59 protein-coding genes (1 of these 59 cut by a window edge) are annotated in these 54,190 nt (G+C 59.9%); 40 read left to right on the top strand and 19 right to left on the bottom strand.

Annotated features, from left to right (window positions below):
* The first annotated feature begins 527 nt into the window (after positions 1-527).
* Positions 528-1,307 (top strand): lytic transglycosylase domain-containing protein, encoded by a 780-nt coding sequence (locus tag J7412_RS19100; protein ID WP_209080802.1) that lies wholly within the window; start codon positions 528-530, stop codon positions 1,305-1,307.
* Positions 1,308-1,377: 70 nt separating this feature from the next.
* Here J7412_RS19100 and J7412_RS19105 read toward each other — a convergent pair whose 3' ends face one another.
* On the bottom strand, positions 1,378-2,751 hold the full coding sequence (locus tag J7412_RS19105) for an L-serine ammonia-lyase (protein WP_209080528.1): 1,374 nt from the start codon (positions 2,749-2,751) through the stop codon (positions 1,378-1,380).
* The gene (locus J7412_RS19110) at positions 2,751-3,458 is read right to left on the bottom strand and encodes a glutathione S-transferase family protein (RefSeq protein ID WP_209080530.1); all 708 of its coding nucleotides are present in this window, start codon (positions 3,456-3,458) and stop codon (positions 2,751-2,753) included. The genes J7412_RS19105 and J7412_RS19110 overlap by 1 nt, the downstream gene beginning before the upstream one ends.
* 226 nt (positions 3,459-3,684) lie before the next feature.
* Here J7412_RS19110 and rpiA point away from each other — a divergent pair, with 226 nt between their 5' ends.
* From rpiA to J7412_RS19135, 5 genes are all read left to right on the top strand, one after another.
* Positions 3,685-4,473: a ribose-5-phosphate isomerase RpiA gene (rpiA, locus tag J7412_RS19115; RefSeq protein ID WP_209065804.1), complete on the top strand. Its 789-nt coding sequence runs from the start codon at positions 3,685-3,687 to the stop codon at positions 4,471-4,473.
* A gap of 14 nt (positions 4,474-4,487) precedes the next feature.
* Positions 4,488-5,843 (top strand): glutathione-disulfide reductase, encoded by a 1,356-nt coding sequence (gor, locus tag J7412_RS19120; RefSeq protein ID WP_209080532.1) that lies wholly within the window; start codon positions 4,488-4,490, stop codon positions 5,841-5,843.
* A gap of 84 nt (positions 5,844-5,927) precedes the next feature.
* On the top strand, positions 5,928-7,064 hold the full coding sequence (gene hflK, locus J7412_RS19125; RefSeq protein WP_209065806.1) for an FtsH protease activity modulator HflK: 1,137 nt from the start codon (positions 5,928-5,930) through the stop codon (positions 7,062-7,064).
* Between the two features lies 1 nt (position 7,065).
* Positions 7,066-7,935 carry a protease modulator HflC gene (locus J7412_RS19130; RefSeq protein ID WP_209080534.1) on the top strand — a complete coding sequence of 290 codons (870 nt, stop codon included), beginning with the start codon at positions 7,066-7,068 and terminating at the stop codon, positions 7,933-7,935.
* Entirely contained in the window at positions 7,935-8,132 is a 198-nt protein-coding gene (locus tag J7412_RS19135) for a DUF2065 family protein (RefSeq protein WP_209080536.1), read from the top strand. Before J7412_RS19130 ends, J7412_RS19135 begins: the two co-directional genes overlap by 1 nt.
* A gap of 68 nt (positions 8,133-8,200) precedes the next feature.
* Here the strand turns inward: J7412_RS19135 and J7412_RS19140 are convergent, their stop codons facing one another.
* Positions 8,201-9,373, bottom strand: coding sequence for an acetyl-CoA C-acyltransferase (locus tag J7412_RS19140; protein WP_209080539.1), 1,173 nt, complete (start codon positions 9,371-9,373; stop codon positions 8,201-8,203).
* 189 nt (positions 9,374-9,562) lie between these two features.
* Here J7412_RS19140 and J7412_RS19145 point away from each other — a divergent pair, with 189 nt between their 5' ends.
* The 4 genes from J7412_RS19145 (at position 9,563) to J7412_RS19160 (ending at position 12,442) form a co-directional block, all read left to right on the top strand.
* A complete protein-coding gene (locus J7412_RS19145) occupies positions 9,563-9,892 on the top strand; it encodes an STAS domain-containing protein (RefSeq protein ID WP_209065810.1) in 330 nt (109 codons plus the stop codon).
* A gap of 31 nt (positions 9,893-9,923) precedes the next feature.
* Complete coding sequence (locus J7412_RS19150) at positions 9,924-10,358, top strand: ATP-binding protein (protein WP_209080541.1); 435 nt, start codon at positions 9,924-9,926, stop codon at positions 10,356-10,358.
* Positions 10,359-10,475: 117 nt separating this feature from the next.
* On the top strand, positions 10,476-12,053 hold the full coding sequence (locus tag J7412_RS19155; RefSeq protein WP_209080544.1) for a gamma-glutamyltransferase family protein: 1,578 nt from the start codon (positions 10,476-10,478) through the stop codon (positions 12,051-12,053).
* Between the two features lie 2 nt (positions 12,054-12,055).
* Entirely contained in the window at positions 12,056-12,442 is a 387-nt protein-coding gene (locus J7412_RS19160) for a rhodanese-like domain-containing protein (protein WP_209080546.1), read from the top strand.
* Between the two features lie 54 nt (positions 12,443-12,496).
* On the opposite strand, the gene hspQ is transcribed toward J7412_RS19160, so the two are convergent.
* Positions 12,497-12,823 (bottom strand): heat shock protein HspQ, encoded by a 327-nt coding sequence (gene hspQ, locus J7412_RS19165; protein WP_209065814.1) that lies wholly within the window; start codon positions 12,821-12,823, stop codon positions 12,497-12,499.
* A gap of 83 nt (positions 12,824-12,906) precedes the next feature.
* Between hspQ and J7412_RS19170 the strand changes: the two genes are divergently transcribed.
* From J7412_RS19170 to J7412_RS19190, 5 genes are all read left to right on the top strand, one after another.
* Positions 12,907-13,788, top strand: a complete 882-nt coding sequence (locus J7412_RS19170; RefSeq protein WP_209080548.1) for an AEC family transporter — start codon at positions 12,907-12,909, stop codon at positions 13,786-13,788.
* Between the two features lie 77 nt (positions 13,789-13,865).
* Positions 13,866-14,453 (top strand): lytic transglycosylase, encoded by a 588-nt coding sequence (locus J7412_RS19175; protein WP_209065816.1) that lies wholly within the window; start codon positions 13,866-13,868, stop codon positions 14,451-14,453.
* Positions 14,454-14,663: 210 nt separating this feature from the next.
* Positions 14,664-14,783, top strand: coding sequence for a hemin uptake protein HemP (gene hemP, locus J7412_RS19180; protein WP_247738944.1), 120 nt, complete (start codon positions 14,664-14,666; stop codon positions 14,781-14,783).
* Positions 14,784-14,791: 8 nt separating this feature from the next.
* Positions 14,792-15,292 (top strand): hypothetical protein, encoded by a 501-nt coding sequence (locus tag J7412_RS19185; RefSeq protein ID WP_209080550.1) that lies wholly within the window; start codon positions 14,792-14,794, stop codon positions 15,290-15,292.
* A gap of 218 nt (positions 15,293-15,510) precedes the next feature.
* Complete coding sequence (locus tag J7412_RS19190; RefSeq protein WP_209080804.1) at positions 15,511-16,935, top strand: Do family serine endopeptidase; 1,425 nt, start codon at positions 15,511-15,513, stop codon at positions 16,933-16,935.
* 51 nt (positions 16,936-16,986) lie between these two features.
* Here J7412_RS19190 and J7412_RS19195 read toward each other — a convergent pair whose 3' ends face one another.
* Positions 16,987-17,559 carry a peptidoglycan-binding domain-containing protein gene (locus J7412_RS19195; protein ID WP_247738935.1) on the bottom strand — a complete coding sequence of 191 codons (573 nt, stop codon included), beginning with the start codon at positions 17,557-17,559 and terminating at the stop codon, positions 16,987-16,989.
* Between the two features lie 225 nt (positions 17,560-17,784).
* On the opposite strand from J7412_RS19195, the gene J7412_RS19200 reads away from it, so the two are divergent.
* Together J7412_RS19200 and J7412_RS19205 are read left to right on the top strand one after the other, a co-directional pair.
* On the top strand, positions 17,785-18,108 hold the full coding sequence (locus J7412_RS19200) for a 2Fe-2S iron-sulfur cluster-binding protein (protein WP_209065819.1): 324 nt from the start codon (positions 17,785-17,787) through the stop codon (positions 18,106-18,108).
* Entirely contained in the window at positions 18,108-18,866 is a 759-nt protein-coding gene (locus tag J7412_RS19205) for a VCBS repeat-containing protein (protein WP_247744020.1), read from the top strand. The genes J7412_RS19200 and J7412_RS19205 overlap by 1 nt, the downstream gene beginning before the upstream one ends.
* A 24-nt stretch (positions 18,867-18,890) precedes the next feature.
* Here J7412_RS19205 and J7412_RS19210 read toward each other — a convergent pair whose 3' ends face one another.
* The 3 genes from J7412_RS19210 to J7412_RS19220 form a co-directional block, all read right to left on the bottom strand.
* Entirely contained in the window at positions 18,891-20,093 is a 1,203-nt protein-coding gene (locus J7412_RS19210; RefSeq protein WP_209080552.1) for a UbiH/UbiF family hydroxylase, read from the bottom strand.
* 61 nt (positions 20,094-20,154) lie between these two features.
* Positions 20,155-20,373, bottom strand: a complete 219-nt coding sequence (locus J7412_RS19215; RefSeq protein ID WP_209080554.1) for a hypothetical protein — start codon at positions 20,371-20,373, stop codon at positions 20,155-20,157.
* Between the two features lie 197 nt (positions 20,374-20,570).
* Complete coding sequence (locus J7412_RS19220; RefSeq protein WP_209080556.1) at positions 20,571-21,215, bottom strand: pyrimidine 5'-nucleotidase; 645 nt, start codon at positions 21,213-21,215, stop codon at positions 20,571-20,573.
* A gap of 127 nt (positions 21,216-21,342) precedes the next feature.
* On the opposite strand from J7412_RS19220, the gene J7412_RS19225 reads away from it, so the two are divergent.
* Entirely contained in the window at positions 21,343-21,981 is a 639-nt protein-coding gene (locus J7412_RS19225; RefSeq protein ID WP_209065823.1) for a GntR family transcriptional regulator, read from the top strand.
* A gap of 1 nt (position 21,982) precedes the next feature.
* Here the strand turns inward: J7412_RS19225 and J7412_RS19230 are convergent, their stop codons facing one another.
* Entirely contained in the window at positions 21,983-23,917 is a 1,935-nt protein-coding gene (locus tag J7412_RS19230; RefSeq protein ID WP_209080558.1) for a glycosyltransferase family 2 protein, read from the bottom strand.
* Between the two features lie 149 nt (positions 23,918-24,066).
* Positions 24,067-25,221: a glutamine-hydrolyzing carbamoyl-phosphate synthase small subunit gene (gene carA / locus J7412_RS19235; protein WP_209080566.1), complete on the bottom strand. Its 1,155-nt coding sequence runs from the start codon at positions 25,219-25,221 to the stop codon at positions 24,067-24,069.
* A gap of 183 nt (positions 25,222-25,404) precedes the next feature.
* Here carA and J7412_RS19240 point away from each other — a divergent pair, with 183 nt between their 5' ends.
* Positions 25,405-25,872 (top strand): GatB/YqeY domain-containing protein, encoded by a 468-nt coding sequence (locus J7412_RS19240; RefSeq protein ID WP_209080568.1) that lies wholly within the window; start codon positions 25,405-25,407, stop codon positions 25,870-25,872.
* Between the two features lie 33 nt (positions 25,873-25,905).
* Here the strand turns inward: J7412_RS19240 and J7412_RS19245 are convergent, their stop codons facing one another.
* From J7412_RS19245 to J7412_RS19255, 3 genes are all read right to left on the bottom strand, one after another.
* Positions 25,906-26,700, bottom strand: coding sequence for a phytanoyl-CoA dioxygenase family protein (locus tag J7412_RS19245; protein WP_209080570.1), 795 nt, complete (start codon positions 26,698-26,700; stop codon positions 25,906-25,908).
* A gap of 64 nt (positions 26,701-26,764) precedes the next feature.
* Entirely contained in the window at positions 26,765-27,592 is an 828-nt protein-coding gene (locus J7412_RS19250; RefSeq protein WP_209080572.1) for an IclR family transcriptional regulator, read from the bottom strand.
* A 40-nt stretch (positions 27,593-27,632) separates the two neighbouring features.
* On the bottom strand, positions 27,633-29,288 hold the full coding sequence (locus tag J7412_RS19255) for a long-chain-fatty-acid--CoA ligase (protein WP_209080574.1): 1,656 nt from the start codon (positions 29,286-29,288) through the stop codon (positions 27,633-27,635).
* Between the two features lie 183 nt (positions 29,289-29,471).
* Between J7412_RS19255 and J7412_RS19260 the strand changes: the two genes are divergently transcribed.
* From J7412_RS19260 to J7412_RS19275, 4 genes are read left to right on the top strand one after another with little or no spacing between them, the layout of a single operon-like run.
* Positions 29,472-30,227, top strand: a complete 756-nt coding sequence (locus tag J7412_RS19260; RefSeq protein ID WP_209080576.1) for an SDR family oxidoreductase — start codon at positions 29,472-29,474, stop codon at positions 30,225-30,227.
* A 48-nt stretch (positions 30,228-30,275) separates the two neighbouring features.
* Positions 30,276-32,360 carry a 3-hydroxyacyl-CoA dehydrogenase NAD-binding domain-containing protein gene (locus J7412_RS19265; protein ID WP_209080578.1) on the top strand — a complete coding sequence of 695 codons (2,085 nt, stop codon included), beginning with the start codon at positions 30,276-30,278 and terminating at the stop codon, positions 32,358-32,360.
* 4 nt (positions 32,361-32,364) lie between these two features.
* Positions 32,365-33,552, top strand: coding sequence for an acyl-CoA dehydrogenase family protein (locus J7412_RS19270; RefSeq protein WP_209080594.1), 1,188 nt, complete (start codon positions 32,365-32,367; stop codon positions 33,550-33,552).
* Between the two features lie 3 nt (positions 33,553-33,555).
* Positions 33,556-34,626, top strand: coding sequence for an acyl-CoA dehydrogenase family protein (locus J7412_RS19275; protein WP_209080596.1), 1,071 nt, complete (start codon positions 33,556-33,558; stop codon positions 34,624-34,626).
* Positions 34,627-34,686: 60 nt separating this feature from the next.
* Here J7412_RS19275 and J7412_RS19280 read toward each other — a convergent pair whose 3' ends face one another.
* Positions 34,687-35,142 carry a YHS domain-containing (seleno)protein gene (locus J7412_RS19280; protein ID WP_209065834.1) on the bottom strand — a complete coding sequence of 152 codons (456 nt, stop codon included), beginning with the start codon at positions 35,140-35,142 and terminating at the stop codon, positions 34,687-34,689.
* A gap of 263 nt (positions 35,143-35,405) precedes the next feature.
* On the opposite strand from J7412_RS19280, the gene J7412_RS19285 reads away from it, so the two are divergent.
* A complete protein-coding gene (locus J7412_RS19285; protein ID WP_209080598.1) occupies positions 35,406-36,170 on the top strand; it encodes a transporter substrate-binding domain-containing protein in 765 nt (254 codons plus the stop codon).
* A 69-nt stretch (positions 36,171-36,239) separates the two neighbouring features.
* Here J7412_RS19285 and J7412_RS19290 read toward each other — a convergent pair whose 3' ends face one another.
* Positions 36,240-37,442: an acetyl-CoA C-acyltransferase gene (locus J7412_RS19290; RefSeq protein WP_209080601.1), complete on the bottom strand. Its 1,203-nt coding sequence runs from the start codon at positions 37,440-37,442 to the stop codon at positions 36,240-36,242.
* Between the two features lie 86 nt (positions 37,443-37,528).
* Positions 37,529-38,011 (bottom strand): MaoC family dehydratase, encoded by a 483-nt coding sequence (locus J7412_RS19295; RefSeq protein ID WP_209080603.1) that lies wholly within the window; start codon positions 38,009-38,011, stop codon positions 37,529-37,531.
* Positions 38,012-38,283: 272 nt separating this feature from the next.
* Here J7412_RS19295 and J7412_RS19300 point away from each other — a divergent pair, with 272 nt between their 5' ends.
* The 12 genes from J7412_RS19300 (at position 38,284) to J7412_RS19350 (ending at position 48,021) form a co-directional block, all read left to right on the top strand.
* The gene (locus tag J7412_RS19300; protein ID WP_209080605.1) at positions 38,284-38,808 is read left to right on the top strand and encodes a carbon monoxide dehydrogenase subunit G; all 525 of its coding nucleotides are present in this window, start codon (positions 38,284-38,286) and stop codon (positions 38,806-38,808) included.
* A gap of 137 nt (positions 38,809-38,945) precedes the next feature.
* Positions 38,946-39,869 carry an ABC transporter ATP-binding protein gene (locus J7412_RS19305; RefSeq protein WP_348539475.1) on the top strand — a complete coding sequence of 308 codons (924 nt, stop codon included), beginning with the start codon at positions 38,946-38,948 and terminating at the stop codon, positions 39,867-39,869.
* Complete coding sequence (locus J7412_RS19310; protein WP_209065839.1) at positions 39,866-40,627, top strand: ABC transporter permease; 762 nt, start codon at positions 39,866-39,868, stop codon at positions 40,625-40,627. Before J7412_RS19305 ends, J7412_RS19310 begins: the two co-directional genes overlap by 4 nt.
* A 102-nt stretch (positions 40,628-40,729) precedes the next feature.
* Positions 40,730-41,527 carry a S49 family peptidase gene (locus tag J7412_RS19315; protein WP_209080606.1) on the top strand — a complete coding sequence of 266 codons (798 nt, stop codon included), beginning with the start codon at positions 40,730-40,732 and terminating at the stop codon, positions 41,525-41,527.
* A gap of 1 nt (position 41,528) precedes the next feature.
* Entirely contained in the window at positions 41,529-41,711 is a 183-nt protein-coding gene (locus J7412_RS21910) for a hypothetical protein (RefSeq protein WP_247738937.1), read from the top strand.
* 3 nt (positions 41,712-41,714) lie between these two features.
* Positions 41,715-42,668, top strand: coding sequence for a calcium/sodium antiporter (locus J7412_RS19320; RefSeq protein WP_209065841.1), 954 nt, complete (start codon positions 41,715-41,717; stop codon positions 42,666-42,668).
* A gap of 14 nt (positions 42,669-42,682) precedes the next feature.
* Positions 42,683-43,459, top strand: coding sequence for an SDR family oxidoreductase (locus J7412_RS19325; protein WP_348540514.1), 777 nt, complete (start codon positions 42,683-42,685; stop codon positions 43,457-43,459).
* Between the two features lie 357 nt (positions 43,460-43,816).
* Positions 43,817-45,691, top strand: a complete 1,875-nt coding sequence (gene uvrC / locus J7412_RS19330) for an excinuclease ABC subunit UvrC (RefSeq protein ID WP_209080608.1) — start codon at positions 43,817-43,819, stop codon at positions 45,689-45,691.
* A 101-nt stretch (positions 45,692-45,792) separates the two neighbouring features.
* Positions 45,793-46,452: a CDP-diacylglycerol--glycerol-3-phosphate 3-phosphatidyltransferase gene (gene pgsA, locus J7412_RS19335; RefSeq protein ID WP_209065844.1), complete on the top strand. Its 660-nt coding sequence runs from the start codon at positions 45,793-45,795 to the stop codon at positions 46,450-46,452.
* A gap of 5 nt (positions 46,453-46,457) precedes the next feature.
* Positions 46,458-46,703, top strand: coding sequence for a molybdopterin converting factor subunit 1 (gene moaD / locus J7412_RS19340; RefSeq protein WP_209065845.1), 246 nt, complete (start codon positions 46,458-46,460; stop codon positions 46,701-46,703).
* Positions 46,704-46,715: 12 nt separating this feature from the next.
* Positions 46,716-47,159, top strand: a complete 444-nt coding sequence (locus J7412_RS19345; protein WP_209065846.1) for a molybdenum cofactor biosynthesis protein MoaE — start codon at positions 46,716-46,718, stop codon at positions 47,157-47,159.
* Positions 47,160-47,487: 328 nt separating this feature from the next.
* Positions 47,488-48,021, top strand: a complete 534-nt coding sequence (locus tag J7412_RS19350) for an AAA family ATPase (RefSeq protein WP_209080610.1) — start codon at positions 47,488-47,490, stop codon at positions 48,019-48,021.
* Between the two features lie 66 nt (positions 48,022-48,087).
* On the opposite strand, the gene J7412_RS19355 is transcribed toward J7412_RS19350, so the two are convergent.
* The 3 genes from J7412_RS19355 to ubiA all read right to left on the bottom strand — a co-directional run bounded on the left by J7412_RS19355 (position 48,088) and on the right by ubiA (position 51,498).
* Complete coding sequence (locus J7412_RS19355) at positions 48,088-48,402, bottom strand: hypothetical protein (RefSeq protein WP_209065848.1); 315 nt, start codon at positions 48,400-48,402, stop codon at positions 48,088-48,090.
* Positions 48,399-50,471, bottom strand: coding sequence for an OmpA family protein (locus tag J7412_RS19360; protein ID WP_209080612.1), 2,073 nt, complete (start codon positions 50,469-50,471; stop codon positions 48,399-48,401). Before J7412_RS19360 ends, J7412_RS19355 begins: the two co-directional genes overlap by 4 nt.
* Before the next feature lie 61 nt (positions 50,472-50,532).
* A complete protein-coding gene (gene ubiA, locus J7412_RS19365; protein WP_247744021.1) occupies positions 50,533-51,498 on the bottom strand; it encodes a 4-hydroxybenzoate octaprenyltransferase in 966 nt (321 codons plus the stop codon).
* 12 nt (positions 51,499-51,510) lie between these two features.
* Between ubiA and J7412_RS19370 the strand changes: the two genes are divergently transcribed.
* From J7412_RS19370 to J7412_RS19385, 4 genes are all read left to right on the top strand, one after another.
* Entirely contained in the window at positions 51,511-52,236 is a 726-nt protein-coding gene (locus J7412_RS19370; protein WP_209080616.1) for a 16S rRNA (uracil(1498)-N(3))-methyltransferase, read from the top strand.
* Positions 52,233-53,084, top strand: a complete 852-nt coding sequence (locus J7412_RS19375) for a GNAT family N-acetyltransferase (protein WP_209080618.1) — start codon at positions 52,233-52,235, stop codon at positions 53,082-53,084. The genes J7412_RS19370 and J7412_RS19375 overlap by 4 nt, the downstream gene beginning before the upstream one ends.
* Before the next feature lie 129 nt (positions 53,085-53,213).
* Entirely contained in the window at positions 53,214-53,723 is a 510-nt protein-coding gene (locus tag J7412_RS19380; RefSeq protein WP_209065853.1) for a hypothetical protein, read from the top strand.
* 63 nt (positions 53,724-53,786) lie between these two features.
* Positions 53,787-54,190, top strand: partial view of a glutamate--cysteine ligase gene (locus tag J7412_RS19385; protein ID WP_209080620.1) — the 5' portion only. It continues 967 nt past the right edge of the window; the window shows 404 of its 1,371 coding nt (coding positions 1-404); it begins with the start codon at positions 53,787-53,789; its stop codon lies beyond the right edge, outside the window.

Here is a 54,190-nt window from a genome sequence, read left to right on the forward strand (position 1 = left end):
CTTCAGTGGTCAGGCCGGAAGTGGTGGTTTCGATTGCAGTGAATGCTGCAACTGCCAGGCCAACAACGGCAGCGGTCAGAACAACCCAGTCTACGGTGACTGCGCCAGCTTCGTCTTTGCGGAAGTTCTTGATGAACTTGATCATGGTGTGTCCCTCCAAAGGATCTAAGAATTTGTGCCACCTTGTCGGGGGTGGTGGCAGCTCTCTCCTGTGCCGTCCCGACTTGGTATGGATGCAATATCCGCGTCGAATGGGGCGGGAATTGGGCGCAAGTGGCTCGATTTTGGATCATCTGGAAAATGTTGAATTTTCAGAATTAAGCTTATGTTTTTAAACGTTAAAAAAATTAACCAGCAACTTGGATAAATCTTTGGTTCGCTGGTTGAGGGCGCGAATCCGCGTCGATTTGGGCGGAATCGGCTGTCTAAAACTGGTCCGCAGCTGTGAAATTTGCGAGACTGAAAGAAAATACGCCGAGCAGGATTGATAAATGGTTGATTTTAGGTGGGTAAGGCGCTGCGCGCTGATGTGTTCTGTGGGATTTGCAACCGGTCTGGCGGCGGAGGCCCCCAAGCCCTTTCCTGATTTTTCCGCCAAAAGGGTGAAGCCGCCAGCTCCGGGGCAGAGCAAACGTATTACCGTTCAAATTACGCCTGCAGAACCGGCGCTTGCGGCGCAAGAGGCTGAGGGAGACGCGCCGGTCGCAGCGCCAGCGGCACAGACCATGGCGTGGTTTTGGCAGGACATTTCACCTGATGTGACCGCGAGTGGTCCTGGGCGGTTGGAGCCTGCGCTGCAGCGGCTTTCCAATCCGCCGGAAGGTGGGCGACTGGCGACGCCGCGGTTGGCGACGCTGCAGGCAATTACGGCAAATCACGGCACCGATATTTTGCTCGCCTCGATCGGCACCACTGTTTCACCCGCATTGGTGTTGGCGGTGATCGCGGTGGAGAGCGCGGGGCAGGTGGATGCGGTCAGCAAAGCCGGGGCGCAAGGATTGATGCAGTTGATGCCAGACACCGCTGCGCGCTTTGAGGTGGCGGACGCCTTTGACGGGGCGGACAATATCGGCGGCGGCATTCGGTATCTGGATTTTCTGATGGAGAAATTCTCAGGTGATCCGATTTTGGTGCTGGCGGGCTATAACGCGGGGGAAAACTCCATCGCGACCCACGGCGGGGTGCCGCCCTTTCCGGAGACGCGCGCGTATGTGCCCAAAGTGCTCGCAGCCTTTGAGGTGGCGCGTGCGCTGTGCATCACGCCGCCTGAGCTGATTTCGGATGGGTGTGTTTTTGTGAAACCTTAACGGCGCCACTCTGAGGCGGCGCCGGTGGGTGGGTATTTGGCCTGTGAGAAACAGGCCGTTTGGTGCTTGGTCAGCAGTTTGGCACGTTGACGGCCAGACCTCCCAGAGAGGTCTCTTTGTATTTCTCGTGCATGTCCGCGCCGGTCTGGCGCATGGTTTCGATGACGGAATCCAGCGGCACAAAGTGCTGCCCATCTCCGCGCAGGGCGAGGGAGGCGGCAGATACGGCCTTGATCGCGCCAAGGCCATTGCGCTCGATGCAGGGCACCTGCACCAAGCCTTTGACAGGATCGCAGGTCATGCCCAAGTGGTGCTCAAGCGCGATTTCGGCGGCGTTTTCCACCTGTTCCGGCGTGCCGCCCATCACGGCGCACAGTCCGGCGGCGGCCATGGCGGAGGCGGAGCCGACTTCGGCCTGACAGCCTGCCTCGGCACCGGAAATGGAGGCGTTGAACTTCACCAGCCCGCCGATGGCGGCGGCGGTCAGCAGGAATTCTTCGACCCGGCTGGCGCTTGCACCGGGGACATGATCGAGCCAGTAGCGGATCACAGCAGGCATCACGCCAGCCGCGCCATTGGTAGGGGCGGTGACAACTTGCCCGCCAGCGGCGTTTTCTTCGTTCACCGCCATGGCATAAGCGCTCATCCAGTCGTTGATGGTGTGGGGCGCGTTGAGGTTCATGCCACGTTCGGCCAGCAGCGCGTCATGGATGCCTTTGGCGCGACGGCGCACATTCAGCCCGCCGGGCAGGGTGCCATCGGTGGTCAGGCCGCGCTCAATGCAGTCGTTCATGACCTGCCAGATTCGGGCGCAGCCCTTGGCAAGGCTTTCGGTGCAGCCGCGCGCGATTTCATTGGAGCGCTTCATCTGGGCAATGGATTTGCCGGAGTGTTCGGCCATCTCCAGCATTTCGGCTGCGGATTTGAAGGGATAGGGGATTGGCGCGCCTTCGTCGGTGGCCGCGCCGCTTTCCAGCTCCGCCTCTGTCAGCACAAAGCCGCCGCCAATGGAGTAGTAGGTTTCCTGCAGGATCACGTCGCCCTGCGCATCGGTGGCCATGAGGATCATGCCGTTGGCGTGGCCCGGCAGGTTGGGGCCGAAGTCAAATTTGAGATCTTCGCGCGGCTCAAAGGCGAGCGGGTGCAGACCTTCGGGATTGACCTGGCCGGTGGTGCGGATCTGCTCCAGCGTGGCTTCCGCTTTTTCGTGATCATAGCTGTCTGGCAGAAAGCCTGCGAGGCCCAGAATGGTGGCGCGGTCGGTGGCGTGGCCGACACCGGTGAAGGCGAGAGAGCCATGCAGGCTTGCGCGCAGGCCGTGGGCGTCAAAGGGGGAGGCGCGCAGCACATCAAGAAAGCGCGCGGCCGCAACCATGGGGCCCATGGTGTGGGAGGAGGAGGGGCCAACGCCCACTTTGAACATATCAAAGACAGAGAGAAACATTAGGTGGCAGATCCTTCTGGCGGTGCAGCTAGAGCGGGGTTGGTAAAGGGTGTCGGGCCCAGACCTTCGGCGATCTGGGCGGCATGGGTGCTGGCCCGCGCTTCGGCGCGGGTGCAAATGCGCAGGAGCGTGGGGTAGCGGTTGATGTCAAACCAGCGGTAATCGGGGAGATCGGCGTAGAGTTTGGTCCAGCGCAGCAGGCAGGGCACATAGATGTCCAGTAAAGTGGGCGTCTTTGCGTCTGCGAGATCGGGCGTCTGAGTGAGGCCGTCTTCTAGAATCTGCAGATCCTGCTCCAGGCGTTGGCGGAAAATTCTGCGCAGCTGGGCCTGATGCTCGGGATCGTCGCCGATGAATTTTTCAGGATAGAAGAAATGCCGCAGGTCAATCTGGAAGGTGTTTGAGCACCAGAACATCCACTTGAGAAACGGCGCGCGCAACGGGGAGCCGGGTGGGGGTGCCAGTTTTTCAGTGGTCTCAGACAGCCACATCAGAATGGCAGCGGTTTCAAACAGAACGCCGTCTGGGGTTTCCAGAACCGGAATGGTGCCATTAGGGTTCAACGCCAGATAAGCGGGAGAGAATTGCGCCTTGTTGCGCCGGTCCACGAGCAGGGTCTCATAAGACAGGCCAAGCTCTTCCAGTGCCAGCCGAATGATCAGCGAGGCATTGTCTGGGGCATAGTGCAGGCGAAAGGTCTCTGTCATATCTCTGTTTTATCCGTGCGGGCGGGGAAGGTGCGGCGCAAAAGCGACGTTTCCGATGGGAAACACGCAGCATTGCCAAGGTCAATGTCGGCGACGACACCCGGAGCAGATTTTGGGCGCTGAAATCGCCAAAAGCACCGTATTGCACGGAATTTAGAGCAATCGGCTCTCGCCCCCGGCGGTCATCTTTTCTATAAAGCTGCAAAGTATGCAGGGAGTTGCCGCAATGACCGGAGAATTGTCACCCATCGACAAGGCCAAATTTGTCGCCGCCAAACGCGCCACGGACTATGTCGAGGATGGCATGCGCGTGGGGCTGGGGACCGGATCAACCGCGGCTTGGCTGGTGCGGTGCCTTGGCGAAATGGTGCGCGATCAGGGTCTGCGGATCAAAGGCGTGCCAACCTCCACCCGCACCGCCGAGCTGGCGCGGGAAGTGGGCATCGAGGTGATCAGCCTTGATGAAGCCAAGTGGCTGGATGTGACCATTGACGGCGCGGATGAGTTTGATGCGGATCTCAATCTGATCAAAGGCGGCGGCGGCGCGCTGTTGCAGGAGAAGATTGTGGCCACCGCTTCTGATCAAATGGTTGTGATTGCCGATGTGGGCAAAGAGGTCGAAACGCTGGGCACGTTCCCCTTGCCGCTTGAGGTCGTGCCCTTTGGCTGGCAGACCACACAGGCGTTGATTGAAGAGACCCTTGTGAGCATGGATGTGCTCGGCCGGACAAGCACATTGCGGATGAATGGCGCTGCGCCTTTTGTGACCGATGAGGGCAATCACATCCTTGATTTGCACCTCAACCGGATCGGCGATGCGCGCCAGCTTGCCCTGGCAATCAACCAGATGCCGGGCGTGGTTGAAAACGGACTCTTCATCGATATCTGTGATGCTGTTGTGGTCGGCTATGGCGACGGTCGCGTGGAAGTGCGTGACATCAATGCCGGCACAATCGAAGAAGCGATGCTGGATTTCGCAGAAACAGACAACCTGTTCACGGATCTTGTGGACTAACAAAAAGGCCAATCATGTCATTTGATTACGATCTCTTTGTCATCGGCGGTGGCTCCGGTGGTGTACGGGCTGCGCGTGTGGCGGCAGCCGAAGGTGTGAAGGTCGCCCTGGCCGAAGAGGACCGCTACGGGGGCACCTGTGTGATCCGGGGCTGTGTGCCCAAAAAGCTGATGGTGTTTGCCTCCGAGTATTCCGGAATGGTGGGGGATGCGCAGGCCTATGGCTGGGACATCCAGCCCGGTGATTTCAGCTGGGATGCGTTCAAGGTGAAGCTGCATGCGGAGCTGGACCGTCTGGAAGGCATCTACCGCAACCTGCTGAAAAACAGCGGTGTGGAGAGCTTTGATCAGCGTGCCAAGATGGTGGACGCCCACACCGTAGAGCTGGCCGATGGCACCCGCAAAACTGCGAAACATGTGCTTCTCGCCATGGGCGGCCGTCCGGTGTGGCCGGACCTGCCGGGCGCGGAGCTGGGCATCAGCTCCAACGAGATTTTCCATCTGGAGAAGCTGCCGGAAAGCATCCTGATTGTGGGCGGCGGTTATATCGCCTCTGAATTTGCCGGCATCATGAACGGTCTTGGTGTGAAAACCACGCAGTTCTATCGCGGCCCGCAGATCCTGCGTGGGTTTGATGACGAAGCGCGCACCATGGTCTCTGAGGAGATGGTGCAGCGCGGCATTGACGTGCAGCTCAACACCAATGTGGCTGAGATGCGCAAAGAAGGTGAACAGATCGCTGTCACCGACACCCACGGCAAGACCCATCTGTTTGATCAGGTGATGTTTGCCACAGGACGTGCGCCCAACACCGATAACATGGGGCTGGAAGAGATCGGCGTGAAGCTTGGCCGCAAAGGCGAAGTGGAAGTCGACAGCTACAGCCAGACCGGCGTGCCGTCGGTCTATGCGGTGGGCGATGTCACCGACCGCGTGAACCTGACCCCTGTGGCGATCCGCGAAGGCATGGCTTTTGTGGAAACCGTGTTCAAAGGCAACCCAACCGAGGTGGATCACGAGCTGATCCCGACAGCCATCTTCACCCAGCCTGAAATGGGCACCGTGGGGCTGAGCGAGGAAGAAGCTGCAGCACAGGAGCCGATTGAGGTCTATACTGCGAGCTTCAAGCCGATGCAGCAGGCCTTTGCCGGGCGCGCGGAACGTGTGCTGATGAAGCTGATTGTCAGCAAGGCCAACCGCAAGGTGCTTGGCTGTCACATCGTGGCGCCGGGGGCAGGTGAGATGATCCAGCTTGCCGGCATCGCCGTAAAAATGGGCGCAACCAAGGAGGACTTTGACAGGACGGTGGCTGTGCACCCGACCATGTCAGAGGAACTTGTGACGATGAAGGTGCCCAGCCGCAGCACCTAAGCGGCGGATGGGTTGATTTTTTCGGCGCAGCCCTCAGGTTTAGAGGGTGCGCCAATGACGATACGTAGAGAGGGAAGATCCCGTATGGCAGGTAACAATGGCGGCCCCTGGGGAGGGGGCGGCAATAACCAAGGCGGCGGCGGAAATCGCGGCAACAACAATGGAAACGGCCAACGTCCGCCGCAGGGTGACGGGCCGCAGATCCCGGACATCGATGACCTGATGAAAAAGGGTCAGGATCAGCTGCGCGTTCTGATGGGCGGCCGTGGCGGTGGCGGAGGCCAACGCAATGGCGGTGGTGCCGGAGGCCAAGGCGGCCCCGGTCTGACCAAAGGCACCGTTGCGATTGGTGCGCTGGTTGCAGCCGGTCTCTGGGCGATGGCGAGCTTTTACACCGTAAAGCCCGAAGAAAAGTCCGTTGAGCTGTTTCTTGGTGAGTATTCCGCAACCGGCAATCCGGGTCTGAACTTTGCCCCCTGGCCGCTGGTCACTGCCGAGGTTCTTCCGGTCACCAACGAACAGACCGAAGACATCCCGACCCGTGGCAGCCGCACGGATGGGTTGATGCTGACCGGGGACGAGAACATCGTCGACATTGATTTCCAGGTGGTCTGGAACATCTCTGATCCGGCGCAGTATCTGTTCAACCTGCGTGACCCGCAGGAAACCATCCGCGCCGTGTCTGAATCTGCGATGCGTGAAATCATCGCGCAATCTGAGCTGGCGCCGGTGCTGAACCGTGACCGTGGTATCATCACGGACCGTCTGCAGGAGAGCATCCAGACTACGCTGGACACCTATAACTCCGGTGTGAACATCGTGCGGGTCAACTTTGATGGTGCCGATCCGCCCGAAGAAGTGAAAGACGCCTTCCGCGAAGTGCAATCCGCAAGTCAGGAGCGCGACCGTCTTGAGAAACAGGCAGACGCTTACTCCAACCGTGTGACCGCCGGGGCGCGGGGTGAAGCCGCGCAGATTCTGGAAGAGGCGGAAGCCTACCGTGCGCAGGTTGTGAACCAGGCACAGGGTGAGGCGAGCCGCTTCTCCGCTGTTCTGGAAGAATACGCCAAAGCGCCTGATGTGACCCGCAAGCGTCTTTATCTTGAGACCATGGAAGAGGTTCTGGGTGGCATCGATAAAGTGATCATCGATGAAAACACCGGGGATCAGGGCGTGGTGCCTTACCTGCCGCTGAACGAACTGCGCAAGGGGAACAACTGATATGAAAAAGACAACATATCTTCTGCCTGTTCTGGTGATCATCATTGCCGGCATTCTGTCCTCCCTGTTCATCGTGGATGAACGTCAAAAGGCGCTGGTGCTGCAGTTTGGCCGTGTGGTCTCTGTGAAAGAGGATCCGGGTCTGGCGTTTAAAATTCCTCTGATTCAAGAGGTTGTGCGCTATGATGACCGCATCCTGAGCCGCGAAGTTGGCCCGCTGGAAGTCACCCCGCTGGATGACCGTCGTCTGATCGTGGATGCGTTTGCGCGTTTCCGGATCGCGGATGTCACCCAGTTCCGTCTGGCCGTTGGTGCCGGTGGTGAAGCACTGGCGGAGCAGCGTCTGGACAACATTCTGCGGGCGCAGACCCGTGAGGTGCTTGGTTCCGTGCGGTCCGATCAGGTGCTGTCCACCGAGCGTGAGAGCCTGATGAACCGCATTCGCGACAATGCGATCTCTGAGGCGCGTTCGCTGGGTCTGGAAGTGATCGACGTGCGTCTGAAGCGCACCGACCTGCCGCCAGCCAACCTTGAAGCGACTTTTGCACGGATGCGTGCAGAACGTGAACGGGAAGCAGCGGACGAGATCGCCCGCGGTGAAGAGGCTGCACAGCGTAAGCGCGCGCAGGCGGATCGTACCGTGGTGGAACTCGTGTCTGATGCGCAGCGTCAGTCTGAGATCACACGCGGTGAAGCGGACGCGGAGCGGAACGCGATTTTCGCACAGTCCTTTGGTGAAGATCCGGAATTCTTTGAATTCTACCGCTCGCTCAATGCCTACCGTGCGGCGCTGCAGTCCAACAACTCCACCATGGTGTTGTCGCCTGAGAGTGAATTCTTCAACTACTTCAAGGACGCGCAAGGCCGCTGATGCTGGGCGTTGCGCTTCTGGCCCTCGGGCTTGTGTTGATTGTGGAGGGGCTGGTGTACGCACTGGCCCCTTCGATTGTCGAAGACCTGCTTGCGATGCTGCGCGCGATCCCCGAGGCGCAGCGCCGCTATATGGGGCTTGCGGCGATGGCCCTTGGGCTGTTGCTGGTCTGGCTGGCCAAGGCGCTGGGCGCTTGAGCCGGTAAGCTGAAACGCAAAAGGCCGCGAGAATGTCTCGCGGCCTTTGTGATTTTTGGAGAGATGTCTCAGGGGCGTTCGATGGCGATTGCCGTGCCTTCGCCGCCGCCGATGCAGATCGCCGCGACGCCGCGCTTCAGGCCGCGTTTTTCCATGGCATTCAAGAGCGTCACCATAATGCGCGCACCGCTGGCCCCGATCGGGTGACCAAGCGCGCAGGCCCCGCCGTTTACATTCACGATATCGCGGCTCAGCCCCATTTCCTGCATGAAGGCCATCGGCACCACGGCAAAGGCTTCGTTGACCTCCCAGAGCTCAACGTCTTCTTTCTGCCAGCCGATTTTCTTCAAAAGCTTCTGAGCCGCAGGCACAGGAGCCGTGGTGAACAGGCCGGGCGCCTGAGCATGGCTGGCGTGCCCCACGATTTGGGCGCGCACCTTGAGACCCTGCGCTTCTGCGGCTTTCTCTGAGGCAATCACAAGCGCTGCCGCGCCATCGGAAATCGAAGAGCTGTTGGCGGGCGTGACCGTGCCGTCTTTACGGAAGGCCGGTTTCAGCTGCGGGATTTTGTCGGGGCGCGCGTTGCCGGGTTGCTCATCTTCGCTGATTTCCACGGTGCCTTTGCGCGTGCTCAGGGTGACCGGGGCGATCTCGCCCTCAAAAGCGCCTGACTTTTGCGCTTCCAATGCGTTGGAGAGCGATTGCAGGGCGTATTCATCCTGCGCCTCGCGGGTGAACTGAAAGCTCTCCGCGCAATCTTCGGCAAAGGTGCCCATCAGGCGGCCCTTGTCATAGGCATCCTCAAGACCGTCGAGGAACATGTGATCCACCACCTGCTGGTGGCCAATGCGTGCGCCGCCGCGCATTTTGGGCAGCACATAAGGCGCGTTGGTCATGCTTTCCATGCCGCCCGCGATCATGACGTCGCGATCTCCCAGAGCAACGGTGTCAAACGCCATCATCGCGGCTTTCATGCCCGAGCCGCACATCTTGTTCAGCGTTGTGGCGGGCACCTCTTCGCCCAGCCCGGCCTTAAAGCCCGCCTGACGCGCTGGAGCCTGGCCTTGGCCCGCAGGCAGAACGCAGCCCATGAGCACCTCTTCGGCGGTCTCTGTCCCGGCGTCTTTCAGGGCCGCTTTGATCGCGGTGCCGGCCAGTTCGGCTGCCTCCACACCGTCAAAAGCCCCTTGAAACCCTCCCATTGGCGTGCGCGCGGCGCCTGCAATCACTACTCTCCGCATCCCTTCGCTCCTCCTCCGCGATGTCTTTCACTATGTGCTTGGCTTTGACGGGTAATCTTTGCAAGGATGTTTCAGGATGATGAGTCAGAAAAGGCACGCCGATAAACAATTTGGACCGGCCTCCGCTCATAACTTGGTAACGAATTCCGAATAGTGTTTCCTGAGGACGAATGTTGAAGGAGACGTCTTATGAATCTGTCGAGTAAGGCAGAGGGCGGAGCACTTGTGGTGTCAGTTCACGAAGCGCGCATTGATGCGTCTGTTGCGATTCAGTTCAAGGATCGTATGCGGGAAGAAACCGAGAATGCTGAAGGGCGCGTGGTGCTAAATTTGTCCGAAGTAGACTTCATCGATTCGAGCGGTCTGGGCGCGATTGTCGCGGCCATGAAACAATTGGGCGGTGAAAACCCGCTGGAGCTCGCCGGGCTCAATGAGAATGTTGATAAGGTATTTCGTCTGACCCGCATGGATACGGTGTTCCGGATTCACGCGACGCTGGAAGAAGCCATCACCGAATAAGAAATCTTTGCAAAGTAGGGCACTCACACGCGTGACCAATTCGCAATCAGACATCCACATCGAGCTCGCAGGCACCCCGCAAGAGGTGCGCAATGCGCTCGAGACGCTGCGGCAGAAGCTGACAGCTGAGGAGTTTGCAGCCTGCAATGCGGGCGTGTTGGAATTGGTGCTGGCTGAAGTGCTGAACAATGTGGTCGAACATGCGCTGGCCGGACGCGAAGATGGCCAGATCGTGATCACCTGCAACTATGTCGAACAGTGCTGGAACGTCGAAGTGCGCGACAATGGCGCGGCGATGCCGGATGGGCAACTGCCCGCAGGCGTGATGCCCGAGGTGGACGGCGCCATGGAGGAGCTGCCGGAAGGTGGCTTTGGCTGGGGGCTGGTGCGCACGCTCGCCGAAGACATTGATTACAAACGCCGGGCCTCTGGGCACAACGCTTTGCGCTTCCGCGTGCCTGACTAAGCGCTCAGCTTTCACACACATCCCCATCTTTGCTTAAAATCGCAGGCCACTTTTTGGTGAGGCGGTTGCAAAGCGCGTCACGCTCCCTAACATCCGTTAACAAGTGAGGGAGAGTTCATGCGAGATTTTCATTTTCCGGGCCGTTCCGCCGTAATGGCGACCAACGGCATGTGTGCCACGTCCACGCCTCTGGCGGCAGAGGTGGCGGTCGATATCCTGCGCAAAGGCGGCAACGCGATGGATGCGGCCATCGCAGGATCTGTGCTGCTTGGGATTTGTGAGCCTGCGTCAACGGGGATTGGAGGCGATTGTTTTGCGCTGGTCTCACCGGCGGGCAGCAATGATGTTTTGGCCTTTAACGGATCTGGCCGCGCGCCTGCCGGAGCCAATGCCGCAGATCTGCGCGCGCGCGGGCTTGAGGCGGTGCCAATCTTTGGGGTGGAGGCTGTAACCATTCCCGGTGCGATTGACGGGTTTTGCACCTTGTCTGAGCGCTACGGCAATCTTGGGATTGCGGACAGTCTGGCACCGGTGATCCACTACGCCGAAGAGGGTATTCCGGTGGGGCCGCGCTCGGCCTTTGACTGGCAGCAAACCCAAGGCAATCTGCAAGGGCACGGGCGGCGGCATTATCTGAAAGACGGCAAGCCGCTGGTGAAAGGCGATATCTTCCGTGCGCCAGGGCAGGCGGAGGTGTTGCGTCGCGTGGCCGCGCAGGGGCGGGACGCATTTTACACCGGGGAGATCGCCGAGGATATGGTGGCCACCCTGCAGGCGATCGGCGGCACCCACACGCTTGAGGATTTTGCGGCCACTGCCGGGAATGACACAACCCCGATTGGTGGCACCTACAAGGGCGCTGAGCTGCTGGAGCATCCGCCAAACGGGCAGGGCGCAACGGCGATCCTGATGCTCAATATCCTCAATCATTTTGACATTGCGTCGATGGATCCTTTTGGGGTGGAGCGCACGCATATTGAGGCAGAAGCCGCCAAGCTGGCTTATGATGCGCGCGACCGCCTGATTGCTGACCCGGACACCACCGCCCGCACCGAGCATATGCTGTCGCTGAAGACTGCGGAAAAGCTGGCCGCGTTGATTGATCCTAAGCGGGCGATGGCCGCTGCTGCGCCGCTGACGGAGGCGGTGCATAAGGACACAGTGTATCTGACGGTTGTGGACAAAGATGGCATGGCGGTGTCGATGATCTATTCGATTTTCCATGCCTTTGGATCGGGCATTGCCTCTGACAAATTCGGGATCCTGATGCAGAACCGGGGCGGGGGCTTTACCCTGAAAGAAGGTCATCCGAATGAGATGCTCGGTGGCAAACGTCCGATGCATACGATCATTCCGGGGATGGTGCGGCGGGACGGCCGTGTGGAAATGCCCTTTGGTGTGATGGGGGGGCATTATCAGCCCAACGGGCATGCGCGCGTGCTGTCCAACATCGAAGACTTCGGCATGGATCCGCAGGCCGCGCTGGATGCGCCACGGTCCTTCATTGAAGATGGAGAGCTGAAACTGGAGCGCGGCTACAGTGATGCGGTGAAGCAGGGGCTCGCGGATCTGGGGCACAATGTGGTGGTGCCTGCGATGCCGATTGGCGGCGCGCAGGCCATTCGCATTCATGCCTCAGGCGTTCTGGAAGGGGCGTCTGATCCGCGTAAAGACGGGGCAGCAATCGGGTATTAATCATGGCCATCACACCAATCAAAACACTTGTGGAGAACGCCAAGGCGGACATTCGGACGCTGTCGCAGGAAGAGGCCGCCGAGATGGTGGCCGCAGGCGAGGCGCTGTTTGTCGACATCAGGGATCCGCGTGAACTGGCGCGCGATGGGCGCATTGAAGGCGCCTTTCATGCGCCGCGCGGCATGCTGGAATTCTGGATTGCGCCAGACAGCCCTTACCACAAAGAGGAGCTGGCAACCGACAAGACGCTGATCCTCTATTGCGCCAGTGCCTGGCGCTCAGCGCTTTCAGTGAAGGCGCTGCAGGACATGGGTGTCGAGAATATCGCAGAAATGGAAGGCGGCTTTGGCGCATGGAAGAAACGCGGCGCGCCGATTGTCACCGAGTAAATAAAAACGCCGGGTCAGGTGGCCCGGCGTCGCTTCATGTGCGTTTGGCAAATGTCAGTTCAGTGCGAAATGCAGCGGGTAGGAGCCGTCTTCAAACGGGCCGAACATCTCATCCAGATCCGGATGGGTCACAGGCTCGCCGGAATAGTCCGCAATCAGGTTCTGCTCTGACACATAGGCCACATAGTAGCTTTGTTCGTTTTCAGCCAGCAGATGATAGAAAGGTTGCTCTTTCGCAGGGCGGCTGTCCTCGGGAATGGCTTCGTACCACTCTTCGGTGTTGGCAAATTCTGGATCAACATCAAACACCACACCCCGGAAAGGATGCTTGCGGTGACGGACCACTTGGCCAAGGTAATATTTCGCGCGTGTTTTTAACATGTGTTGCAGGCCCTACTCCTCAAAGTTAGACCCTGCAAGGGGGCTTTGTCCAACTTTAGCCGAATTTTAGCGGGAAACAGTCTGTGAACCTAATCTTAACAGTGTTGGAAATTGTCGCGCCGGTGTTCCTGGTTGCGGGGGTTGGATTTGCCTGGGTCAAGGCCGGTTTTGAATATAGAATTCAATTTGTTACGCGCCTTGGCGTGAATTTGGCGGTGCCCTGTCTGATCTTTACGGCGCTGATGAAAACGGAGGCGGATCTTGGCGATTTGGCGCGCCTTACGGCGGCTGGATTTGCGGGATATTTTACGACCGGCACGCTGGGCTGGCTGCTCCTGAAGCTCGTCGGATTGGACCTGCGGACCTATCTTGCACCGTTCATTTTTGGCAATACCGGCAACCTTGGCGTGCCGCTTGCGCTTTTTGCCTTTGGTCAGGCCGGGCTTGAAGCCTCAGTCGTGCTTTTGGCGGTCACGGCGCTCTTGTCCTTCACCTGGGGCATCTGGATCGTGGCGGGCGAGGGGGCATTGGGCAAAATGGTGCAGGAACCGATGATCTGGGCCACTTTGCTGGGCGCGCTGTTTCTCTACATGGGCTGGGAGACGCCCGATTTTATGACCAACACGCTTGATTTGATCGGGCAGATGGCCATCCCGCTTATGTTGCTGACACTTGGGGTTGCCGTGGCGCGGCTGACACCCGGTCGGGTCATGATTGCGGTCTGCCTGTCGGTTGTGAAGTTTCTGGCCTGTGCCGCGATCGGTTGGGGAATCGCCTCGCTGTTTGGGCTCTCGGGCCTTTTGCTGGGCGTTTTGGTGTTGCAGTTGGCGATGCCTGTGGGGGTCAGCAGCTATCTTCTGGCGGAGAAATATGAGGCGGATGCGGATGCGGTTGCGGGCTTTGTGGTGGTTTCCACTGTGGCGTCGGTGATTGGGTTACCGCTCCTGTTAACCTTGTTGTTATAACGTCCAATTGTGATTTACCGCCGCACTGGAAATCCGGTAGACTGACAAAAAAGACAATATGAAATAGCGAGAGGCAGATGAGCAGACTTCTCTTCGCGCTGGTGCTTTTGGGCTTTGTGGCTGCGTGTAGCAGCACCGATACCCGCGCGCCCAGCAATTTGGAAAACGCTTGTGCGATTCTGAAAGAACGGCCGCACTTCAAGCGCGCGTTCACTACCACTCAACGCAAGTGGGGTGTTCCGGTGCATGTGCAGATGGCTGTGCTGTATCAGGAGAGCAAATTCATCGGCAATGCGCGGACACCGCACAAATATGCGCTGGGTGTGCTGCCGATGGGCCGTCAGAGCAGCGCCTATGGCTATGCGCAGGCGCTGGACGGCACCTGGGATGAATATAAGCGCGAGACCCGCAGCCGGGGTGCGCGGCGCGATGACATTCGCGACGCCACTGATTTTATGGGCTGGTACATGAATGAATCGCGCGACCGCAACGGCGTGTCCCTGCATGACGCGCGTGCGCAGTACCTGAACTACCACGAAGGTCATACCGGCTACGCGCGCGGCAACTATCGCAATAAGCCTTGGCTGACGCGGATTGCCGATGATGTGGCCAGCCGCTCGGCACGCTACCAGCAGCAGCTGAAGAGCTGTTCGCGGATCTGGTAAGCGAAACGCCAAACTTTCAAGCAAGACACACGTTTCACAGCGCCTTTCGGGGCGCTGTTTTGCTTGGTTGGCTGAGTTTGATTTTGAAGCGTTGACAATTCCGACTAAAATAGTCAGAAAGAGGTCAGCCACCCGATGGGAAGCCGAACACCGCAATTGATGGAGCGTCCCATGACCATGCAAACTCAGACCACCGACTACACAAATGCGATGCCAGTGCACGATGCACGTATCCTGACCGGGGAAAACGGCCTGGCGCACATTCGCCTGAATGACCAGCTCTATACGCTGCGCATCACCCGCGCAGGAAAATTGATTCTGACCAAATGAGCGGCGCGATGACACGCGGAGCGCAGCGCGTCGGGTTGCTCGAAGATCTCAACGATGTAGAGCGATTGGCCGTGCGGTGGTTGCGCCATTGGGAGCGTGATCCCGAGGGGCAGGCCGCTTTGCAGAACAGTTTGGGTATGGCTCTGGGGCCGGAGCGCGCCCGTAATGTGAGCGGTGTGTTTGCTGATTTGATGCAGGTTGGTCACCAGTTTGGCCGCCGTCCTCTGTGCCGTCACGGGCTCTATTGCAACTGTCTGGGGGCCGATGAGGCGGTGTTTGCGCATCTGATTGAGGCGGCGTCAAACGGGGAAAACGAGGATGCCGCGCTGCTGGCGTCGTTGATCGTGCGCCCGGATATGGCCCTTTGTTTTTCGGGACTTGCCGCAGAATTTGGCATTGCGCTGGCGGCGTTCACGCGGGCCGTGCCCAAGCCAAAGCGACGCCCTGTGCCCAAACGGCCTTCGCTAAAGGCAGAGACGCAAACCGCTGCCTCTCACACTTTGCACTGATGTCGAAGGGCTCAGCCCTTCGCCCTTCCTAAAATATCACGCCGGTTCACGGGCAATTGTGCCAACGCGGCGGTCAGGTGGTTGAAACCTGCCCCCGAAGAGCACATGCTTTGTACAGACGACAGGCTTGGCCTGTCTGGTTATGAAACACCAAAGGAGAACCGACCGTGTTTTCTGACACACTCACGGACACACGTCCTACTCACGCCTTTTGGCGTATGACTTGGTTGATGCTTCTGGCTGCTGCGCTTTATGTGGCGCAATCTCTCACCGCGCTGGCCCAGAACGACCGTCCCGTCAGCTTTGCAGAGCTTGCCGAACAGATCAGCCCTTCTGTGGTGAACATCACCACCTCCACTGTGGTGGCTGGGCGCACAGGCCCGCAGGGCATCGTGCCTGAGGGCTCCCCGTTTGAAGATTTCTTCCGCGAATTTCAGGATCGCCAGCAGGGGCAGGGCGACCGCCCGCGCCGCAGCTCTGCGTTGGGCTCGGGGTTTGTGATCTCTGAAGACGGCTTTGTGGTGACAAACAACCACGTGATCGAAGGCGCAGATGAAATCCTCGTTGAGTTCTACTCCGGCGAGGAGCTGCCCGCCAAGGTGATCGGCACCGACCGCAACACCGACATTGCGCTGCTGAAAGTGGACTCTGACGAGCCGCTGGAATTTGTGGAATTCGGCAACAGTGACGCGGCCCGCATTGGCGATTGGGTTATGGCCATGGGCAACCCGCTGGGGCAGGGCTTCTCTGTGTCGGCTGGCATTGTGTCGCAGCGCGGCCGCGCATTGTCCGGCGCTTATGACGATTACATTCAGACCGACGCGGCGATCAACCGCGGCAACTCCGGTGGCCCGCTGTTCAACATGGATGGCGAAGTGATCGGCGTGAACACCGCGATTTTGTCCCCCAATGGTGGCTCGATCGGCATCGGCTTTTCCATGGCGTCCAATGTTGTGACCCGTGTGGTGGATCAGCTGCAGGAATTTGGCGAAACCCGCCGCGGCTGGCTTGGCGTGCGCATTCAGGATGTGACCGAAGACATGGTTGAAGCGGTTGAAGGCCTGAAAAACGCAGCCGGTGCGATGGTCACCGATGTGCCGGAAGGTCCGGCGTTGGAAGCTGGCATGCAGTCTGGCGACGTGATCCTGAGCTTTGATGGCGATGAGGTGGCCGATGTGCGCGGTCTGGTGCGCAGCGTTGGCAACACCAATGTTGGCAAAACCGTAGACGTTGTGGTGCTGCGTGACGGCTCTGAGGTGACGCTTGCGGTCACTCTGGGGCGTCGTGAAGAAGCCGAAGGCGCGGTGCCAGCGAGCCAGCCGGCCCCGTCTGAGGAGCCGAAGGAAAAAGAAATCCTTGGCCTCACCGTGACCACGCTGACCGATGAGATGCGCACCGAGATGGAGCTGTCTGACAGCACCGAGGGCTTGGTTGTGACCAATGTGGATGAGACCTCCAAGGCCTTTGAAAAAGGGCTGCGGTCTGGCGATGTGCTGACCGAGGCTGGCCAGCAGAAGCTGCGCTCCATCGATGATCTGGAAGATCGCATCCAAGAGGCAAAAGACGCCGGGCGCAAATCTCTGCTGCTGTTGGTGCGTCGCGCCGGTGAGCCACGTTTCGTTGCGCTCAACATTCAGGACTAACGCAACTCACAAAGATCTTAAGGGCGCCCGCTGCGGCGCCCTTTTTTGTTGCTAGGACGCTTCAAGCGTCTCGCGCGGTACCGCGATCAGGCCAAGCCGCCGTGCGCTCTCAATAGAGAGGATGGCGCTGTCCAGCCCTCCGGCCTTTTGGTAGCGCTGGATCGCGGCGCGGGTGCGCCCGTCAGGGGTTCCGCTGATGCCGCCAAAATAGAGCCCGCGCACCTTGAGTGCCCGCTGAACCGAGGCGGTGAACTCTTCGGTCCAGACCTCAGGGCAGGGCGTTTCAAACCAAAGCTCGCGCCGTTCGCGCACGATACGCTGCTGGGTTTCGGTGCGGAAAATGCCGGGGGCCAAGACGGTGCCATCGGCAAGCACCTCGGGCGGTTGCACCATGATTTGATTGCTGACCGTTTCCACGACCGCTGGCGTGACATCACGCCCCCAGCAACTGCCGGCCCGTGCACTGGGCGGTGTGCCGCTTTCTCCGGCGCGAATGATCTCCGGCGCGCTGCGCGCTGCGAGGTAAGGGGAGTCCACAGCACTCGGATCGCAGCCGCCGTGAAACATCAGCGCGCTGAGGGCTGTCGCCAGGGCGACAGGTCTGAGAGTTGTGAAAACGGGCATGCTCGGGCCTCTTTGTTTGACCCCTTTGTAACCTGTTTTGCGGCTTAGCGAAACTCTGTCCTGCGGCGCATAGGCGCGGACCTGTGGCATTTCGCGCGCAAACAGATGGGCAAAATGCATGATATGCCTCAAAGGCACGCATTTTATGGCGCGAAAGGGGCTGGAAGCAGCGCCCGCCGTTGACTAACTAGGGATGCGAACAGTTTTTGAGAGGAGCCGCCAGACATGGCAAAAATTACCTATGTCGAGCATAATGGAACCGAACACGTGGTTGAGGTCGCCAATGGCCTGACCGTGATGGAAGGCGCACGCGACAACAATATTCCGGGCATTGAGGCAGACTGTGGTGGTGCCTGCGCCTGTTCGACCTGCCATGTCTATATTGACGACGCTTGGGTTGAGAAGCTCCCCGCGAAAGACGACATGGAAGAAGACATGCTGGATTTTGCCTTTGAGCCGAACCCAACCACCTCCCGTCTGACCTGCCAGATCAAGGTAACCGATGCGCTGGATGGCCTTGTGGTCAAAATGCCGGAAAAACAGATCTGATGTCTGCTGTGATGTCTGTCGTGGCGCAGAGGGGGCAAAGGCCCTCTTGGCGCGTGCTCTGCGGCTCTCTGAGCTTGGTGGCAACACTGATCAGTGCGGGCGGCGCCACGGCGGACATCACTTCGGCACGCTACACAGATGAGACCACGCGCTATGCGCATGGTGTTCTGGGGGACGCCATTGAGTATGGCGCCCTTGAGATGATCACCGATACGCAGAAAACCCTGCGCATCACATTGCCTGAACATCTCGTTTTTGAAGACATTGCACCGCGATTGTTGGATGTGGATGGCGACGGCAGCCGCGAAGTCATCGTGGTGGAGAGCAGCCAGACCAAAGGCGCGCGGCTGGCGATCTATGATGCGGCGGGGCTCCGAGCCGCCACGCCGCATATTGGCACCCGCAACCGCTGGCTGGCCCCGATTGGCGCTGCTGATCTTGATGGGGACGGGCATGTGGAAATCGCCTATATCGACCGCCCGCATCTGGCCAAAACGCTGCGCGTGTGGCGGTTTGAAGACAATCAATTGACCGAAGTTGCCACGCTGACAGAGCTGACCAATCACCGCATCGGAGAGGACTTTATCTCCGGTGGTGTCAGGGACTGTGGCTCGGGAGTTGAGTTAATCACCGCCGACGCCACTTGGCGCAAGGTTATGGCAACGCAGCTCAGAGGCGCGCGCCTTCAGACCCGTGCCATCGGTGCTTTCAAAGGGCCTAAGTCCTTTGAGGCGGCACTCGCCTGCGCACCCCTCTGAGCCGCTTGCCGTGGGCAGAAGGCCTCAGCGTGCGCCGAGACCCATCTGCATCAGCGTCTTACGGACCGGACCCATCGCATAGAGCGCGTTCAGACCCATGGCGCGGGCATTGCGCAGGGGCTGCGCTTCGGCCATGGAGGCGCGGTTCAAAAGGTCGATGCCCTGCACCCGCAGCTTGATCTCCGTGTGCCGCTTGCGGTGATAGCTTGCCAGCATCGCGGCGCTGCCGAGGTTCGCAGGATCGGATTTGGCCAGATCGAGCAAGACGCGCATGTCCCCAAGGCTCATGTTCAGCCCCTGAGCGCCAATGGGTGGCACCACATGCGCGGCTTCGGCTACAAGTGCGAGGCGTTCGCCGTCCAGACGTTCTGCGGATTGGGAGATGATCGGCCAGATGGTGCGGTTTGACGCCAGCGTGAGCGGGCCAAAGAGGCCACAGCTGCGCTCGGTCATCTCCGCCTCAAAGGCCTCTTTCTCCATGGTCAGGAGAGCATCAGCGCGCGGGCCGCGTTCCATCCAGACAAGGGCGGAAGACGGCATGCCGTTGTAGTCCGGCAGCGGCACCAGTGTGAACGGGCCGCCGGAGCGGTGAATTTCCGTAGAGACATTTGCGTGGGGGATCGGATGTGTCACCGCCAGAGCCAGCGCTTTCTGGCCGTAGCGGATGGTTTTTACATCAATGCCCGCGGCCTTGCGCATGGGCGAATTGCGCCCGTCTGCGGCAATCACCAGTTTGGCGCGGGTCTGGCTGCCATCGGTCAGGCCGACGCGGGCTTCATTGGTGCGGGTGAAGAGGCTCTGGGTGCCACAGCCAAGGCGCAGATCGACAGTTTCGAGGTCTTGCAGGCGGGCGAGCATTTCGCGGCGCAGCAGCCAGTTTGGCAGGTTCCAGCCAAAGGGCAGATCAGAGAGGTCTGAGGCGTCAAAATCTTTGACGATGCGCGGCTCGGCAACCTCGCCGCCTGCATCCACGATTCGCATGACCTGAAGCGGGGCGGCGTGGTCTTCCAGCCGCGCCCAAAGGCCGGCTTCATCCAGAAGGCTGCGCGCCGGCTGCAAAAAGGCGGTGCTGCGCATGTCAGCACCAGCCGCATCCCGTTCTGTGATCGGGGGCGTCGGGTCCACGCATTGCACGGAGAACCCGGCGCTGCCAAAGGCGGCGGCTGCGGTCAGCCCGGCGATGCCGCCACCGGAAATAAGAATGTCCACTTGGGTGTTGTTGGTCATGGCTGCGCCTCCTGGCGCGCAACATACGCCCGCGCGGGGCGGGTTCCAAGTGGGCGGGTTGTCACCCTCTGGAGATCAGAACCAGTGCCAGGAAAATCACTGGAACCGCGCCCACGGCCGGGATGTAGAGGCCCGGAATGCCGAACAGAGCAATGGAGGTGCCCCAAAGCGCAACCAGCAGCGCAACAATGGCATAGACCCAGCCCGCCCCGGTGATTTCAGCACCGTGGTCGTCGGCATGGGAGTGGGTGGTCAGATCGGAGGCATCTGCAAGGCTCATGGAAGTGTCCTGTTCACGACTGCCGCAGGCGGCAGATAAATTGGAGGAGGCGCGCCGCAAAGCGGCAGCGATTGCTGCGCAACAGCAGGCATCTTTCCAGAGTTTGGAAATCTGTCCGGGAATCTGTCCTGTCGCGCCGTCTGACATATGCATCCCGGGATCGGGCGAAAGCGGTCAGAGTGTCGCAGGTAAAGCGCTCAGAGCAGCTTTGCAAGAAATCCGGTGAGGTCGTCCGTGTGGAAGTGAATATGAGATTCTTCCAAAGAATCAGGGGCTACATGCACGGTGCGCATGCCCATGTCATGAGGCGCCCGCAGGTTTCGCGGGTCGTCTTCAAACATCGCAGCGTCATGTGTTGTGAGGCCATCTTTGCTGAAAATTGTCTCAAACGCCGCGCGTTCGGGCTTGGGCAGAAAGTCGGCATGCTCCACGCCGTAGATGGCATCAAAGAGCCCCTCAAGGCCACGGGCGGCAAGCACGCGCTCGGCATAGGGCGCGGTGCCATTGGTGTAGACGATGCAACGGCCCGGCAGCGCCTTGATATGGGAGGCCAGCGCCGCGTCCGGCTCCAGATGGTCCAGCGAAATGTCGTGAACATCCACAAGATAAGGCGCAGGGTCCACGTCATGCTCGCGCATCAGGCCTGTGAGCGTTGTGCCATAGCGCGCCCAATACTCTTTGCGCATCCGATCTGCGGTGTCGCGATCCACCCCAAGCGTGGCCATGACATAGTCGGTCATGCGCACTTCGATCTGATCAAACAAGCGTGCCTGAGGCGGATAGAGGGTGTTGTCGAGATCAAACACCCAGGTGGTGACATGGGAAAAAGCATCTTTAGGCATAAAGGCGTGATACGCGCGGGGCGTCCTCTGTGCAATGGGGGAGCGTTTGTCGCCTTTGGCGGGGTTGCATCACCTTGGGGGCTGCGCGATGCTGGCCCGCACAACGAAGCAAAGGAAGCTGCCCGATATGTCCCAAAGCGCTCGCCCGAATAAGGACGCCTACACGCTTATTCTGGAGGCCATTGATGTGGGGGTCTACAAACCGGGGGACCGGCTGGTGGAAAGCGATCTGGCCGAGAAGTTTGGCATGTCGCGCACCCCGATCCGCGAGGCGCTGCAGCGGCTGGAGACCCAGTCTCTTCTGGCACGTGACGGGCGCAGCCTGATTGTGAACTCACTGGATCACAACCAGATGGCGGAGCTCTATGTGGTGCGCAGCGAGCTTGAGGGGCTGGCAGCCCGTCTGGCTGCGCGTCACGCCACCCAGGAAGAGGTGCGCGTGCTGCGAGATATGGTGGAGGCCGATCAGGCACGGGTGGATGACCCCTCTGCCTTGGCGCGGTCCAACCGGCGGTTTCACAAGCAGATCCATCTGGCCAGCCACAACCGGTATTTGGTGCAGCAGCTCGACCTTGTGCATCGCTCTATGGCTTTGATGGCGACCACCTCCATTGCCGTGGAAGGGCGGGGCGAGGACACGATTGTGGAGCATCAGGCCATTGTGGATGCGATCACAGCCGGTGATGGGGACGCGGCAGATGAAGCGCTGCGTGCCCATATTTCAACGGCCTTTGTCACGCGCCTGAAGCAGGAAAACGAGAGCTGATTTAGATCTCCGCTGTGTCTGGATGCGGAGCCTCCACACCGTGGGAGATGCCTTCCGCGGTGCGACCATGGCGGGTTTTGTCCCAATAGAACGGCGCCACGGCGATTTCGATCATGCCTTTGAACGCCGCCAGCGTGGCGAGCGGGAAATAGATCAGCATCGCGAATATCCACTTGTAGAGCCGTGGCCGTTTGGTTTTGGCAACAGCAGCAATCCAGATGGCGCCATTTGTTGCGGCGGCGGTCAGCAAAAGCGCCGTGATGGCGGTTTGCATGTTGGGGGGCAGATGGTCGATCAGTGGCGCAGGCAGGCCAAAGGCCGCCCCCCAGAGCAGCCAGAGCAGCGGGGCCAGTAAGAATTGGCTGAGGCTGCACAGGAAGATTAGCTGGAATCCCACAAACCCTCGCAGCCCCAAAGACTGCAAAAGCTGCCGGGGCTGGCGCATGTGGACAATGTAGGTGGCCGCATAGCCTTTGAGCCACCGGGACCGCTGGCGAATCCAGGCAATGGGCGCGCAATTGGCTTCTTCCTGGGTGACACTGTCCAGCAGTTCGGTGCGGTAGCCGTGACGGGCAAGGCGGATGCCGAGGTCTGCGTCTTCTGTCACGTTGTGGCTGTCCCAACCGCCGAGGGCATCCAGAATGGCGCGCCGGAAAAACAGCGTGGTGCCGCCCAGAGGGATCGCAAACCCCAACTTTGAAAGGCCTGGCAGCACCAACCGGAACCAGGCGGCATATTCGATGGTAAAGCAGCGCGAGAGCCAGTTGGTGTAGGGGTTGTAGTAGTCCAGCGTGCCTTGCAGGCAGGCCACATCCGGAGCCGCGCGTGCGAAGTGGGCCGCGACTTTTTCCAGTTGATCACTGGCCGGGGCATCCTCGGCGTCCCAGGCACCAATGATGTCGCCGCGACAAAACGGGAGCGCGTAGTTCAGGGCGCGGGGCTTGGTGGTGATGCCGGAACCTGCCGGGACTTCGACAACGCGCATCCAACGGGGCAATCGTGTTTTGGCAATGGCCGCGCGGGTTTGGGTGTCTTTCTCTTCCAGTACCAGCACGATTTCCAGCAGCGCGCGCGGGTAGGTGAGATGGGTGAGCCTTTGGATAAGTGCCGATGCGATTTCCGGCTCGTCAAAGAGGGGCACCAGTACAGAAATGCGGGGGAGAGGTTGCGGGATCGCAGTTGGCGGGGCGGTTTCGGGGAGCGCATTTTTAGCGGTCGGGTCGCGCGCAGAAACGGCCGCTTGGTAGAGGGCTGCAAGGCGCAAAAAAATCGCACCCATCAGGGTGAGCAATGTCCAAAAAAGAAGCGTGTCGCGCAGGAGTGTCGGGAAAGCCGCCGCGAGACCGGCAATCAATGTCAGGACCGCCAGCAAGATCGCCGTTTTGCCTTTGCGTGCATTACCGAGCGTGCGGCAGCTTTCTGCCTCCGCCACGCTGGTTTCTGCACGATGGGTCAGAGATTTGCGATGAAAGAGCGCGATGTGATGTTCAATGTCGCGACGGCTCGCAACAGCAAAGAGCGCGGATTTCAGAGGATCGGGCAGGGCGCCGCGCAGTGTTTCCAGCGCTTGCGGGCGGCCTGTCAGAAGGATCACCGTTTCGCCAAGCCGCGCCCATGGCAACACGCTGTGCTGCAGACAAAATTCCGGAGGTAGGAGCATGGCCAGCTCCGCAGCGGGCGGCGTTCGACTGAGATCGACCTGCCGCAGATCATGGCGTTCGGCCAACAGGGCGCGCATTGCCGGCTCTGAAATCCAGCCGCGCGCCGTTAATATCTCGGGGAGGGAGGCGTCCCACTGGGCTTCGTGTTGAAGAGCGTAAAACACCTGCCACGGTGTCACCGTATTTCGCTCGATCAGAGCACGCGCCAGGGGAAGGCGCGCGCTCTGTCGCGTGAGCGGTGGTGCCGAAAGTTTTTGCAGTCGTGCGGCTGCCATGTCGCCCACCTGCTTTGTTTCGCAGTTTCAGGCTGCGCCTTTATGGTTAACAGGTGGTTAACGAGATCGTCTTTGACGGGCAAAAAGTTAAAAAACCCGGCCTGCGGTGCAGATCGGGTTTGAATGTATTTAGAGCCTTGAGGGCGAGGTCAGGCGCGTGCTGCCATCGCCGCTGCAAAGTTCTCAAACAGGTAGAAGCTGTCCTGCGGGCCGGGGCTGGCTTCTGGGTGGTGTTGCACCGAGAAGACCGGGCGGTCGGCCATGCGGATGCCACAGTTTGAGCCGTCAAACAGCGACACGTGGGATTCCACCACGCCTTCGGGCAGGGTTTGGCCGTCGACGGCAAAGCCGTGGTTCATGGAGGTGATTTCCACTTTGCCGGTGTCGTGATCCTTCACCGGGTGGTTTGCGCCGTGGTGGCCGTGGTTCATTTTCACGGTCTTGGCGCCAAGCGCGAGGGCGAGCATCTGGTGGCCCAAGCAGATGCCGAATACCGGGATGTCTGCTTTCAGAACGTCCTGGATCATCGGGACCGCGTATTCCCCCGTGGCGGCCGGGTCACCGGGGCCGTTGGACAGGAACACACCGTCCGGGCCATGGGCGAGCACCTCTTCGGCGGTCGCGGTGGCTGGCAGTACGGTCACGTCACAGCCCACAGAGGCGAGGCAGCGCAGGATGTTGCGTTTGGCGCCAAAGTCCACGGCAACCACTTTGTGCTTGGGCGCGGTTTGGGTCGGGTACCCGTCTGGCCATGCCCACCGCATCTCGTCCCAGCGGTAGCTTTGTGCGCAGGTCACTTCTTTGGCCAGATCAAGACCTTCAAGACCAGAGAAAGCACGTGCCTTGGCGATCAGCGCTTCGGTGTCAAAGTTGCCATTCGGGTCATGGGCCAGCGCCACATGTGGCGCACCCTGCTGGCGGATCGCGCGGGTCAGACGGCGGGTGTCGATGCCGCCAATGGCGATGCGGCCGCGTGCGGCAAGCCAGTCGGAGAGGGTTTCAACAGAGCGCCAGTTGGAGGGCGCGGTCGGGTCCCATTTCACGACCATGCCTTCGGCCACCGGATCCCCGGTTTCATCATCTTCCGGGTTCACACCGGTGTTGCCGATGTGGGGGAAGGTGAAGGTGACTACCTGGCCTGCATAAGAGGGGTCGGTCATGATTTCCTGATAGCCGGTCATCGCGGTGTTAAAGCAGAGCTCCGCGACAGTTTCGCCGGTGGCCCCAAAGCCACGTCCGTAAAACAGAGTGCCATCAGCAAGCGCGAGGCAGGCGGTCGGGTGATCGGGGGTCGATGCGGTCATGGGCGAGTCTCCGGCTGGCAAATTGGCCGATGCATATGTCGCCGCACGGCGGGCGTCAAGCAATTCTATGGCGAAGCGAAGCCCTTGTTTTAGGGGGTTTGGACAAAAAAATCCCGCTGTTGCGAGTCAGTTTACGTTTCTGTAAGGTCGCAGGCTTGTGTTTGACAGCAATTGGCAAGATGAATGGCACTCAGAGACGACATCAATAGCGCATTGAAACAAGCGATGCGTGACCGAGCCGCTGACCGGCTTTCGACATTGCGCCTGATCATGGCAGCGATCAAAGATCGTGACATTGCAGCGCGGGGCGAAGGTGACGACAGCGCCGGTGTGGGCGACGGGGAAATCCTGTCGATCCTGGCCAAAATGGTCAAACAGCGTCAGGAAAGCGCGCGCACCTATGAAGAAGGCGGGCGTCTGGATCTGGCGGAGCGGGAACTGGGCGAAATCCCGGTGATCGAAGAGTTCCTTCCCAAACAGCTCAGCGATGACGAGATCACTGCGGCGATCACGGCGGCAATGTCCGAAGTGGGCGCTGAGTCGATCCGTGACATGGGCAAAGTCATGGGCGCCCTGAAGGCCAAATATACCGGCCAGATGGATTTTGGCAAAGTGGGGCCAAGAGTGAAGGACCAGCTGAGCAACAGCTGATCCCTGTAACGTATTTCGCTAAGTCAGATTGGCTTAGCTGCGAGGCCAGAGCATCGGGAACCAGTCTTCCCGAAGTTTCTGGCCTTCTTGCATTTCGTGGCCCGGAAACGGCGGTGAGGTGCGGCCCGGACGCTCCACATAGCGCGCATCATCCCCCAGCAGACGCAAAGAGAAGGCACGGCGACGGGAGGTGGCGGTGTTGCCACGCGCGCCATGCAGGATGTGGTAGTTGAACGCCACCGCATCGCCGGGCTCCATTTCCCATTCCAGCACGCGCATGCCCTCGGCATCCGGATCGGGGATCGGCATATAGTCGTCCTCATTGGGGAAGAAGCTTTCCTCAGAGACCCAGCGGGTGGGCAGGACCGGCTTCTCCCATTTGTGGCTGCCTGCCACCATGCGCAGAGTGGCGTCTTTTACCGGATCCAGCGGGGACCAGAAGCTGATGGTCTGGCTGCCCTCGACGAAATAGTACGGCCCGTCGGTGTGCCATGGGGTCGCCATGGAGGTGCCGGGCTCTTTCACAAGCACGTGGTCGTGAAACATCTGCACGGTCTGTGACTGCATCAGCTGTGCGGCGATCTCGGCGGCCTGGGAGGTTTCGATGACCTCCTGAAATTCCGGAATGCGCTGCCAGTTGCAGTAGTCATCAAAGAAACGACCGGTTTCTCCGGCTTTCTCGTTGTTGGATGCAAAGGGGCCGGGGGCGTCGATATTGCGGGCCACGCCCGCGCGCAATGCCTCTACATGATCGGCAAACAGCCCTCTGATCAGCACGACACCGTCGGTCTGAAAAGTGTCGATATCGGATTGGGTGATCTGCGCCATGTTGGCCTCCTGGTAGTCTTGCGCCTGCACGGTGGTGCAGGCGCACAGAAGGGTCAAGCGGATTTCAGATCTGGGTGGCGTGCAGGCGCAGAGACTGCGCAATTTCCATCAAGCGCGGGGCCAGATCTTTCTCCATCCGCTCTCGTGTCAGGAAGGGGGCGGGGCCACCCAAGTTGAGGGCCAGATCCGGAGAGGCATCGCTTTGCACCGGAAAAGGCACGGCAATGGAATGCACGCCTTCGTGCCAGTCGCCATAGTTTCCGTAAAACCCTTTCTCGGCAATCTGGCGTTCCGCATCTTTGATGCCCTCAAGTATTGAGGGCCACCGTTCGGGGCCATGGTGGATGGCCAGTGTTTCCAGAATTTCGGCGCGTTCTTCAGGCTGGCATCCCGCAATATAGGCGCGGCCCATGGCGGAGCGGGCGAGAGAGATACGCGAACCGACACCGAGTTGCAGGGACATCATCCCTTTCTCCGCGCGCGCGCAGGCCAGATAGGTCACCGTGTGCTCGTCGCGCGCACCCAGCGCCACCTGCACCCCGTCACCCGCGTAGTCGGCGAGCCGCTGCATGTGCTCTTTGGCGGCATCGCGGATGGGCATGCTGCCAAGGCAGGCAAATCCGAGGCTGAGCGCAGGCACCCCGATGCGGTAGCGTCCGGTCTGTTCATCATAGAGCAGATAGCCGGTTTGCAGCAGCGTGTAGGTCAGGCGGGAGACGGTGGAGTTGGGCAGGCCGGTGCGCTCGGCCAGCTCTCGGTTGGACAGCCCCATGCGGTCGCGTGGACGGAAGCAACGCAGCACCTCCAACCCTCTGGAGAGGGCGGTGACAAACTGGCGGTCGGCCTCGGGCGCTTGGCTGGCGTCGCTGGTCGCTAAGGAACGTTTTCTCATGCAAAGGGGCCTATTTCCGCATTGTGGAATTTTCTATGCGTCATGTCAGGTCTTTCCACAAGACCTTGCCTGCGCCTGATTTGGGCAAAGCGTCCACAAATTCCACGATAGAGGGGCATTTGTAAGCGCTCATCTGGGTTTTGCACCATGCGATCACGCTTTCTTCGGTCAGCGTGCCGCGTGCTTCCGGCTGGGTGACCACCACGGCTTTCACGCATTCGCCACGCCGCGCGTCTTTGGCGCCGATCACGCAGGCCTCGGCGATCTCCGGGTGGTGCAGCATCAGCATTTCAATCTCGGCGGGCCAGACTTTGAAACCGGCGGCGTTGACCATGCGTTTGACCCGGTCGACCATAAAGAAATAGCCCTCGGCGTCACGATACCCAATGTCGCCTGAGCGGAAGAAAGGCACGCCGTCAATCTCGACAAAGGCCTCTTCGGTTTCATCAGGGCGTTGCCAATAGCCGATGAAGTTTTGCGGGGCATGCATGACAATCTCGCCAACCTCGCCATGGGGCAGTTCAGTGTCGCCGCCAATCTCAAGCACGCGGCTGTCTACCTCAAAAATCGGCTGGCCCAGACATTGGCGTTTGGGAGCGTCAATCGGGTTCACATGGGTGGCGGCCATGGTTTCTGAGAGGCCATACCCTTCGACATAATCCAGCCCTGTCATGTCATAGAGCTTTTTGGCGATGGCTTCGGGCATCGCCGCGCCGCCGCCGCCGATCATCTCAAGGCTTGAGAGGTCATAGCTGTCAAATTTCGGGTCGTTCACCAGATCAATGGCCATGGTGGAGATCGACCGCCAGCGGGTGATGCGATAGCGCTCAATCAGCCCCGCAGCCAGGGAGGAGGACCAGCGTGGCAGGATGACATTGCGCCCGCCTGTGAGGATCGGTCCGTGCATGCCGTTCATCATGCCCGTGACATGAAAGAAGGGCAGGGCACCCAGATGGACGGTGTTTTCATGGATCGGGTTCCAGATCACCCCGGCAACCAGTGAGGCCATAACCGTGCGGTGGGTATGCACACAGCCTTTGGGCTGGCCCGTGGTGCCGGAGCTGTAGGGCACGACGGCAAGATCATCACTGGTGGTGTCTCGCGGACGCGGCGTGTGCCCTTGGTCCAGCGCCTTTTGAAAACCAACAATCCCCAACGCTTCGGCTTCGCTCTCTGACATGGCGGCAGCGAGGTTTTGCGGCACAAGGTCAAAGCCCTCCTGCCCCATATCAGTCATACGTGCGCCGATCAGCGTGGTTAGCGCGCCCCGCTTGAGAGCAGGGAGGATGTGATCTGACAGCTCAAGGGCGCAGACGGCGACTTTGGCGCCGGTATCACTGACGAGGTAGTCGATCTCGGCCTGTTTGTTCATCGGGTTGACTGGCACCACCGCGCCGCCCGCGCGCAGGATGCCGTAAAAGGCGATGATGTATTGCGGGCAGTTCTGCGTATAAAGCAGCACTCTGTCGCCCTTTTGCAGGCCTGCTTCATGTTGCAGATACCCTGCGAAAGCCGTTACGCGCGCTGCGATGTCGGCATAGGTGTAGTCTGCGCCATTGTAGGTCACCGCAATACGGTTCCCCCATTTCTCAACGCTGGCCTCAAGGTTTGCATCCAGAGGGTGGTCCGGGCGGTCAAACGTCCAGCGTTTTCCGGCTGGCCAAAAGTCAGGGATGCGGGCGTTGGGATGTGGCATTGGCGTGTCCGGTCAGCTCGTGTTGGGCATTAGTGGTGCGGGTTAGCCTAGCGGCAACTTGGTCTGCGTCATGAGGATTTTGCCCAAAGTCACGTCGCGTCGCAAATCACGCGCTTTGAGCGAAACCGATTTTCAGGAGCGGCTGCGCGGTCCTAGACTGTTGCCAATGAGGAGGAGGCCGCGATGTTTGATTTGACGGGGAAAGTGGCGCTGATCACCGGTTCCAGCCGGGGCATCGGCCGCGCGATTGCCGAGCTGTTTGCCAAAGCCGGCGCGCGTGTTGTGGTCTCAAGCCGCACGGCGGAAGCCTGTGAAGAGGTGGCTGAAGCGATCCGGGCGCAGGGCGGTGAAGCTCTTGTGGTGCCGTGCAACGTCAGCCATCGCGAAGAGGTTGAGGCGCTGGTGGCGAAAACCAACGAGGTCTGGGGGCAGATTGATGTCTTGGTAGCCAATGCGGCCATCAACCCGGTTTATGGGCCCATGTCGGCGTTGGATGATGCAGCGTTTCATAAGATCATGACGGCAAATGTGCTGTCGCCACTGCAGCTGTGCAATCTGGTGCTGCCGGATATGGCCAAGCGGGGCGGCGGCAATGTGATCATCCTGAGTTCGATTGCGGGTATTCGCGGCAACCCTGTGATTGGTGCCTATGGTGTCTCCAAGGCCGCAGACGCCGCGCTCGCGCGCAATCTGGCGGTTGAGTGGGGGCCGAAAGGCATCCGTGTGAACGCCATCGCGCCGGGGCTTGTGAAAACCGATTTTGCCCGCGCGCTTTGGGAAAACCCGGAGGTGCTTGCCAAGGTCGAAGAGCAAAACCCGCTGCGCCGTATCGGCCAGCCGGAAGATATTGCCGGGACAGCGTTGTTTTTGGCGACAGACGCCAGCGCCTATATCACCGGACAGACGATTGTGGCCGATGGCGGTGAAACCATTTGCTGAGATGTGCCGCCCCGCGCGGGCGGCGTTGAGGATTGAGGGAGGCTCCTGATGAGCGATAAAAAAGTCAGCGTAGAATTTGTGGATGATGTGGCCTTGATTTGCATCGACAACCCGCCGGTGAATGCCAGCGGGGTTGCGGTGCGCCAAGGTCTTGTGGATGCACTGGAAGAGATCCGCGCGGCGGGAAGTGCCAAGGCGATTGGGCTTTATTGCGCCGGACGGACCTTTGTTGCGGGGGCCGACATCACCGAGTTTGGCAAGCCGCCGATGGCTCCGGGATTGCCTGAGGTTTGCGATATTCTTGAAGCCAATGAGACACCTATTGTGGCCGCCATTCACGGCACCGCGCTGGGCGGGGGGCTTGAGACCGCCATGGGCTGTCATGCACGGGTGGCCGTGCCAAGCGCGAAAGTGGGCCTGCCGGAGGTGCTGCTTGGCCTTCTGCCTGGCGCGGGCGGCACACAGCGTGCGCCCCGTCTGGCGGGCATCCCCAATGCGCTTGATCTGATCCTCTCTGGCCGTCATGTGCCCGCAGCGGAAGCCCACAAGATGGGGCTGATTGACCGTATTGATGAAGGCGAACCGCGTGATGTGGCATTGGCGGCAGCGCGTGATGTGGTGAGCGGTGTCTTGGCGACACGGCGGACTTGTGATTTGACCACAACGCCGGATGAGGCTGCGATTGAAGCCACGGCGGCGATGATTGCAAAGAAGCATCCGCATTTGATCTCGCCGCAGAAATGTGTGGAGGCTGTTGCCGCCTCGACCGGTGATTTCAAGGAAGGTCTGGCGCTGGAGCGTGCGGCCTTTATGACCTGTTTGGCCTCGCCGCAATCCAAAGGGCTGATCCACGCCTTCTTTGGTGAGCGCGCGGTGGCGAATATCCCCGAGAAAAAAGCGCAGGCCCGCGATGTGGCCTCACTCGGCGTGATCGGTGGCGGTACGATGGGCTCGGGCATTTCCACATCTGCATTGATGGCGGGGCTGCCTGTCACATTGGTCGAGGTCACGCAGGAGGCGCTCGACAAGGGCGTGGCAACCATCACCGGCAATCTGGATGGCGCGGTGAAACGCGGCAAGGTGAGTGCCGAGAAACGCGATGCGGCGCTGGCGATGCTGACAGCCTCAACCGCACTTGAGAGCCTTGGCGAGGTGGATCTGGTGATTGAGGCCGTGTTTGAAAACATGGACGTCAAGAAAGAGATCTTTGGCAAGCTCGATGGCATCTGCAAAGAGGGGGCGATCCTGGCCTCCAACACCTCTTATCTGGATATCAATGAGATTGCGGCGCAGACCAGCCGACCAAGTGACGTGCTGGGGCTGCATTTCTTCTCGCCCGCGCACATCATGAAGCTGCTTGAGGTGGTGGTTGGCGAAAACACCGCGCCTGAGGTGGTCGCGACAGGTTTCGCGCTTGCCAAGAAGATGCGCAAGGTTGGCGTGCGCGCGGGCGTTTGTGACGGTTTCATCGGCAACCGGATTTTGGGGCACTACCTGAAAGCGGCGAGCTATCTGGTCTTGGATGGCGCGCATCCCGATCAGGTGGATAAAGCACTGGAAGGCTTTGGCTTTGCCATGGGGCCGCACCGCGTGGGCGATCTGGCGGGGCTCGACATCGGCTATATGACCCGCAAGCGGCTGGCGGCGACGCGGCCTGCGGAGGAGCGCTACGGCGGGGCCATTGCGGACCGGCTGAGCGAAAATGGCTGGAACGGGCGCAAGACCGGCAAGGGCTATTTTGTCTATGAGGGCCGCGAGACGCTGGAGAACCCGGATCTCAACGGCATCATTGAGGAAGAGCGCACCAAGGCCGGGATCACACCACGCAGCTTTGGTGATGAGGAAATCGTGGAACGCTATATGACCGCGATGATCTCCGAAGCGGTGCGGGTGATCGAAGACGGCATCGCGCTGCGGCCGGTGGATGTCGATGTGGTGTTCCTGATGGGCTACGGTTTCCCACGGTTCCGCGGCGGGCCGCTGCATTATGCGGACACCATTGGTGCGGCAGAGCTGGTGAAGCGCATTGAAACCTATGCCGCCGAGGATGCGTATTACTGGCAGGTGCCGGCGCTGCTGAAGAAGATGGCAGATGACGGCTCCACATTTGCTGATCTGAACAAAGGGAAGTGACGCCATGGATCTGAGTTTTTCCAAAGACGACCTCGCGTTTCGCGATGAGGTGCGCAGCTTTCTGGCCGACAACCTGCCGAAAGAGATTTCGGATGCGGTGCGCGCAGGCGGTGAGCTGACCAAAGCGATGATGGAAGAATGGCATGCCATTCTGAACGCCCGCGGCTGGCTGGCGACGATCTGGCCCAAGGAGTTTGGAGGCCCCGGTTGGAGCCCGGTGCAAAAGCATATTTTTGACGAGGAATGCTGTCGCGCCTATGCCCCGCGCATTGTGCCCTTCGGGCTGAATATGCTGGGGCCGGTGCTGCAGAAGTTTGGCTCCAAAGAACAGCAGGACCACTACCTGCCGCGCATTCTGGATGGCACCGATTGGTGGTGTCAGGGCTACTCGGAGCCGGGTGCGGGTTCCGACCTTGCAAGCCTGAAAACCCGCGCGGAGCGGGACGGGGACGAGTGGGTCATCAACGGGCAGAAAACCTGGACCACTCTGGGCCAGCACGCCGACTGGATCTTCTGCCTGTGCCGGACCGATCCGGATGCCAAACAGCAGCAAGGCATCAGCTTTATCCTTGTGGATATGGCCACGCCGGGCATCGAGGTGCGCCCGATCAAGTTGATCGAAGGCGGCTATGAGGTGAATGAGGTGTTCTTCACCGACGTGCGGGTGCCGATTGGCAACCTTGTGGGGGAAGAAAACAAAGGCTGGACCATTGCGAAATTCCTGCTGACCCATGAGCGCACGGGGATTGCCGGCGTTGGTTCCTCGATGCAGGCTCTGGAAGAGGTGAAATCCATCGCGCGCAAGACCATGCGCGGAGGGCGTCCGTTGATCGAAGATCCGCTGTTTGCGGCCCGGATTGCGCAGGCTGAGATTGATCTTGAGGCGATGAAAATCACCAATCTGCGGATGTTGTTCAAAGCTCAGGAACAAGGCGCGCCGGGGCCTGAAACCTCTTTGCTCAAAATCAAAGGCACGGTGATCAATCAGGAGCTCAAAGACCTCGCGCGCCGCGCGCTTGGCCCTGCGGCCGCGCCATTCCCTGGCCATGTGACCGAAGGCAACCTGATGTTTGGCCCTGCAGATACCGAACACAATGCGGCACGGTATTTCAACAACCGCAAAACCTCGATCTTTGGCGGATCCAATGAGATCCAGCGCAATATCGTCACCAAAACCATGCTGGAGCTCTGAGAGATGGACTTTAATCTGACCGAAGATCGCCAGATGCTGGCCGATACGCTGGGCCGTTTTCTGGCGGATCAATACCCTGTCGAGCACCGCATCATGGTGGCTTATGAAGCGCCTTACCATGATCCCGCCCTTTGGGGGCAGATGGTGGAGCTGGGCGCGCTCTATGCGCTGGCACCTGAAAGCGCAGGTGGCATGGGCGGCACTGGCTTTGACATCTCAGTTGTGTTTGAGGCGCTTGGCAAAGCGCTCTGTCCGGAGCCGTTGCTAGGCGCTTTGATGGCGTCTCGTCTGCTGGCTGCAGCGGGGGCGGATCAGGAGGCTTTGCTGACTGGCGCCACAACATATGCGGTGGGCATTACGGAAATCGACGCGCCTTATGAGCTTGATCAGATAGCGACGCAGGCCAAAGAGGCAGAGGCCGGGTTTGTGCTCTCAGGCCGCAAATCCACGGTTTATGGCGGGCAGGTGGCAGATGTGATCTTGGTGGCTGCGCGCCACGGTGCAGGTCTGGGCGTGTTTGCTGTGCAGGCTGAGGACGCTAATGTCACCGGCTATGGCATGATGGACGGCGGCGGCGCTGCCGAAGTGCTGTTGGATGGCACGCCAGCGACACTGATATTGGCGGATGCAGAAGCGGCGCTGAAAGACGCGATCAACGCGGGCATTGTGGCGCTCTGTGCTGAAGCCGTGGGGGCGATGGATGTGGCCCATGCCACTACCGTGGATTACTTCAAACAACGCAAGCAGTTTGGTGTGCCAATCGGTAAGTTTCAGGTGCTGCAGCACCGTGCGGTGGATATGCTGACGGAAATCGAACAGGCCCGTTCGATCACCATCAAGGCAGCGGCAGAACTGGGCGGCGACGAGGCCTCAAAATATGCCTCGATGGCCAAGAACATGATTGGCCGCGCCGCGCGTCTGGTGGCGGAAGAGAGCATCCAGATGCATGGCGGTATCGCGATGACCTGGGAATATGCCGTGAGCCACTATGCCAAGCGCCTGACCATGCTGGATGCCCAGCTTGGGGATACGGATTACCACCTGAGCCAAGTGATGAAAGGCTACGCCGCCTAAGACGGTTTGAGATTGGGGAGAGGGCGCATCTTACCGCAGATGCGCCCTCTTGCTTTTGGGTTAGCCGAGAATGCCGGGCCAGTTGGCCAGACCAGCCTTGATATTGCCCGGAATGTCCTGACGCCACAGCTCCATCGCGCGCATGTTGGCGTTGAGGTAGAGTTTGCCTTCGTAGATGGTCCAGGCCTCCGGAATGGTTGGGGCGAGGTAGCCCTTGGATGCGGCAAACGCGCAGTAGCCGCCAAAGATCGGGGCGTAGGCCTCCGGGTTGGCCTCGAATTTGGCCGCGTTCTGAGCGGTGGAAAAATGCCAGGTCGCGCCATTCCAATCAACGCGGTTGGCGGCATCCCCTTTCACGGGCTTTTGCTTGGTAAAATAGGCGACCGGATCAATGCCGTTGATGGCGAGCGGGTTCTGGAACACCAAGGGCTTGGCAGCCAGGGCGGCATTGGGAGCAAGTGCAAGAGCCAGAGGTGTGGCGGCGAAAAGGCCAAGAGCGGCGCGGCGTGTCAGCATGATAAGTCTCCTTTGATGAATTCTAGATATCTAAAGAAATTCGCAACAGAAGACCTCGTCACTGCACTGTTATTACGTGAAACAAATCGGGCGCTGCTTTCGCGCCGGTTGAAGGGTCGGATTTGAGCGCAATTTATCCAACAATGCTTGGATATTTTGCGAATTTTGCCCCCCAAACGCGGTCGCTTGAGAACCTTTCATTTACATGTCTGATGCAGCGTCGCGGGGTGACCACTTGAGACCTTACCTTGGAGATTACTGCAATGTTGAACCGAGTTCTGTGCGCCGCCGCTTTTGCCTGCGCGTCCCTCGCCACTGCCACTTCCGCTGAAACCATTCGCCTTGTTCAGGACGAAGCCTATGCGCCTTACATGGGCGTCGAAAATGGCGCGCCAACCGGGATCTGGGTGGACGTTATTACCGAAGCGCTGAGCCGCATTGAGGGACAGTATGATGTCGAGATCGACGCTGTGCCATGGTCCCGCGCCGTGAACCTTGTTGAAAGCGGCCAAGCGCACGGTCTGATCGGGACATATGTGCGCCGTGAATCCCGCCCTTGGATCGGCACCTATTCCACCGCGCCAATCACTGAGAAAGTGTCCGTCTATTGCCGCAACGGCGTGGCTGATGCTGGCTGGAATTACCCGGAAGACTTCTCGGGCCTGACCTTCGGAAACAATGCGGGGTTTGGCACTCCCGGCGACGCGTTCTTTGACATGGTGGCGGGTGGTTTGATCTCGCTGCAAGAGGCGCAGACCACCGAGCAGAACCTGATGAAGCTCGACCGTGGCCGGATCGATTGCTACGTGCAGGAGCAGCTCGCGGCAGAGATGGTGATCAACGACAAAGGTCTGAAGAACGTTGAGCGCGTGCTGGACACCTCCGCTGAGACCGCACACGTCGGCTTCCGTGGCGACTGGCAGGGCGCTGAGGCCACTGCATTCATGGATGCCTTTGATGCTGCGGTGCAATCCATGCTGGATGACGGCACCATCGATGCGATGGTCGCAGAGACAGTTGGCAGCTGATTGCTCATCTGAGTTTTAAGACGCGGCGCTTGCAGGTAAAGCGCCGCGTTTTTCTTTGGTGATGGGTGTTTACAGCACCTCAAACAGGCCCGCCGCGCCCATGCCGCCGCCCACACACATGGTGCAGACCACATATTCTGCACCGCGGCGTTTGCCTTCGATCAACGCATGACCCACCATACGGGCCCCTGACATGCCGTAGGGGTGGCCGATGGAAATGGCACCTCCGTTCACGTTCAAAATGTCGTTGGGAATGCCGAGCACGCGTGCGGAATGCAGGACCTGACAGGCGAAGGCTTCGTTGAGTTCCCAAAGCCCGATGTCATCCATGGTCAGGCCATGCGCCTTCAACAGCTTCGGCACCGCATAGACTGGGCCGATGCCCATTTCGTCGGGCTCAAGCCCCGCAGCCATCACGCCCACATAGCGCCCGAGCGGTTCAAGCCCCTGCTTTTCCGCCGTTTTCGCTTCCATGATGACCGAAGCCGATGCGCCATCTGACAGTTGGGAGGCGTTGCCTGCGGTGATGAATTGACCTTCTGCCACTTGCTGACCGTCTTTGAACACCGAGTTCAAGCCCTGCAGGTTTTCAAGCGTCGTGCCGGGGCGGTTGCCTTCATCCTTCTCAAGGGTCACTTCGCGGAAAGAGATCTCCTTGGTCTCTTTGTCCATGACACCCATCGTGGAGGTCAGAGGCACAATTTCATCGTCAAACTTTCCGGCGTCCTGTGCTGCGGCGGTACGCTGCTGGGATTGCAGCGCATAAGCGTCCTGATCTTCGCGTGTAACGCCATAGCGATCAGCGACAATTTCAGCGGTTTCCAGCATGCTCATATAAAGCGCCGGTTTGTGCTCTTTGATCCAGGGATCTGCCAGCCGATCACGGCGCATTTTTTCGTTTTGCACCAGTGAAATGCTTTCCACGCCACCGCCGATGGCCACCTCCATGCCGTCATGGATGACCTGTTTGGCAGCTGTGGCAATGGCCATCATGCCGGAGGCACATTGCCGATCCAGCGACATGCCGGCGACGTTCACGGGCAGGCCGGCACGCACCACGGCTTGACGGCCGATGTTGGAGCCGGTCGAGCCCTGCTGCAGGGCCGCGCCGATGATGCAGTCTTCGACTTCATGGCCTTCAAGTCCTGCGCGGGAGACCGCATGGGAGACCGCGTGGCCGATCAGCTCCTGAGCCTGCGTGTTGTTGAAAGCGCCGCGGTAGGCTTTGCCAATTGGCGTGCGGGCGGTGGATACGATGAGTGCGTCGCGCATGAAAGAATTCCTGAAACTGTGGGGCGATGGTGCGTCGGTTGCGCAGCTGTTTCGCGTTTGTTGTACGTCGGGGGGCGGTGCCGTGCTTACCCGGCTTTCTTGAAGCTGGAGGCGTCTTTTTCAAAGCGCAGGTTTTTCCACTGTGCCACAAGTGCGGGCTTGTCCTCGCCCTTGATTTCGACGGTCACATTCCACTGGGTTTCAATCACACCTGGCTGTGGTTCAGCATATTTTGCCAGTGTGAAGCGGCCCCGAATGTCCGCGCCTGCTTTGACGGGCGCCACAAAACGCACGCGGTCAAAGCCGTAGTTGATGCCGGTGCTTTCCGCTTCGGTGCGTGGCACCGCATCCGCGATCATTTGAGACAGCAAGGACAGGGTCAGGAACCCATGCGCCACGGTGCCGCCATAAGGCGTGTCCCGGGCGGCATCCGGATCGGTATGAATATACTGCTCATCCCCTGTGGCTTTGGCGAAGGCATCAATCATTGCCTGATCGATGTGGATCCATTTGGACAGACCGTATTCGCAACCGACGCCATCTTCGAGTTTTAGAATGCGAGAAATCATGTGACGGGCCTCCGAGCCAAAAGTTCTGTGTTGGCGCTTAAATTTTGCAATGCAGAATTTTATTTTGCTTGTGAATAGAAAACGGGATTCGCCGCTGTCTGTCAATATGCAGAAAGAAATTCCACAATGCGGAATAATGGTGCTATGCGGTGGTCAGGGGCATGTCGGATTTAAGCCTTATTTACGACCTTCGTGCGCTTGCGGCGCGGAGAGCCTGAGCCTAGGTTGGCCGAAAGTTGGGCCAGATGGCCGAGGCAAAGGGGAGCGCTGCCATGCATATGAGTGACCAGAGAGAGATTGCCGCACCAGTGGCCGAAGTTTGGGCTGCGCTTTTGAGTGCGGATACGCTTCTGGCCTGTGTGCCGGGCGCCAAGGAAGTGACCGGAAACGCGGAAGAGGGCTTTGAGGCCACCGTGGTGCAGAAGGTCGGTCCGGTGAAAGCGACCTTCAAAGGCAAGGTGGAGCTGTCCAATCTGGTGGAGGGGCAGAGCCTGACCCTGACCGGCGAGGGCAAGGGTGGCGCTGCGGGCTTCGCCAAAGGCGGCGCGGATGTGACACTGGCGGAAAGCGAGACTGGCACGCTTCTGACCTATGAGGTCGAGGCAAAGGTTGGCGGGAAGCTCGCACAGCTTGGCAGTCGGCTTATTGACGGTTTTGCTAAGAAGATGGCCGACCAGTTTTTCACAAACTTCCAGAGCGCGTTGGAAGGTCCGGCAGAGACAGAAGAAGACAGCGCTGACGCCGGTGATGAAGCCGGTGAAAAGAAAGGTCTGTTCAAGCGGCTGACCGGCGGCTAAGCGCGCGTCTCATTGATTTCAACCGCATCGGTGCAGAAAATCTGTGCGCCGATGCACATCACAGTCTCGTGAAATTGCACTTGGCCTGACGGCACCGCCTGTTAGGTTGTGGCCTTCAATGGAGAGGGGCCGCGATTGTGATTGTAGAGATTGAAGACCTGCGCAAAACCTATGCTGGCGGCTTTGAGGCCCTCAAGGGCATCACTCTCAGCATTGAGCGCGGAGAGATCCTGGCGCTTCTGGGGCCAAACGGAGCAGGCAAGACCACTCTGATTTCCACGATTTGCGGGATCACCATGCCGGGGGCTGGGCATGTCCGAGTTGGCGGGCATGATGTGGTGACCAACTACCGTCAAGCGCGCGCGATGATTGGTCTGGTGCCCCAGGAGATCAATCTGGAACCCTTCAACAAAGTGATCGATACGGTGACCTACACACGCGGCCTGTTTGGCAAGCCGCGTGATCCTGCCAAAATCGAAGCGATCCTGAAGCAGCTGTCACTGTGGGACAAGCGCAACTCCCGTGTGATGGAGCTTTCCGGCGGCATGAAGCGGCGGGTGCTGATCGCAAAGGCGCTGAGTCATGAGCCAGATGTGCTGTTTCTGGATGAGCCAACGGCGGGCGTTGATGTGGAGCTGCGCAAAGACATGTGGGACATCGTGGCCGGCCTGAAGGCGCAGGGTGTCACCATCATCCTGACGACGCATTACATCGAAGAGGCCGAGGCGATTGCTGACCGTGTGGGGGTGATCAACGGCGGCGAACTGCTGTTGGTTGAAGAGAAGGACGCGCTGATGGCGCGGTTGGGGCAGAAAACCTTGCAGATCGACTTGCAGGAGGCGGTTGCTGCAGTGCCGGAGGCGCTGACAAGCTATCAGCTGGAGCTGGTCGAAGGTGGCGCAGCGTTGCGCTACACCTATGACACGCGCGGGGAGAGCACAGGCATCACACGGCTTTTGAGTGATTTGTCCGCCGCAGGGTTGTCCTTACGGGATCTGCAGACCCAGCAGTCCAGTCTTGAAGATATTTTTGTGGGTCTGGTTTCGGAGGGCGCAGCATGAATTGGGCAGCAGTCTGGGCGATGTACTACGCGGAAATGACACGATTTTTCCGCACGATTGCGCAAAGCTTCATTTCGCCGGTGATTTCCACATCGCTTTATTTTGTGGTGTTTGGCGCAGCCATTGGCAGCCGGATTGATCAGGTGGAAGGTGTGAGCTACGGCGCGTTTATTGTGCCGGGGCTGATCATGCTGTCGGTGATGACGCAATCCCTCTCCAACGCCTCCTTTGGCATCTATTTTCCGAAATTCATCGGCACCATCTACGAGTTGCTAAGCGCGCCGGTGAACTTTCTGGAAATCGTGCTTGGCTACGTTGGCGCAGCGGCGACCAAAGCGCTTTTCATTGGCGTAGTGATCCTTGCCACAGCCATGTTGTTTGTCGATGTGCCGATCCAGCACCCCGGCGCGATGATCCTGTTCTTGGTGCTGACATGCCTGAGCTTCTCGCTGTTTGGCTTTATCATCGGCATCTGGGCCGGAAACTTTGAGCAGTTGCAATTGATCCCGCTGCTGGTGGTGACACCGTTGGTTTTCCTTGGCGGATCTTTCTACTCGATTTCGATGCTGCCCCCAATCTGGCAGAAGATCACGCTGTTTAATCCGGTGGTCTATCTGATCTCGGGCTTCCGCTGGTCCTTCTTTGGCACCGCAGATGTGCCGATCGGCCTGAGCCTGTTGGCGATTGGCGGGTTCACGGCGGTCTGTCTGGCCGCGATCTGGTGGATCTTCAAAACCGGCTGGCGCATTCGCAACTGACGCCACGGCGCTGTGCAGGCCGGTAAGTTTTTTGGCATCAAACAGCGCTTTCCTTGGGGGCTTGCCTTGTGAAAGGCAGATGCGCGTTCTACATCCGATCAGATGAAACGCTTGAACCCTTTTGCCAAAAAACCGCCTGTGGTCGCCGTGATCCGGCTGCAAGGCGCCATCGCTGCGGGCACGCGCGGGCAGCTCAATGATGCCACGCTGGCGCCGGTGATCGAGAAAGCCTTCAGCAAAGGCAAGCCAGCGGCTGTGGCGCTTGAGATCAACTCGCCCGGTGGCAGCCCCGTGCAAAGCGCTTTGATTGGCAGTCGCATTCGCCGTCTGGCGGAGGAAAAGGGCATCCCGGTGATTGCCTTTGTCGAGGATGTTGCTGCCTCCGGTGGCTATTGGCTCGCGGCCGCAGCGGATGAAATCTACGCCGATGACAGCTCCGTGGTTGGCTCCATCGGGGTGATTTCCGCAGGATTTGGCGCGAATGTGTTCCTGTCCCGTCAGGGCTTTGAGCGCCGCGTGCATACGGCTGGCAAAAGCAAGTCGATGATGGATCCGTTCCGCCCGGAAAAGCCCGAAGATGTGGCGCGGCTGAAGCAAATGCTCGAGCAGATCCACGAGAACTTCATTGATCACGTGAAAACGCGGCGTGGCAGCAAGCTGGCGGATGAGCCGGAGCTCTATACTGGTGAAATCTGGATTGGCCGCAAAGCCAAAGAGGTTGGCCTGATTGATGACATCGGGCATCTGGTGCCGGTGCTGAAGGCGCGATTTGGCGAGAAGGTCAAATTCCGCCGCTACGGCGTGAAGCGTTCGGTTCTACAGCGCTTTGGCGCAACGCTTGCGCAAGATGCGCTGGCTGGGATCGAAGAACGCGCAGAATTCGCGCGCTTCGGATTATAGAATGCTGGTAAAGATCGTTTCCTTTTTCCTGATCGGCATGGCGGTTCTGGCCATGTTTGGCAAGCTGCGCTTGCCGGGGCAGAAGCTCTTGGGAAAGAAGCGGTTGCAGTCAAAAAAATGCCCCAAGTGCGGGCGCTTCCAAATTGGCAAAGGGCCGTGCCCCTGCCGAAAGAACATGGGGTAACACATGGAATGGCTGCTGGTTGGGCTTGGGCTCGTGATCCTGCTTTTGGCAGGCGATGCGCTGGTACGTGGCGCGGTGAACGTGTCCTTGCGGATCGGAATTCCGGCGCTGATCGTTTCGCTGACGATTGTGGCGTTTGGCACCTCTGCCCCTGAGCTTCTGATCTCTATTGAGGCGGCGTTGAAGAACGCACCGGGCATCGCATTGGGCAATGTGGTTGGCTCCAATATCGCCAACGTGCTGCTGGTGCTGGGCATTCCGGCGCTGCTCGCGCCGATCCAGACCAGCCATTGCAACTCGCGGCGCAACTATGTGCTGATGATTGCCGCCACAGTCCTGTTTATCGGCGTGGCGAGCGCCGGCTTCTTCACATTTACCAGCGGTCTGATCCTGCTCGCTGGCCTGACCATCGCTTTGGGCAGTGCGTTTTATCAGGCGCGCTGTCACCGCAAGGCCGAGGCGGCCTGCGCAATGGAAGACGAAGAAGAGGTCGAAGGCGCAGACCCGGATATGCCCTGGTGGCGCATTTTTGTGTTCCTGATCCTTGGCCTGATCGGCTTGCCGCTTGGCGCTGATCTGATGGTGGACAACGCCGAAGTCATCGCCCGCCGCTATGGCGTGAGTGACACGGTGATCGGCCTTACCTTGATTGCGCTTGGCACCTCTTTGCCGGAGCTTGCAACCACGGTCATGGCCGCGCTGCGCCGTCAGGCGGATGTGGCTCTGGGCAATGTGATCGGCTCAAACCTATTCAACCTTCTGGCCATCATTGGTGTGACATCACTCATCCATCCGATCCGCGTGGACCCGGACTTCTTCGAGTTTGATTTCTGGGTGATGCTGGCGTCTTCGCTGCTCTTGATACCGTTTGTGTTCCTACGACAGGATCTCACACGTATCTGGGGTGTTGTCTTTACCGCGCTCTATCTGATCTACATCGCGGTGACGTTGACTTAAGGCAGGAGAGCACAGTGCGGGCATTGGTGACAGGCGCTGGGGCGCGGCTGGGACAAGCCATGGCAGTCTATCTGGCGGCGCGCGGCTATGATGTGGCTGTGCATTATGCCAGCTCTCGTGTCGGCGCGCTGGAGACCGTTGAAGCCATTGTGAAAGCTGGGGGGCGCGGCGTCACGCTGCAGGCCGACCTGCTGGACGAAACCCAAACGCAAGCACTCTTGCCGCAGGCTGCCGAAGTGCTGGGTGGGCCGATCACATGTCTGGTCAACAATGCCTCGATTTTTGAACAGGACAGCCTGCAGGACGCCACGCGCGAAAGCTGGGACCGCCACATCGAAAGCAACCTGAGGGCGCCATTTGTGCTGTCACAGGCTATGGTGGCTCAAGGCCTCACAGCGACCTCTGATGAGGCAGGGGAGCCGGTCGCGGCTGGTCTGATTGTGAATATGCTCGACCAGCGCGTGCGTAAGCTCACGCCGGAGTTTGCGTCCTACACCATTGCCAAGATGGGGCTGTGGGCGCTGACCCAGACAGCGGCGCAAAGCGCTGCGCCTCATGTGCGGGTGAATGCCATTGGTCCGGGCCCGACATTGCAGGGCAGCCGGCAATCTGAGGCGGACTTTGCCGCGCAACGCGCGAGCACCGTTCTACAACGCGGGGCGGATGCGTCTGACATATGCGCCGCACTGGGGTACCTGTTGGATGCAAAAGCCGTGACCGGGCAGTTGATCTGTGTGGATGGTGGCCAGCATCTGGCCTGGCAGACGCCGGATGTTTTTGCCAGCGAATAACGCTTTGGCGCGCAGAGCCGATCATACATTGGGAAAGCATCTTTGAAGACATTCGTAGCTTAGAATGGTTCTGAGCCGCGCGAGTTGTGCACTGTTCACAGAGCTGTCATGTTTTCGTTACTTTTTGTTAATGATTTCAATAATTTGTGCATCGCAAAAAATAAAAACAAGTAAAATCAATTGCTTGCATATGTGCTTAAAAAATAGGCATGATAACAAGTTGCGTTAAAAATAAGGGATTTCTTTACGGCTGAGAAAGATATCTCCAGAGTTATCCACAGTTTCCGTGGATGTAATTCTTCTTGCCCCGCCGGGCTTAAGATTGCAGGCCGACCAAAAGAATCATATTTGTCGGTCATGACGTCTGACATCGAAATTCCCTCTGCCGGCCCGACCGGTCACGCTTGTATTCAGAGCTATCTCAAAACCTTGGATGGCTCCCCCGGTGTGTACCGGATGCTCGATGCGCAGGCGCGGGTGCTCTATGTCGGAAAGGCGCGGAATTTGCGGGCGCGGGTGTCGAACTATGCGCGGCCCAGTGGGCATTCGGGGCGGATCGCGCGGATGATTTCCGAGACCGCGTCGATGATGTTTCTGACCACAAAGACAGAGACCGAGGCGCTGCTGCTGGAGCAGAACCTGATCAAGCAGCTCAAACCCAAATACAATGTGCTGCTGCGCGATGACAAAAGTTTTCCCAATATTCTGGTCAGTCGCGCCCATGGGTTCCCCCAGATCAAAAAGCACCGGGGCGCTAAGAAAGAGAAGGGCAGCTACTACGGCCCGTTTGCCAGCGCCGGGGCAGTCAATCGGACGTTGAGCCAGCTGCAGAAGGTCTTTCTGTTGCGCAACTGCTCGGATGCGATGTTTGAAAGCCGCTCGCGGCCCTGCTTGCTGTATCAGATCAAGCGCTGCTCTGGGCCGTGCGTGGGGCGGATCAGTGAGGCGGATTATTCGGAGAGCGTGCGGGATGCGGAGCGGTTCCTGTCTGGGCGTTCGACCCAGATCCAAGAGGCGCTGGCAGCGCAAATGCAAGAAGCCTCTGATGCGATGGAGTTCGAAAAGGCCGCCGCGCTGCGGGATCGGATCCGGGCGCTGACGACCGTGCAGTCCGCGCAAGGGATCAACCCGCGTGGGGTGACCGAGGCGGATGTGATCGCCCTGCATCTTGAGAACGGGCAGGCCTGTGTGCAGGTGTTTTTCATTCGTGCACATCAGAACTGGGGCAACCGCGATTTCTATCCGCGGGTGGGCAATGAGATTGATGCCGCCGAAGTGCTGGAAGCCTTTATTGGGCAGTTCTATGATGGCAAGGAGCCTCCGCGTCAGTTGATCCTGTCTCATCCCATTGAAAATGAAGAGCTTATGGCAGAGGCCCTGGCCACGAAAGCGGGGCGCAAGGTGGAGATCCTTGTGCCGCAGCGGGGCGAGAAGGCTGAGCTTGTGGCCGGCGCGGCGCGCAATGCCCGCGAGAGCCTTGCGCGCAAGATGAGCGAGACCGCAACGCAAGCCAAGCTGCTGTCGGGCATGGCAGAGGCCTTTGATCTGGACGGGCCGCCGCAACGCATCGAGGTCTACGATAACAGCCACATCCAAGGCACCAATGCCGTTGGCGGCATGATCGTGGCGGGGCCGGAAGGCTTTATGAAAAACAGCTATCGTAAGTTCAACATCAAAGGGGTTGACCTGACGCCGGGCGATGACTTTGGTATGATGAAAGAGGTGCTCACCCGGCGGTTCAAGCGGTTGCTGAAGGAGGATCCGGATCGCGATCAGGGCATGTGGCCGGACTTGCTGTTGATTGACGGCGGAGCCGGTCAGGTGAGTGCGGTGCATGAAATCATGGAAGAATATGGCGTGGAGGACATCCCTATGGTGGGCGTGGCCAAGGGTGTTGATCGAGACCACGGCAAGGAAGAATTCTACCGGATCGGCAAACGCCCGATGGCGCTCAGACGCAATGATCCGGTGCTCTATTTTGTTCAGCGCCTGCGCGATGAGGCGCATAGGTTTGCGATCGGGACCCACCGCGCAAAACGCGCCAAAGCCGTGGGCGCGACCCCTCTGGACGATGTACCAGGTGTGGGCGCGACGCGAAAACGGGCGTTGTTGGCACATTTTGGCAGCGCTAAGGCGGTCTCCCGCGCCAATCTGGCGGATTTGAAAGCCGTTGATGGCGTCTCCGACAAGCTGGCTGAGACAATTTACGACTTCTTTCACGAACGCGGATGAAGCGGCCGCGCGGTGTGTGTTGCGCCGTAAGGCGTGCTCTTGCTGCCGCAGGTGCAAGGTGAGGGCTTTTGATTGCGGAGAAAAGTGCTTAGGAAGTGGCTATGACTTGGAACATTCCCAATATTCTCTCCGTTCTCCGCCTGATCGCCGCGCCCATGATCGCGGTGATGTTTCTCTATTTTGAACGGCCCTATGCGGATTGGTTTGCGCTGATGCTGTTTCTGGTGGCTTCGGTCACCGATTGGTTTGACGGCTATCTGGCGCGGCTCTGGAAGCAGGAGACGCGGCTGGGGGCGATGATCGACCCGATTGCGGACAAAGCCATGGTGGTGATCGCGCTGATGGTGATCGTGGGGTATTCCTCCATGTCGCCCTGGCTGGTGCTGCCTGCCACCGTGATCCTGTTCCGCGAAGTCTTTGTGTCTGGCCTGCGTGAGTTCCTTGGCGATGTGGCCGGAACACTGAAGGTGACCAAGCTGGCCAAGTGGAAAACGGCCACGCAAATGGTTGCGATTGCTTTCCTTTTTGGCCAGGGCGTGTTTGAGCATTACCTTGGCATGTCGGCCTGGGGCATGGATCAGGCGATGGTCGATCAGATCATGCTTGGGGAAATCGAAGACCTGCAGGGGCTGCGCTGGAAGCACGCGGGCATGGTCTGGTCCGGCTGGATGGGACTTTGGTTGCTCTGGATTGCGGCGGCGCTGACCGCTATCACTGGGATTGACTATTTCAACAAGGCCAAGCCGCATCTAAAGGATTGATCGCTATGGATGTTCTCTATTTCGCATGGGTGCGTGAACGGATCGGGATCCCCAAGGAAAAGGTGGAGACCACAGCCAAGACCGTGGCCGAGCTGGTTGAAGAACTCAAAGCGCGCGAAGAGCGCTATGCGGTGGCCTTCTCTGATCTGAGCGCCCTGCGGGTGGCTGTGGATCAGGAGCTGACAGACTTTGACGCCTCTATCGAGGGCGTGCGCGAAGTGGCATTTTTCCCACCAATGACAGGCGGTTAAGAGGAGCAGGCCATGCGGGTTGTTGTGCAGGAAGCGCCGTTTGACTTTGGCAAGGAAGCGCAGGATTTTGCCAGCGGCCACAGCAATATGGGCGCGATTGTCACCTTCACCGGTGTGGTGCGCGATGCCGACAAGGGCGGCATGGATCGCATGGTGATCGAACACTATCCCGGCATGACCCAGAAGGCGCTGGAGACTATCGCCGAAGAGGCGGTAAGCCGTTGGAATCTCGGCGATGCTTTGGTCATTCACCGCCATGGCGAGCTGCGTCAGGGCGATATGATCATGATGGTGGCCACAGCCGCGCGCCATCGTGTGGATGCCTTTGAGGCAGCAGAATTCCTGATGGATTACCTGAAGTCCCGCGCGCCGTTCTGGAAGAAAGAATACACCGCAGACGGGGCCGAATGGGTGGCCGCGAAGGATGCGGATGAGGACGCGCTGAGCCGCTGGTGACCCTCACCGAGCACAGCGATGTGTCGGGCCGTTAACCAAAAAATTCTGCCAAAACCGCACGTCGGTATCGCGTCGGTATCCCTACGGTATCGCGTAAGTGCGAAATTCCGTGTCGGACAAATGGGCAAGTGTGACCCGGCCGCGCTGCGCAACGGGACGTGGGGCAACAGTATTGCGCGCCACAAGCCGTGTGTTTTCCAAATCGAGAACGACGCGAAAGTTGCTTGCTGGGTTTGGGCTCATGATCGTCGGCGGGGGACTGGTTGATGGCACGCGGTTCAATGGCTGTCACACTGCATTCGTTCTCTTGGGAGTTGGAGTGGGAGTTATGGCTGAAAGGTTTATTCTGCTGACTGGGTGCTCGGGCGGAGGCAAATCGACCCTGCTGAGTGCCTTGGCCGCGCGCGGTTGTGCGACCGTCCCAGAGCCGGGCCGACGCATCATCGCTGAGCAAGTGGCAGGCGGAGGCAAAGCGTTGCCTTGGGTCGATATGGAGGCTTTCGCACGTCGGGCCATCGAGGTGGCTCGGTCAGACCTAGCGGCGGCGCAGGTGCTTGAGGGGCCTGTCTTCTTTGATCGCGGTCTGATCGACGCAGCCGTGGCCTTAGAGCACTGTGGCGGGGGTAAAGTGCGCGACACGATTGGCGAGTTGCTGCCCTATGCAAAGCGGGTCTTCGTTGCGCCGCCGTGGCGTACGCTGTTTGTCAACGACGCGGAACGCCAGCACAGTTTTGAGGCAGCGGTCCAAGAGCACATGCGCATAGAGGGGGCATTGGATCAGCTCGGCTATGAGCAATATGTGCTGCCCAAGATGTCGGTGACGGCGCGGGCCGACATCATTTTAGAGCAATGCGGGTTGTAAGGGGCGAACTGCCTTGGGAGGGCGCCTTGGCGACCGACATCTGCTATTTGACCTGATGCCTCGGACTTACCGCCCCAGCTGGCCGCGGAGCTCTTCGGCTTCCTGGCGGGCGTCGCGCAGGCCGTCCATGGCGGCGGAGAGTTCGGCTTCGGTCTGGGTGAGCTGGTTGGTCAGCTCCGCCTCGCGCTGTTGCAGATAGGTGATCGCCTGATCGCGGGTTTCCTCGGCCTCGTGCAGCTCCTGGCTCATGCGTTCCAGCTGGTCCACATCCGACTGGGCCACGCGGGTGAAACGGTGCACCAGCCAATTGGCAAACCACCCCATGCAAAAGGCCACAAACAGGATCACGGCTGTGGTCAGGATGAACTCAATACGCGTCATTGCTCTTCTGTCTCCTCGCCGTCGTTCTGCGCGGCGTTTTCGGTGGATGGGGCCTCTGCTGCTGCCTCTGGCTGGCCCTCAACTTCGGATTCTTCGGTGGTTTGGTCGGTGGTTTCTTCAGAGGTCGCTTCCGGCGCGGCCTCGGTGGCTGCTTCGGTGGCTGCCTCAGAAGCGGCCTCGGACGGGGTTGTCTCTACGCCCTCAGCGTCCTTTGCCTCACCCTCTGCCTCAGCGGCCTCAACGGTTTCGGTGCCTTCGGGCAGGATGCGGACAAACTCAATCCGGCGGTTGGCTTCGCGGCCAGCCTCGGTGCCGTTGTCGGCGATGGGTTGGCTTTCGCCATGGCCCACGGCGACAAAGCCGGAGGTGAGCACGCGGCGGTCCTGCAGGGCGGTCAGAACGGCCTGGGCGCGGGTCTGGCTGAGCGCCTGGTTCATGGACTCGCGGCCCTGACTGTCGGTGTGGCCTTGAATTTCGATGCGCAGGTCGGGGCAGGCTTCGAGCTGTTGGGCCAGCTCGTCGATGATTGGATCGGCGCTGGCGTCGAGCGTGCCTTTGCCCGGTTCAAAGGCGATCTTGGTCTCGTTTTGAAGCGCTTGGATGTTGGCCATGCATTCCTCGGCGGTGGGGATGCCTGCCAGCGGATCAAGCGCCTCCACATAGGTCACGTTGATGGCGAAGTGGTCGGTCTGGCTGAGCTTGTCCGCCAGAAGTTGTGCGATGCGGGCGTTGGCCTCGGTGCTGCCGGTGTTGCCGGAGACAGAGACAGCCTCAGGGGTGATCTGCAGCACGCCGTTGTGCAGCAGCGAGAGCGCATCAAGGCCGGCCATCACACGGAAGGGCCAGGTGCGCGGCAGGGTTTCGTCCAGACGGGTGGCCATATGCACGGTGTCGCTGCTGAAGCGGGCGCGGGCATAGCTTTCTGTTGTGTCACGCGCGATCTCATTGGGCAGGCGGCCGCGCAGTTGCAACAGGCCTTCCGGGCTGAGCGTTGCGGTGAATTCCTGTGCGCGGGAGGCGTCGTCGTCCTGCTGCGGGGCAGGCGGCAGGATGGCAAGCAGGGCGAAGGCTTCGGGCAGGGCGGCTTCGGTTTCGGCTGCGACTTTGTCAAACAGGGACTGACCGGTGCCCTGCAGCGCGGTGAGGGTCACATCCGCATCAGAGATGGTCAGCGTGCCGCCGCCAAGTTCGGCAAGGCCTGCGAGAGAGGCTTCCACCGCTTGCGCCCAGCGGGTGGAGGGCACGCCGAGGCCGATCACACATTCGCTCTCAGCCTCCATGCCTGCGGCGCGGGCGGCTTTGAGGATGCGGGCCTGGGCGGCTTCGGTGTCGGCGGAACAGGCGTCAAAGCGGGCGCCGTCTTCATTGAGCACAAAGCGCAGGGTGAAGGGGGTGATCACCGGACGGGGTGCGGAGATGGCGAGGTTCACCTCTACGGTTTTGGGGGCACGGCGCATCAGGTCGTGTTCCAATGCGGCGCGGGCCTCGGCGCTGTCGGCCATGGCGGTTACATCCACGCGGCCTGCCTCAACAGAGATCTTGGCGCGGGGCAGTTCTTCCAACGCGCCCAGAGCGAAGCGCACCGCAGGGCGCCAGCCAGCGGGGGTGGCGTAGTCGGCGGTTTCCAGAAAATCGGCCACGTCCTGCGCGCCGGAGGCCTCTTTCAGATCGTTGATGATCTGGGTGCGGTTGGCGTTTTTGGGGATCAGGCCAATGAGGGAGATGCCCGCGTCATTGCGCAGGATTTCCACGGAAAAGCGCGGCGGGGCGATGGCGGCGGTGGCCGGGACCTGCATGTTGTCGATCACGCGGGAGGCGTCGACGATGCGGCTGGCGGCGGACACGGCGCGGAAGCGGTCGGCCTCGGTCGGGGCCACGCCGGCGAGGAAGATCTGCAGCCCTTCGGCATAGACCTCGGCCCAGTCCATATTGTTCTCGGCCAGCTCACGCTCCACGGCGGTGCTTGAGGTCTCTTCTATGAGATCGGCGGAGAGGCTGGCGGCGACGAGGCTGAGAAGGGCCGCAGTTGCGAAGGTGACAAAGAGGATCAGTAAGGAAGAAAGTCGCATTCAGAGGTGCAGTCCGGCCGTTGGTTGCCAAGGTGATACGACGCTGCGCGCGCGCTTGCAATCACAGGAAAATTGCGGTGGCGAAAAACAGCAGAGGGATCAGCCCCGCGTCGCGGTTGGAGCGGAACAGCATGACTAGCCGCTCGGCGTCGTCGGTCTTCAGCATCCGCAATTGCCACTGCATGTGCCAGCCCATGGCCACCGGCCCCATCAGGGCCACGGCCAGTGCCAGCGGGGAGTGCGGCAGCGCTGCCATCAGCGCGGCCAGCCCCATCAGGGCCACGGTCGCGATCAGGAAACCCTGTAGCCACTGCGGGCTGTTCTCGCCAAAGAGCCGCGCGGTGGATTTGATGCCGATGAGCGCGTCATCCTCGGTGTCCTGATGGGCATAGATCGTGTCATAAAACAACGTCCAGGCGATGCCCGCCACATAGAGCACCACGGCGGGGGCATTGAGCGTGCCGGTGTGGGCGGTCCACGCCAGAAGCGCGCCCCAGTTGAAGGCCAGCCCCAGAAACACCTGCGGCCACCATGTGAAGCGTTTCGCGAAGGGATAGATGGCCACGGGAATCAGCGAGGCAATGCCCAGTAGGATGGCGGTGAGGTTGAAGCTGAACAGGATCAGCGCGGCGATGAGAGCCTGCGCCACCATCCAGACAGCGGCCTGTTTGGCGCTGACCTGACCGGAGGGGATCGGGCGGGAGCGGGTGCGCGCCACCTGCGCGTCAAACTCGCGGTCGGTGATGTCATTCCATGTGCAGCCTGCGCCGCGCATCAGAAACGCGCCAAGTGCGCAACCAAGGGCGATCCAGAGATCGTGCCAAGAGGCCTGCCCATCCCAGAGCATGGCGAGCAGCAGGGACATCCAGCAGGGCAGCAACAGAAGCCACGTGCCAATCGGGCGGTCGGCGCGGGACAGCCGCAGGTAGGGGCGGGACCACGCGGGCGCAAGATGGTCGACCCAATTGCCGCGCACGGCGTCAGAGACCTGACCTTTTGGTTCTTCCTTCGCGGGCGTGTCGGCCATATGTAGGTTCCTATGAAACAGGCAAAAGTCAGACTGTATGTAGAGCAGGGGCTGGGGGAAGGGCAAACCATTCCTCTGACCAAAGAGCAGGCGCATTATCTTTTCGGGGTGATGCGGATGGCGGTGGATGATCCGGTGCTGCTGTTTAACGGGCGGGACGGCGAGTGGCGCTGTCGCGTGACCGTGGCCAACAAGCGCAACGGCGAGCTGGTGTGTGAGGCGCAGACCAAGCCTTTGCAGATGCCCCCCGATTTGTGGCTGTGTTTTGCCCCGATCAAAAAGGCGCGCACGGATTTCATCGTGGAGAAGGCCGCCGAGATGGGCGCGGCCCGGATTGTGCCGGTGAACACCGATTTCACCAACAGCGAACGCATCCGTCAGGATCGCCTGCAGGCCCATGCCGTAGAGGCCGCAGAGCAATGTGGCGGCACCTATGTGCCGGAGGTTGCGGAACTGACCAAGCTTGAGCGGCTGTTGGCCGATTGGCCTGACGGGCGGCAGTTGATGTTTTGTGATGAAGCTGAGGTGGGCAGTGCAAAGCACCTTGCGGCCTCAGAGGGTGGACCCTGGGCTATTCTGATTGGACCGGAAGGCGGGTTTAGTGAGGCTGAGCGGGAGAAGCTCAAGGCGCTGCCCTTTGCCCATGTGGTGAGCCTTGGGCCAAGGATCTTGCGCGCGGATACAGCGGCGGTGGCGGCGATGACGCTCTGGCAGCAGGCTCTGGGGGACTGGGGATGAGCTGGCGGGAGATTGACCAGAGTGATCTTGCGTGGGTGGAGGCTTTCCTGAGAGAGCACATCCAGAGCTCGATGTTTTTTCTGGGCAATCTCCGCGATCATGGTCTTGGTAGCGCCGCGCCACGTGGGTTGCAGATCTGGGCGCGCACTGATGGTGCGCCGGCGCTGTTTGCGCGCACCAATGAAGGTATGATTCTGTTGCAGGCGCCTGACGCCGCTGCGGCGGACTGGCAGGCGGCGGGGCCGCTGTGGCAGGGCCGTGCGGTCTTGGGCGTGCTTGGTGAGGCGCAGCAGGCGGCGCTGTTTCTTGAGGTGTCGGGCCTGAACACACGACCTACCACGATCAGCCGACCGGAACCGGGATACCGTCTGGCGCTGGATGCCCTGCAGATGCCGGATTGTGCCGGGTTTGCGCTGTGCCCGATCACGCCGGATCTGCAGCATTTGGCCGAAGATTGGCGCGCGGATTACAACGCGGCGGTGATGGGGCTGAGCCGACTGGCGGCGGAGCAGACGGCAAAACAGGATATTGCCGCCTATATGGCGCGGGACAGTCACCGCATTCTGTTGCGCGAAGGCGTGCCTGTGGCGATGACCGGTTTTAATGCCAGCTTGCCGGATGTGGTGCAGATCGGCGGTGTCTACACGCCGCCGGAGCAGCGCGGGCAGGGGCTGGCGCGGCGGGCGGTGGCGTTGCATCTGGAGGAAGCCAAGAAAGCAGGGGTGACGCAGGCGATCCTGTTTGCCGCCAGTGCGGCTGCGGCGCGGGCTTATGAGGCCATAGGGTTTGAACTCAACGGGCAGTTTACGATGGCTTTGTTTGCGGATGTGGAGGCGCATGCGGGATGAGGTTTTATTTGTGTCGTTCCCATCGAGAGGGCAGTGCCCAGCCGCGGGCGGGAAGCGAAGCGCCCGCCCATGGGGGCGGTTGGGCGCTGCCCGGCGGTTCCGCCGGGCGAAGGCTATGAGGAGTACACTATGAGTTTCTTTCGACCGGAAGCGCGGGCGGCTTTGGTGCAATGGCGCGAGACCTTGGTGGGGGCGGCGGTGTTGCTGCTTGGGCTGTGGTGGGCCAGCGGCTTTGGCCTGTTGAAATGGCTGGGCATCGGGCTTGTGGCCGTGGGAGCTGTGCTGATCGTCAGCGGCATTCAGCGGGCGCGGTTTCGGATTGGGCAGGGTGGCCCCGGCGTGGTGCAGGTGGATGAGGGCGAGGTGGCTTATTTCGGCCCGCTCAACGGCGGCAGCGTGGCGATGCGCAGCCTCAGCCGCGTGGTGCTGGATGGCCGCAGTCAGCCACCGGTCTGGGCGCTGTATCAACCAGGGCAAGCTCCGTTGCACATTCCTGTGAATGCGGCGGGGAGCGATGCGCTGTTTGACGCCTTTGCCAGTCTGGACGGCATCAAGACCGAACATATGCTGGCGCAGCTGAAGGCCGCGCCTGATCACCCGGTTGTGATCTGGGCAAAAGAGGATCGCAGGCTGCATTGACACGGCCTGCAAAAAACCCCACCACAGACGCCTGAAACCAGTCTCAGGAGCAGAGCAAACGCCATGTCCATTCCCCAGTCCGGCGGCGGCCCGATCGAGCATCATGACCAGTTGGCTGAATACCTCAGCTCCGGCTGTAAGCCGCGCGAAGACTGGCGGATCGGCACCGAGCATGAGAAATTCGGCTACTGCAAGGACAGCCTGAAACCCCTGCCATATGAGGGCGAGCGCTCTATTCTGGCAGTGCTGGAAGGGCTGCGCGACGGTCATGGCTGGGCCCCTCTGGAAGAAGGCGGAAAGCTGATCGGTCTGGAAAAAGACGGCGCCAATGTGAGCCTTGAGCCTGGTGGGCAGCTGGAGCTGTCCGGTGCGCCGCTGGAGAATATCCACCAGACCTGTGACGAGGTGAATCAGCACCTCAAAGATGTGAAAGACATCGCCGACAAGATTGGCGTGGGCTTCATTGG

This window comes from Shimia sp. R9_3 (assembly GCF_017743755.1).
Lineage (GTDB): Bacteria > Pseudomonadota > Alphaproteobacteria > Rhodobacterales > Rhodobacteraceae > Shimia.

Excerpts from the sequence above, each read along its gene's own strand:
- J7412_RS19100 (WP_209080802.1), top strand. The coding sequence starts at position 528 with ATGTGTTCTGTGGGATTTGCAACCGGTCTGGCGGCGGAGGCCCCCAAG.
- J7412_RS19105 (WP_209080528.1), bottom strand. The coding sequence starts at position 2,751 with ATGTTTCTCTCTGTCTTTGATATGTTCAAAGTGGGCGTTGGCCCCTCC.
- J7412_RS19110 (WP_209080530.1), bottom strand. The coding sequence starts at position 3,458 with ATGACAGAGACCTTTCGCCTGCACTATGCCCCAGACAATGCCTCGCTG.
- rpiA (WP_209065804.1), top strand. The coding sequence starts at position 3,685 with ATGACCGGAGAATTGTCACCCATCGACAAGGCCAAATTTGTCGCCGCC.
- gor (WP_209080532.1), top strand. The coding sequence starts at position 4,488 with ATGTCATTTGATTACGATCTCTTTGTCATCGGCGGTGGCTCCGGTGGT.
- hflK (WP_209065806.1), top strand. The coding sequence starts at position 5,928 with ATGGCAGGTAACAATGGCGGCCCCTGGGGAGGGGGCGGCAATAACCAA.
- J7412_RS19130 (WP_209080534.1), top strand. The coding sequence starts at position 7,066 with ATGAAAAAGACAACATATCTTCTGCCTGTTCTGGTGATCATCATTGCC.
- J7412_RS19135 (WP_209080536.1), top strand. The coding sequence starts at position 7,935 with ATGCTGGGCGTTGCGCTTCTGGCCCTCGGGCTTGTGTTGATTGTGGAG.
- J7412_RS19140 (WP_209080539.1), bottom strand. The coding sequence starts at position 9,373 with ATGCGGAGAGTAGTGATTGCAGGCGCCGCGCGCACGCCAATGGGAGGG.
- J7412_RS19145 (WP_209065810.1), top strand. The coding sequence starts at position 9,563 with ATGAATCTGTCGAGTAAGGCAGAGGGCGGAGCACTTGTGGTGTCAGTT.
- J7412_RS19155 (WP_209080544.1), top strand. The coding sequence starts at position 10,476 with ATGCGAGATTTTCATTTTCCGGGCCGTTCCGCCGTAATGGCGACCAAC.
- J7412_RS19160 (WP_209080546.1), top strand. The coding sequence starts at position 12,056 with ATGGCCATCACACCAATCAAAACACTTGTGGAGAACGCCAAGGCGGAC.
- hspQ (WP_209065814.1), bottom strand. The coding sequence starts at position 12,823 with ATGTTAAAAACACGCGCGAAATATTACCTTGGCCAAGTGGTCCGTCAC.
- J7412_RS19175 (WP_209065816.1), top strand. The coding sequence starts at position 13,866 with ATGAGCAGACTTCTCTTCGCGCTGGTGCTTTTGGGCTTTGTGGCTGCG.
- hemP (WP_247738944.1), top strand. The coding sequence starts at position 14,664 with ATGCCAGTGCACGATGCACGTATCCTGACCGGGGAAAACGGCCTGGCG.
- J7412_RS19185 (WP_209080550.1), top strand. The coding sequence starts at position 14,792 with ATGACACGCGGAGCGCAGCGCGTCGGGTTGCTCGAAGATCTCAACGAT.
- J7412_RS19190 (WP_209080804.1), top strand. The coding sequence starts at position 15,511 with ATGACTTGGTTGATGCTTCTGGCTGCTGCGCTTTATGTGGCGCAATCT.
- J7412_RS19195 (WP_247738935.1), bottom strand. The coding sequence starts at position 17,559 with ATGCCCGTTTTCACAACTCTCAGACCTGTCGCCCTGGCGACAGCCCTC.
- J7412_RS19200 (WP_209065819.1), top strand. The coding sequence starts at position 17,785 with ATGGCAAAAATTACCTATGTCGAGCATAATGGAACCGAACACGTGGTT.
- J7412_RS19205 (WP_247744020.1), top strand. The coding sequence starts at position 18,108 with ATGTCTGCTGTGATGTCTGTCGTGGCGCAGAGGGGGCAAAGGCCCTCT.
- J7412_RS19210 (WP_209080552.1), bottom strand. The coding sequence starts at position 20,093 with ATGACCAACAACACCCAAGTGGACATTCTTATTTCCGGTGGCGGCATC.
- J7412_RS19215 (WP_209080554.1), bottom strand. The coding sequence starts at position 20,373 with ATGAGCCTTGCAGATGCCTCCGATCTGACCACCCACTCCCATGCCGAC.
- J7412_RS19220 (WP_209080556.1), bottom strand. The coding sequence starts at position 21,215 with ATGCCTAAAGATGCTTTTTCCCATGTCACCACCTGGGTGTTTGATCTC.
- J7412_RS19225 (WP_209065823.1), top strand. The coding sequence starts at position 21,343 with ATGTCCCAAAGCGCTCGCCCGAATAAGGACGCCTACACGCTTATTCTG.
- J7412_RS19230 (WP_209080558.1), bottom strand. The coding sequence starts at position 23,917 with ATGGCAGCCGCACGACTGCAAAAACTTTCGGCACCACCGCTCACGCGA.
- carA (WP_209080566.1), bottom strand. The coding sequence starts at position 25,221 with ATGACCGCATCGACCCCCGATCACCCGACCGCCTGCCTCGCGCTTGCT.
- J7412_RS19240 (WP_209080568.1), top strand. The coding sequence starts at position 25,405 with ATGGCACTCAGAGACGACATCAATAGCGCATTGAAACAAGCGATGCGT.
- J7412_RS19245 (WP_209080570.1), bottom strand. The coding sequence starts at position 26,700 with ATGGCGCAGATCACCCAATCCGATATCGACACTTTTCAGACCGACGGT.
- J7412_RS19250 (WP_209080572.1), bottom strand. The coding sequence starts at position 27,592 with ATGAGAAAACGTTCCTTAGCGACCAGCGACGCCAGCCAAGCGCCCGAG.
- J7412_RS19255 (WP_209080574.1), bottom strand. The coding sequence starts at position 29,288 with ATGCCACATCCCAACGCCCGCATCCCTGACTTTTGGCCAGCCGGAAAA.
- J7412_RS19260 (WP_209080576.1), top strand. The coding sequence starts at position 29,472 with ATGTTTGATTTGACGGGGAAAGTGGCGCTGATCACCGGTTCCAGCCGG.
- J7412_RS19265 (WP_209080578.1), top strand. The coding sequence starts at position 30,276 with ATGAGCGATAAAAAAGTCAGCGTAGAATTTGTGGATGATGTGGCCTTG.
- J7412_RS19270 (WP_209080594.1), top strand. The coding sequence starts at position 32,365 with ATGGATCTGAGTTTTTCCAAAGACGACCTCGCGTTTCGCGATGAGGTG.
- J7412_RS19275 (WP_209080596.1), top strand. The coding sequence starts at position 33,556 with ATGGACTTTAATCTGACCGAAGATCGCCAGATGCTGGCCGATACGCTG.
- J7412_RS19280 (WP_209065834.1), bottom strand. The coding sequence starts at position 35,142 with ATGCTGACACGCCGCGCCGCTCTTGGCCTTTTCGCCGCCACACCTCTG.
- J7412_RS19285 (WP_209080598.1), top strand. The coding sequence starts at position 35,406 with ATGTTGAACCGAGTTCTGTGCGCCGCCGCTTTTGCCTGCGCGTCCCTC.
- J7412_RS19290 (WP_209080601.1), bottom strand. The coding sequence starts at position 37,442 with ATGCGCGACGCACTCATCGTATCCACCGCCCGCACGCCAATTGGCAAA.
- J7412_RS19295 (WP_209080603.1), bottom strand. The coding sequence starts at position 38,011 with ATGATTTCTCGCATTCTAAAACTCGAAGATGGCGTCGGTTGCGAATAC.
- J7412_RS19300 (WP_209080605.1), top strand. The coding sequence starts at position 38,284 with ATGCATATGAGTGACCAGAGAGAGATTGCCGCACCAGTGGCCGAAGTT.
- J7412_RS19310 (WP_209065839.1), top strand. The coding sequence starts at position 39,866 with ATGAATTGGGCAGCAGTCTGGGCGATGTACTACGCGGAAATGACACGA.
- J7412_RS19315 (WP_209080606.1), top strand. The coding sequence starts at position 40,730 with ATGAAACGCTTGAACCCTTTTGCCAAAAAACCGCCTGTGGTCGCCGTG.
- J7412_RS21910 (WP_247738937.1), top strand. The coding sequence starts at position 41,529 with ATGCTGGTAAAGATCGTTTCCTTTTTCCTGATCGGCATGGCGGTTCTG.
- J7412_RS19320 (WP_209065841.1), top strand. The coding sequence starts at position 41,715 with ATGGAATGGCTGCTGGTTGGGCTTGGGCTCGTGATCCTGCTTTTGGCA.
- uvrC (WP_209080608.1), top strand. The coding sequence starts at position 43,817 with ATGACGTCTGACATCGAAATTCCCTCTGCCGGCCCGACCGGTCACGCT.
- pgsA (WP_209065844.1), top strand. The coding sequence starts at position 45,793 with ATGACTTGGAACATTCCCAATATTCTCTCCGTTCTCCGCCTGATCGCC.
- moaD (WP_209065845.1), top strand. The coding sequence starts at position 46,458 with ATGGATGTTCTCTATTTCGCATGGGTGCGTGAACGGATCGGGATCCCC.
- J7412_RS19345 (WP_209065846.1), top strand. The coding sequence starts at position 46,716 with ATGCGGGTTGTTGTGCAGGAAGCGCCGTTTGACTTTGGCAAGGAAGCG.
- J7412_RS19350 (WP_209080610.1), top strand. The coding sequence starts at position 47,488 with ATGGCTGAAAGGTTTATTCTGCTGACTGGGTGCTCGGGCGGAGGCAAA.
- J7412_RS19355 (WP_209065848.1), bottom strand. The coding sequence starts at position 48,402 with ATGACGCGTATTGAGTTCATCCTGACCACAGCCGTGATCCTGTTTGTG.
- J7412_RS19360 (WP_209080612.1), bottom strand. The coding sequence starts at position 50,471 with ATGCGACTTTCTTCCTTACTGATCCTCTTTGTCACCTTCGCAACTGCG.
- ubiA (WP_247744021.1), bottom strand. The coding sequence starts at position 51,498 with ATGGCCGACACGCCCGCGAAGGAAGAACCAAAAGGTCAGGTCTCTGAC.
- J7412_RS19370 (WP_209080616.1), top strand. The coding sequence starts at position 51,511 with ATGAAACAGGCAAAAGTCAGACTGTATGTAGAGCAGGGGCTGGGGGAA.
- J7412_RS19375 (WP_209080618.1), top strand. The coding sequence starts at position 52,233 with ATGAGCTGGCGGGAGATTGACCAGAGTGATCTTGCGTGGGTGGAGGCT.
- J7412_RS19380 (WP_209065853.1), top strand. The coding sequence starts at position 53,214 with ATGAGTTTCTTTCGACCGGAAGCGCGGGCGGCTTTGGTGCAATGGCGC.